At 63.1% G+C, this 44,184-nt stretch carries 30 protein-coding genes and 3 pseudogenes; 3 read left to right on the top strand and 30 right to left on the bottom strand.

The window, feature by feature from the left end:
* Positions 1-58: 58 nt before the first annotated feature.
* The 26 genes and pseudogenes from CAK78_RS06790 to CAK78_RS06665 all read right to left on the bottom strand — a co-directional run bounded on the left by CAK78_RS06790 (position 59) and on the right by CAK78_RS06665 (position 24,761).
* Positions 59-778 (bottom strand): RNA polymerase sigma factor FliA, encoded by a 720-nt coding sequence (locus CAK78_RS06790; protein WP_005298811.1) that lies wholly within the window; start codon positions 776-778, stop codon positions 59-61.
* A complete protein-coding gene (locus CAK78_RS06785) occupies positions 771-1,646 on the bottom strand; it encodes a MinD/ParA family protein (protein WP_010634619.1) in 876 nt (291 codons plus the stop codon). Before CAK78_RS06785 ends, CAK78_RS06790 begins: the two co-directional genes overlap by 8 nt.
* 1 nt (position 1,647) lies before the next feature.
* Positions 1,648-3,060 carry a flagellar biosynthesis protein FlhF gene (gene flhF, locus CAK78_RS06780; RefSeq protein ID WP_094696782.1) on the bottom strand — a complete coding sequence of 471 codons (1,413 nt, stop codon included), beginning with the start codon at positions 3,058-3,060 and terminating at the stop codon, positions 1,648-1,650.
* A gap of 16 nt (positions 3,061-3,076) precedes the next feature.
* The gene (gene flhA, locus CAK78_RS06775; RefSeq protein ID WP_005298806.1) at positions 3,077-5,179 is read right to left on the bottom strand and encodes a flagellar biosynthesis protein FlhA; all 2,103 of its coding nucleotides are present in this window, start codon (positions 5,177-5,179) and stop codon (positions 3,077-3,079) included.
* Between the two features lie 107 nt (positions 5,180-5,286).
* Positions 5,287-6,417: a flagellar biosynthesis protein FlhB gene (gene flhB / locus CAK78_RS06770; protein ID WP_094696781.1), complete on the bottom strand. Its 1,131-nt coding sequence runs from the start codon at positions 6,415-6,417 to the stop codon at positions 5,287-5,289.
* Positions 6,418-6,542: 125 nt separating this feature from the next.
* Complete coding sequence (gene fliR / locus CAK78_RS06765; RefSeq protein ID WP_094696780.1) at positions 6,543-7,334, bottom strand: flagellar biosynthetic protein FliR; 792 nt, start codon at positions 7,332-7,334, stop codon at positions 6,543-6,545.
* 49 nt (positions 7,335-7,383) lie between these two features.
* Entirely contained in the window at positions 7,384-7,653 is a 270-nt protein-coding gene (fliQ, locus tag CAK78_RS06760; protein ID WP_005298799.1) for a flagellar biosynthesis protein FliQ, read from the bottom strand.
* A gap of 72 nt (positions 7,654-7,725) precedes the next feature.
* Positions 7,726-8,580, bottom strand: a pseudogene (fliP, locus tag CAK78_RS06755) (flagellar type III secretion system pore protein FliP); the annotation flags it as partial.
* Positions 8,567-8,950 (bottom strand): flagellar biosynthetic protein FliO, encoded by a 384-nt coding sequence (gene fliO, locus CAK78_RS06750; protein WP_017785777.1) that lies wholly within the window; start codon positions 8,948-8,950, stop codon positions 8,567-8,569. The gene fliO and the pseudogene fliP, both read right to left, overlap by 14 nt.
* Positions 8,947-9,339, bottom strand: coding sequence for a flagellar motor switch protein FliN (fliN, locus tag CAK78_RS06745; RefSeq protein ID WP_005298791.1), 393 nt, complete (start codon positions 9,337-9,339; stop codon positions 8,947-8,949). Before fliN ends, fliO begins: the two co-directional genes overlap by 4 nt.
* Before the next feature lie 51 nt (positions 9,340-9,390).
* Complete coding sequence (gene fliM / locus CAK78_RS06740; protein WP_005298775.1) at positions 9,391-10,461, bottom strand: flagellar motor switch protein FliM; 1,071 nt, start codon at positions 10,459-10,461, stop codon at positions 9,391-9,393.
* Positions 10,462-10,470: 9 nt separating this feature from the next.
* A complete protein-coding gene (gene fliL / locus CAK78_RS06735; protein ID WP_005298773.1) occupies positions 10,471-10,989 on the bottom strand; it encodes a flagellar basal body-associated protein FliL in 519 nt (172 codons plus the stop codon).
* Positions 10,990-11,046: 57 nt separating this feature from the next.
* Positions 11,047-13,053, bottom strand: a complete 2,007-nt coding sequence (locus CAK78_RS06730; protein ID WP_176452706.1) for a flagellar hook-length control protein FliK — start codon at positions 13,051-13,053, stop codon at positions 11,047-11,049.
* A gap of 91 nt (positions 13,054-13,144) precedes the next feature.
* The gene (gene fliJ / locus CAK78_RS06725) at positions 13,145-13,585 is read right to left on the bottom strand and encodes a flagellar export protein FliJ (RefSeq protein WP_005298769.1); all 441 of its coding nucleotides are present in this window, start codon (positions 13,583-13,585) and stop codon (positions 13,145-13,147) included.
* Positions 13,586-13,611: 26 nt separating this feature from the next.
* The gene (fliI, locus tag CAK78_RS06720) at positions 13,612-14,943 is read right to left on the bottom strand and encodes a flagellar protein export ATPase FliI (protein ID WP_005298767.1); all 1,332 of its coding nucleotides are present in this window, start codon (positions 14,941-14,943) and stop codon (positions 13,612-13,614) included.
* 63 nt (positions 14,944-15,006) lie between these two features.
* Positions 15,007-15,813 (bottom strand): annotated as a pseudogene (gene fliH, locus CAK78_RS06715) (flagellar assembly protein FliH).
* A gap of 64 nt (positions 15,814-15,877) precedes the next feature.
* A complete protein-coding gene (gene fliG / locus CAK78_RS06710) occupies positions 15,878-16,939 on the bottom strand; it encodes a flagellar motor switch protein FliG (protein WP_005298762.1) in 1,062 nt (353 codons plus the stop codon).
* The gene (gene fliF / locus CAK78_RS06705; protein ID WP_005298761.1) at positions 16,932-18,644 is read right to left on the bottom strand and encodes a flagellar basal-body MS-ring/collar protein FliF; all 1,713 of its coding nucleotides are present in this window, start codon (positions 18,642-18,644) and stop codon (positions 16,932-16,934) included. The genes fliG and fliF overlap by 8 nt, the downstream gene beginning before the upstream one ends.
* A gap of 55 nt (positions 18,645-18,699) precedes the next feature.
* Positions 18,700-19,017: a flagellar hook-basal body complex protein FliE gene (gene fliE / locus CAK78_RS06700; protein WP_094696779.1), complete on the bottom strand. Its 318-nt coding sequence runs from the start codon at positions 19,015-19,017 to the stop codon at positions 18,700-18,702.
* 117 nt (positions 19,018-19,134) lie between these two features.
* The gene (locus CAK78_RS06695; protein ID WP_094696778.1) at positions 19,135-19,524 is read right to left on the bottom strand and encodes a hypothetical protein; all 390 of its coding nucleotides are present in this window, start codon (positions 19,522-19,524) and stop codon (positions 19,135-19,137) included.
* 148 nt (positions 19,525-19,672) lie between these two features.
* Positions 19,673-20,449 (bottom strand): beta cell expansion factor BefA, encoded by a 777-nt coding sequence (befA, locus tag CAK78_RS06690; RefSeq protein WP_094696777.1) that lies wholly within the window; start codon positions 20,447-20,449, stop codon positions 19,673-19,675.
* 112 nt (positions 20,450-20,561) lie between these two features.
* Positions 20,562-20,987: a glutaredoxin-dependent arsenate reductase gene (arsC, locus tag CAK78_RS06685; protein WP_176452705.1), complete on the bottom strand. Its 426-nt coding sequence runs from the start codon at positions 20,985-20,987 to the stop codon at positions 20,562-20,564.
* Positions 20,988-21,050: 63 nt separating this feature from the next.
* Complete coding sequence (arsB, locus tag CAK78_RS06680; RefSeq protein WP_094696775.1) at positions 21,051-22,115, bottom strand: ACR3 family arsenite efflux transporter; 1,065 nt, start codon at positions 22,113-22,115, stop codon at positions 21,051-21,053.
* A gap of 101 nt (positions 22,116-22,216) precedes the next feature.
* The gene (arsA, locus tag CAK78_RS06675; protein ID WP_094696774.1) at positions 22,217-23,980 is read right to left on the bottom strand and encodes an arsenical pump-driving ATPase; all 1,764 of its coding nucleotides are present in this window, start codon (positions 23,978-23,980) and stop codon (positions 22,217-22,219) included.
* A gap of 39 nt (positions 23,981-24,019) precedes the next feature.
* On the bottom strand, positions 24,020-24,388 hold the full coding sequence (arsD, locus tag CAK78_RS06670; RefSeq protein WP_094696773.1) for an arsenite efflux transporter metallochaperone ArsD: 369 nt from the start codon (positions 24,386-24,388) through the stop codon (positions 24,020-24,022).
* Positions 24,389-24,392: 4 nt separating this feature from the next.
* On the bottom strand, positions 24,393-24,761 hold the full coding sequence (locus tag CAK78_RS06665) for an ArsR/SmtB family transcription factor (RefSeq protein WP_005298747.1): 369 nt from the start codon (positions 24,759-24,761) through the stop codon (positions 24,393-24,395).
* A 192-nt stretch (positions 24,762-24,953) separates the two neighbouring features.
* Here CAK78_RS06665 and CAK78_RS06660 point away from each other — a divergent pair, with 192 nt between their 5' ends.
* Positions 24,954-25,262 carry a DUF134 domain-containing protein gene (locus tag CAK78_RS06660; protein WP_026139307.1) on the top strand — a complete coding sequence of 103 codons (309 nt, stop codon included), beginning with the start codon at positions 24,954-24,956 and terminating at the stop codon, positions 25,260-25,262.
* A complete protein-coding gene (locus tag CAK78_RS06655; protein WP_094696772.1) occupies positions 25,259-25,780 on the top strand; it encodes a NifB/NifX family molybdenum-iron cluster-binding protein in 522 nt (173 codons plus the stop codon). Before CAK78_RS06660 ends, CAK78_RS06655 begins: the two co-directional genes overlap by 4 nt.
* A gap of 213 nt (positions 25,781-25,993) precedes the next feature.
* On the opposite strand, the gene CAK78_RS06645 is transcribed toward CAK78_RS06655, so the two are convergent.
* On the bottom strand, positions 25,994-27,085 hold the full coding sequence (locus CAK78_RS06645) for an HD-GYP domain-containing protein (protein WP_026142075.1): 1,092 nt from the start codon (positions 27,083-27,085) through the stop codon (positions 25,994-25,996).
* A gap of 270 nt (positions 27,086-27,355) precedes the next feature.
* On the opposite strand from CAK78_RS06645, the gene rimO reads away from it, so the two are divergent.
* Positions 27,356-28,684: a 30S ribosomal protein S12 methylthiotransferase RimO gene (rimO, locus tag CAK78_RS06640; RefSeq protein WP_094696770.1), complete on the top strand. Its 1,329-nt coding sequence runs from the start codon at positions 27,356-27,358 to the stop codon at positions 28,682-28,684.
* A gap of 146 nt (positions 28,685-28,830) precedes the next feature.
* On the opposite strand, the pseudogene rtxA reads toward rimO, so the two are convergent.
* The 3 genes and pseudogenes from rtxA to CAK78_RS06620 all read right to left on the bottom strand — a co-directional run.
* Positions 28,831-43,364: pseudogene (rtxA, locus tag CAK78_RS22810) on the bottom strand (MARTX multifunctional-autoprocessing repeats-in-toxin holotoxin RtxA).
* Between the two features lie 17 nt (positions 43,365-43,381).
* On the bottom strand, positions 43,382-43,843 hold the full coding sequence (gene rtxC, locus CAK78_RS06625; RefSeq protein WP_010634639.1) for an RTX toxin-activating lysine-acyltransferase RtxC: 462 nt from the start codon (positions 43,841-43,843) through the stop codon (positions 43,382-43,384).
* 20 nt (positions 43,844-43,863) lie between these two features.
* The coding region (locus tag CAK78_RS06620) for a peptide chain release factor 1 (RefSeq protein ID WP_141214140.1) at positions 43,864-44,184 on the bottom strand (321 nt) is incomplete at its 5' end.

The following is a 44,184-nucleotide window of genomic DNA, read 5'->3' as shown; positions in this document are numbered from 1 at the left end:
GGCTGAGGGTCATGGGTAATCAGGTAGAGTTTTGTTTCAGTGTAGCCAGTACAAACACTTATACATGCCAATCTCTTAAACGCGCGCGTAATCTGTGCATCGCCTGACTGTGTATCTGGCTCACGCGAGACTCGCTGACGTTCAATACCTCGCCTATTTCACGCAAGTTCAGTTCTTCATCGTAGTAAAGGGAGAGCACCAGCGCTTCCCGTTCCGGCAGGCGGGCAATGTGTTCAGCCAGCGCCCCCTGGAAACGTTCGGCCGCCAGTTCATCAAAGCCGTTGCTGCCCGGCTCGTCATCGGGGTGGCCGATGACATCCTCGCTGACGCCAAGATCCTCGATGCCGATGATCTTGCCGCAGGACACATCCTGCAGCATGGTGTGATACTCGGCGAGGCTGACCCCCATCTGGGCGGCTACTTCGGTGTCGCGAGCATCACGACCGTGGGTTTGTTCAACATTTTCGATGGCTTCGGCTATGGTACGGCTGTTGCGGTGCACCGAGCGCGGCACCCAGTCACCGCGCCGGATCTCGTCCAGCATGGAGCCGCGGATGCGGATCCCGGCGTAGGTTTCAAAACTGGCCCCCTTGCTGCCATCAAAGTTGCGGGAGGCTTCGAGCAGCCCAATCATACCTGCCTGGATCAGGTCATCCAGCAAGACACTGCTTGGCAGGCGAGCCAACAAATGCTGGGCGATCCGCTTCACCAGCGGAGCATGGCGCTCGACCAGCACGTAGGAATCCTGATGACGCAAGTACGCTTGGGCTTTATTCACGGGAACCTTCCTGTGCTATGACCGGCTTTTGCAGCAAATTTTCCAGGAAAAATTCGAGATGACCGCCGGGTTGGTTAGGAATGGGCCAGCTTGCAGCCTTGTTGGCCAGCGCTCTGAATGCCAGTGCGGCCGGAGACTTGGGGAAGGCTTCGACAATCAGCTTCTGCTTGCGTACGGCAGCCCGCAGATTGGTGTCATAAGGCACGCAGGCAACCAGCTCCAGCGAGGTATCCAGGAAGCGATCGGTCACCCGGGTCAGCTTGGCGTAGAGCTCCTGCCCTTCGCGCAAGGAACGCACCATATTGGCCACCACCTTGAAGCGAAACACGCCGTGCTCCTTGGAGAGGATCTTGATGAGCGCGTAGGCATCCGTGATGGAGGTCGGTTCATCACAGACCACCACCATGATGTCCTGGGCGGCGCGGGTGAAACTCAGCACCATGTCGGAAATGCCCGCCGCGGTATCCACCAGCAGGATGTCGACCTGGGTCTTCATCTCGCTGAAGGCGCGGATAAGCTCGGCGTGTTGCACCGGCGAGAGCTCGACCATGGACTGGGTGCCCGAGGTCGCCGGCACTATCATCATGCCGTAAGGACCTTCGACTATGATGTCGTCGATGGTGCATTCGCCCGCCAATACATGGGAGAGGTTGCGATGCACTCGCAGCCCCAGCATGACGTCCACGTTGGCGAGGCCAAGGTCGGCGTCCAGCACCATCACCCGCTTGCCTTGTGCGGCCATGGCTCCCGCCACGTTCAGGGTCACGTTGGTCTTGCCGACGCCCCCCTTGCCACCAGACACGGCGATCACTTTTACTCGATTGTTTTGACGCATTTTGCGCAGACCACTCGCCTGATCCATATACATGTTACTCATAAAACTCCGAATCTTCGGCCTCGCCAAAGCCTGTGCCCCAGAAATAGGGTTCTTCTGTTTCCCGCTCCAGCGAGCCCATGGCCGCTCCGACGAGCTGCGCCGCATTGGCGACCTGAATATCTTCCGGAACCCTTTGTCCATCAGTGATATAGCTGATGGGCAACGCATTCTGGATACACACGTTAATCACTTCGCCCAGATTCAGACTCTCATCCAATTTGGTAAGTATGCAGCCGCTCAATGGAATACGCCGGAAATGGTCCACCGCCTCCTGCATCACCCGACGCTGGGAGGTGGCCGACATCACCAGGTAGCTGCGGATGCGCACCTTGGCATTCTTGACCAGGGTATCGAGCTGCTCGGTCAGCCGGATATCCCGCTGCCCGACCCCCGCCGTGTCGATCAACACCAACCGACGGTGGCGAAACTGATAGAGGGCGTTGGCCAGCTCTTCGGCATCACGCACCTGGCGCACCGGACAGCCCATGATGCGACCATAGGTTTGCAGCTGTTCATGGGCACCGATCCGGTAGTTGTCGGTGGTGATGAGGGCCACCTGCTCGGCACCGTACTTCATGGCAAACCGCGCCGCCAGTTTGGCGATGGTGGTGGTCTTGCCCACCCCGGTCGGCCCGAGCAGGGCAACCGCCCCGCCCTGGCGCAGAATCTCGTCTTCGCTGATCTTGAGCTGGGCCGTCAGCACCTCGGCCAGCTGGGCCATGGCCTGATGGATCGGCATATCCTCGGGGATCATGCCGGCCAGTTGATCGGCGAAGGCATCGTCGAAGCCCATCTTCTTGAGCTCCTTGATGAGCAGGGCGCGCATCGGCTCGCGGCGCTCCACCTCCTGCCACATCAGGCCCGAGATCTGATGCTCCAGCAGCTTGCGGATGCTGGCCATCTCCTTGCGCATCCCCTCCATCTCCTGATCCCGCTGAGGGAATTGGGGAGCACGACCTGGCGCAGTGGCTCTCGCCTTCGGTTTCGCAGGCTCGGGAGCATTGCCCCACTGCCCCTGTTCGGCCAGGGTGCGGGGAGCTCCGCTGGCGGCGGCAGGCGCAGCGCCGTTGAGCCCCTGGCCGGCCGGGTTCAATTTTTGCTGGCGGGCCAGCAGGGCGGCCAGGGTATCGGCATAGTGTTCATTCTGCTCTTTGGCCGGGCTCGGCGCGGAGCGCGTCATCTGCCGGCCTGCAGACGAGATATTGACGCTCTCATCGTTCAACTGACGGCGAACCGGCGCGTCCTTGGGTCCCGGCACCTGGGACTGATAATCGACAGCGGCGACTATCTCCACCCCACCGGTGACCTTCTTGTTGGACATGATGACGGCATCGGGCCCGAGAGTCTCCTTGACCTCGGCCAGAGCCGTTCGCATGTCCTTGGCAAAAAACCGCTTAATCTTCACCCGTCATCTCCGCTAACTAGTTCTGTCCTACCGCACTGACGATGCGGATTTGCTTGTCATCAGGCACTTCCTGATAAGACAGAACGCGCAATCCAGGAATGGCATTCTTCACAAATTTCGCCAGGGTATTGCGCAGTATCCCTGATGTCAGAAGCACGGCCGGCTGGCCTTCCAGTTCTTGTCGTTGTGTGGCTTCCACCAGCGAGCGCTGCATCCGCTCTGCCAGTCCCGGCTCGATACCGGCACCATCACCACCCCCTGCCTGCAGGGATTGATGCAATATGCGTTCCAATTCCGGCGCCAAGGTGATCACCGGCAGTTCGGGATCCGGTCCGGCAATCTCCTGCACGATCAGACGCCGCAGGGCGATACGGCAGGCGGCCGTCAGCACTTCCGGATCCTGGCTGCGCGGGGCATATTCCACCAGGGTCTGCAGGATAGTGCGCATATCACGGATTGGCACGCCTTCATTGAGCAAATTCTGCAATACCTTCACCAGGTTACCCATGGAGATGACCTCAGGAACCAGACCTTCCACCAGCTTGTTCTGATGCTTCCCTATCATGTCGAGCAGTTGCTGCACTTCATCGTGACCCAGCAGCAGGGCGGCATGGTTGGAGAGGATCTGACTCAGGTGGGTGGCCACCACGGTCGCGGTATCCACCACGGTATAACCCAGGGTCTGCGCCTGGGAGACCTGCTCCTTGGCGACCCACACCGCCTCCAGCCCAAAGGCCGGGTCCCGGGTGGCAATCCCCTGGATCTGGCCGAACACCTGACCCGGATTGATGGCCATTTCCTTATCATGGTAAACATTGGCCTCGCCGGTACTGACCCCCATCAAGGTGATGCGATACTGGTTCGGGGCGAGATCCAGGTTGTCACGGATATGCACCGCAGGCACCAGAAAACCCAGCTCCTGGGAGAGCTTCTTGCGCACTCCCTTGATCCGGTTGAGCAGCTCGCCGCCCTGATTGCGGTCCACCAGCGGGATGAGCTGATAGCCCACCTCCAGTCCGATGATGTCCACCGGCATCACGTCGTCCCAGCTCAAGTCTTTCTGCTCGTGGGGCTGCTCCGCGTTCGCCGGCATCAGCTCGCCCTTGGCTGCCTTGGCGGCCAGCTGTTTCTCGCGGCGCAGCAGCCACCAGGCACCGGCGGCGGCAACGCCACCCAGGCTCAGAAACGCCAGATGGGGCATGCCGGGCACGCTGCCCATCATCAGCAGGATACCGGCCGAGATGATGAGGGCTCTGGGGTTGTCGAACAGTTGACCCAGCACCGCGGTACCCATGTCCTGATCGGTATTCTGACGGGTGACGATGATGGCGGCGGCGATGGAGAGCAAGAGCGACGGGATCTGGGCGACCAGACCGTCACCTATCGCCAGCAGGGTGTAGATCTGGGCCGCTTCGCCGAAGCTCAGCTGGTGTTGCACCATGCCGATGATGAAACCGCCCAGGATGTTGATGAAGAGGATCATGATCCCCGCCACCGCATCCCCTTTCACGAATTTCGAGGCACCGTCCATGGAGCCGTAGAAGTCGGCCTCCTGGGTCACGTCCTGGCGACGCTTCTTGGCCTCTTCCTGATTGATGAGGCCGGCGTTCAGATCCGCGTCAATGGCCATCTGTTTGCCGGGCATGGCATCCAGGGTGAAGCGTGCGCTCACCTCGGAGATCCGGCCCGCCCCCTTGGTGACCACCACGAAGTTGATGATCATCAGGATCATGAAGACGATGATGCCGACCGTGTAGTTGCCGCCGATCACCACGTTGCCGAAGGCCTCGATCACGTGGCCGGCCGCCGCACTACCGTTGTGGCCTTCCAGCAGCACCACCCGGGTGGAGGCGACGTTGAGGGCGAGACGCAGCAGGGTGGCTATCAGCAACACGGTCGGAAAGGCGGCAAATTCCAGCGGCCGGCGGGTGTAGACCGCCACCAGCAGCACCACGATGGAGAGGGCAATGTTGAAAGAGAAGAGGATATCCAGCATCAGCGGCGGGATGGGCAGCACCACCATGCCAAGGGAGGCCAGCACCAGCAGCGGCGTCCCCACGCCCTTGGTCAACAGCCACTTGTACTCTTTGATACGGCCCAATGATGCCTGGAGTTTCATCGTTTTTCTCAATCTCAAACCGCTGATGCCAGATTAAAGCAAACATCAAGCCAATAATGCAACGCATTGAAATGCAATGCTTTTATTTTGACTGTGTCAGAAGTTTGTCATTTGCGAAATTCGGGCGGGATGGGCAGATCCTTGGCCAGCGGGTTGGGGCGACGACCACGGCCACGGCGGAACTTCCTGAGCTGATAGACATAGGCCAGCACCTGGGCCACGGCGGCAAACAGCCCCTCCGGGATCTCGTGGCCTATCTCGGTAGCGTGGTAGATGGCGCGGGTCAGTGCCGGAGAGGGCATCACAGGGATCTCGTACTCTCGGGCTATCTCCCTGATCTTCATTGCGATTTCATCGGTACCCTTGGCCACCACCTTGGGCGCGCTACCGGGCTTGGCGGAATCGTACTTGAGCGCCACCGAGTAGTGGGTCGGGTTGGTGATCACCACGTCCGCCTTGGGCACATCCCCCATCATGCGGCGCATCGCCATCTCCATCTGCAGGCGACGGATCCGCCCTTTCACCTCGGGTTTGCCCTCGCTGTCCTTGAACTCGTCCTTGACCTCCTGCTTGGTCATCTTGAGCTGGCGCATGTGGTTCCACTGCTGGAACGGCACGTCGATGGCGACGATGGGGATGAGGGCACAGCAGAGGATGATCAGCATCCACAGCAGCAGATCCAGCGCGTCTATGATGCCGCCAGGGTAGCCCTCGAGGGAGAGGTTGAGCAGGTGGTTGAACTGGCTGGAGAGCATCCACCAGGCGAACAGGGTGATGAACACCACCTTGGCGATGGATTTGACCAGCTCGATCAGGGACTGTACCCCGAACATCCGCTTGATGCCGTTGAGGGGGCTCAGCTTGCTCCACTTGGGCAGCATGGCCTCGGAGGAGAAGTTCATGCCCCCCATCAGTATGTTGCCGACGAAGGCCGCAATGGCCACCAGCATGAACAGCAGACCAAGAGGCTGCAGCAGTTCGCGCAGCAGGGCCGGCAAAATGGTCATCATGGCATTGGGATCGAACGCCTGATCCCGGTCCAGGGTAAAGCCCATGGTGAGCACCTTGACCATGGCGCCGGCCAGACTCTCCTTGACCATCAGCAGGCCGAATACGGCCGACAGCAGGACGCTGGCGGTGCCCAGCTCCTTGGATCGTGCAATCTGCCCTTTTTCCCGGGCTTGTTGCAGTCGTTTGCCCGTGGGTTGTTCGGTACGTTCCTGATCGGTATCAGCCATGCTGACCCCCGCACCGGTTGAGTGGGCGAACCGGAACGCGCGCCCGCTCGCCGCCGTTCAGCAGAGCGAATGCCAGGGCGCAGACCAGCGCGGCCTGCGGCAGGTAACGGCGCCCCGCTGCCACCTTACTGGCCCCCCAGACACTGGGTGCCGATGAGGGTGCAACTGCTCTCCTGCACCCGCTCCCACATGCTGTCGAAGTGACCGAGGAAGCCGCCGATGGTGAGCCAGAGGATCAGCAGGCCAGACATCATGCTGACCGCAAAACCGATGCTGAAGATGTTGAGCTGGGGGGCGGCACGGGTCATGACGCCGAAGGCAAAGTTGATGAGCAGCAGAGCGACGATGGCGGAGAGCGCCATCACCAGCGAGGCCTGATACATGACCCCGAGAAAACCGATCAGATCGCGAATGGAGGGCAGGCTGAGGCCGCTGTCCGACACCGGCAGGGTATCAAAGCTCAACACCACCATGCGCAGCATGATGAGGTGGCCATCCACCGCCAGAAATACCAGGGTCGCCAGCATCAGATAGAACTGACCCACCACAGGGGCCGACTGGCCGTTCATGGGATCCACCAGGGTGGCGAAACCCAGGCTGGTCTGCATGGCGATGATCTGACCGGCCATCACGAAGCTCTCCATCAGAAACTGGGTCATGAGGCCGAGGGCGATGCCGATCAGCAGCTGCTGCCCCAGCACCAGAAAACTGCCGACGGAGAAGAGCTCTATCCTGGGCATGGCGGGCAAGAGAGGGGCGATCATCAGGGTGAGCGCCAGCGCCAGGCTGATGCGAATGCGGGCCGGGGTCAGCCGGCTGCCGAACACCGCCATCACCATCAGCAGCCCGCTCACTCGCGCCAACGGCCAGACGATGGAAGACAACCACTCCATGATGAGAGCGGTTGTATAGGTCATGCGGGCACCTTGCCGGCCTGCGGCAGCGGCAGGCGCACGGCCTGGCTACTCATCCCACCACCTCGGGAATTTGACTCACCATCAGCATGAAGAAGTCCATCAGACTCTGCAGGCCCCAGTGGGCCCCCGCCCCCAGCGCAAACAGGGTGACGATGAGACGGGGCAGAAAGCTCAGGGTCTGTTCGTTGATGGAGGTGGCGGCCTGGAAGATGGCCACCAGCAAGCCGACGCAGAGGCTCGGCAGGATCACGGCACACACCATGATGGTGACCAGCCAGAGCGCCTCGCGAAAGACGTCGATAAAGGTTTCAGGACTCATGCCATTCGCTCCTTGCGCCGTTCGCCCTTGACCACCGGCACCCAGACCAAAACTGTTGGCCAGGGATCCCAGAATGAGGTTCCAGCCATCCACCATGACAAACAGCATCAGCTTGAACGGCAGCGACACCGGATATGGAGGAGAGCATCATCATCCGGCACCCAGCCCGAAGCTGTTGGCCAGGGACCCCAGAATGAGGTTCCAGCCATCCACCATGACAAACAGCATCAGCTTGAACGGCAGCGACACCAGCATGGGCGACAGCATCATCATCCCCATCGCCATCAGGATACTGGCCACCACCAGATCTATCACCAGGAAGGGCAGGAACAGCATGAAGCCTATCTGGAAGGCGGTCTTGAGCTCGCTGGTGACGAACGCCGGGATCAGCACCCGCAGCGGCACGTCGGCGGGCTTGTCCACCTGCACGTTCGCTATCTCCATGAAGGTGTTGAGATCCTTGATCCGGGTCTGCGCCAGCATGAACTGGTGGATGGGCAGTTCGGCCCGCTCCAGCGCCTCTTTGGCCTGAATGGTTTCGGCCAGATAAGGTTGTAGTGCCTCGTTGTTGATGCGATCCAGCACCGGCGACATGATGAAAAACGACATGAAGAGGGCGATGCCGATCAACACCTGGTTGGAGGGGCTCTGCTGTAGGCCGATGGCCTGGCGCAGGATGCCGAGCACTATGATGATGCGGGTGAAGGAGGTCATCATGATGACCATGGCCGGCAGAAAGGAGAGCGCCGTCATCAGCGCCAGCACCTGCAGGGTCAGGCTGTATTCCTGACTGCCGTCCGCCATGGTCTTGATGGTGACCGCCGACATGCCGTCCTGGGCCAGCGCCAGCGGCGAGCAGAGGATCAGGAGGGATAACAGGCCGACCAGCAGCCCACCGTGCGGCCGTGAGCCGTTAGCTTTTTTCATGCTTGCCCATCAATTTGCCAAGCTGCTGGGAAAATGCCTGGGGCTGGCTCTCGTCCAGCGGCTCTTCCAGGCGATAGAGAAAGTTGACCTGCTGCGGCGTCACCCCGAGCAGCAGTTGCTGCTCGCCCACCTTGACCACCAGCAGCTTCTCCTTGTAGCCCACCGGCAGGCTGGCGATGACACGCATCTGGCCGCCGCCCATGGCGGTGGCAATCTTGCTTTTCTTGAGCAGGAAACCGAGCACCAGGATGAGGCCAATGACCATCAGACTGGAGAGCAGCCAGGAGGTGAGGCTGGGCGGATTGGCGCCCGCACCGGGTTCAGCCAGTGCAGGGAGGGATAACAGCAGTAACGGGAACACGCGGATCATTTGAGCTTCTTGATCCTTTCGATTTGGCTGATGACGTCGGTCAATCGGATACCGAACTTGTCGTTCACCACCACCACCTCGCCGTGGGCGATCAGGGTGCCGTTGACCAGCACGTCCAGCGGCTCGCCTGCCACCCGATCCAGCTCCACCACCGAGCCCTGATTGAGCTGCAGCAGGTTGCGAATGCTGATCTGGCTGCGGCCCACCTCCATGGCGATGGTGACCGGGATATCCAGAATGGTATCCAGCTTGCGCCGCTCCTCGGCACTGATGGGGGCATCGTCCTTGAGCTCCTCGAGAGGAGCGGGCTTGGCTTCGGCAGTCACCTGCTCTTCCAGCGCGGCAGCCCAGGCGTCCGCCATCAGATCCTCTTCCTCAGTTCCGCTCATCTTGAATTCCTTATGCTGTTTTCGTGACGGTCTGCCCAGGCAGGCCATCGTTTATTGCTGTTGGTCTCCGATGCTGCGCTCGAGCTCTTCCAGCTCGGCCTCGCCATCGATGCGTACGCCGCCCCGGGTCACCAGATGCATCTCTGTCTTGACCCCTTCCGGGCGTTTGAGTTTGTCGGTGATCTTGAGCGCCACATTGTCCTTGGTCCGACCCATCTTGGCGTGGAAGGTGGGCAAGTCCTCCACGAACACCAGCAGGTTCTCCGGCATCTCCACCGGGATGATGTCGCCAGGCTGCAGCTCCATCAGCTCGCGCAGGGTGAGCTCGGTCTCCAGCAACTTGGCCCGCAGCTCCACCTTGACGTCCATGATCTCGTCACGCAGCGCCTTGCTCCAGCGCACGTCGGTGTCGCCCTTGTCGCTCTGCACACCGGCATCCAGCAGCTCGCGGATCGGTTCCAGCATGGAGTAGGGCATGGCCACGTGGAAGTCGCCACCGCCGCCGTCCAGCTCGATGTGGAACGAACTCACCACGATCACCTCGGTGGGGCTGACGATGTTGGCCATGGCCGGGTTCACCTCGGAGTCGAGGTACTCGAAGCCCACGTCCATCACCGGCGCCCAGGCATCCTTGTAGTCCTCGAACACCAGCTTGAGCAGCATCTGGATAATGCGTCGCTCGGTGGGGGTGAACTCGCGCCCCTCGATCTTGGCGTGGTAGCGGCCGTCACCACCGAAGAAGTTCTCCACCAGGATGAAGACCAGCCGCGCCTCCATGGTGATGAGCGCCGTCCCCTTGAGGGGGCGGAAACGTACCATGTTGAGACTGGTCGGCACGAACAGGGTGTGGACGTATTCGCCGAATTTCAGCATCTGCACGCCGTTGATGGAGACCTCGGCAGTGCGGCGCATCATGTTGAACAGGCTGATCCGCATGTGGCGGGCGAAACGCTCGTTCACCAGCTCCAGGGTCGGCATGCGACCACGGACGATGCGGTCCTGGGAGGAGAAGTCAAACTGGGCGACGCCGGGATCCCCCGCCGCGCCTATCTCCTCCTCTTCGACATCATCGACCCCGTGCAAGAGGGCATCAATTTCGTCCTGACTTAACAGATCGCTCACGCTTCACCCTTATTGCATGACAAAGCCGGTAAACAGCACTTGTTCGATAACGGGGGAAGAGACCAGGTCATTGAGCACCCGACGGCACTCTTCCAGTGAATCCTTGCGCAGCTTCTCTTTACCCTCGAAGGTCATCAGCTGCTCGCTGGTGGCCGCACTGAAGACCCGCAGCAGGGTGCCTTCGATGAGGGGGATATTCTGCTTGGCCAGCGTTTCGTCAGCGGTACCGCGCACCATCAGCTGGATCTTGATTTGCACCAGCCGGTCGCGCTGACCGCCGGAGACGTTGAACACAAAGGGGCGCGGCATGCCCACGTAGAGCGAGGGCTGGGGCGCCGCCTCCTTGGGCTTGGCATCCTTGCCCTCCCCTGCGGCTTCGGCCGCCGGCTTGTCGCCGCCGGCCAGCATGAACCAGGCACCGGCACCACCGCCCCCCAGCACAATCACGGCCAGGGCGATAATCATGATCAGCTTCTTTTTCTTGCCTGCCGCCGGATCTTTCAGCGTCAGTTCGTTATCGTCTGCCATCCCTTGTCCACCCTAGTCTCAAACTTGTTCGATATCATAAACTTACTCGGGCCGGCATCAAGCATAGAAATCAATTCCGCGGTCGTTTGTCGATTCCCTCGACAAACTCATGCCGGCGCCCGTGACCTCTGCCTCAGTTTGGCCTGTTTCGGCAAAAGATCCGCTGCCTTTTTGTCCCTGCTGGCCCTGACCGGAGAAGCCCGACTGCCCCTGTGACTGCTGTTGCGGCTGTTGCTGCACCTGGGTCTGGCCAAGCTGGATGCCCTGCCCTGCCAGCATATCACGCAGCCGGGGCATGGCCTGCTCCAGCATTTCCCGGGTCTGGCCGTGCTGGACCACGAAGTGCACGTTGGCCTGGTTGGAGGAGTCTATCTGGATCTGGATCTTCATCTTGCCAAGCCCGAGCGGGTCGAGCTGGATCTCCGCCTGCTGCAGCTTGTCCGCCAGCATCAGGTTCACCTTCTGGTGCAGCTGGGCCGGCGCCTCCGGGTCGGCCAGCTTGAGGTGGGGCAGATTGGCGGGATCCCGCCGCGCGGCCAGCTCGGCGGTGGCAGGCCGGTTGTCATGACCGACCGCTTGGGGCTGGCTGTTCTGCTGGACCTGCTGACTGTGGCTGCTCTCCGGGGTGGCGGTCGTCTCACTGCTGCCCTGGCTGGTACCGCGAACCAGCTCTGCCGTCTTCTGTTTCAGGTCAACCTTGACCTCGCTTCTGCCTCTGGCGCTGTCGCTGCGCTCGGTGGCTTCCATCTGCTTGAGTCCGGCCGACAGGCTGGCCAGGGAGGCTTGCGGGCCCTGGGGTTCACTGCTGGCCAGCACCTGCTGCGGCGCCACCAGCACGGGTTCGCTCGGGGTGGCGGCCGGCGCCGGCGTGCTGCCGGCTGCAGGCGCGGGCTGGCTCTCCGTCTTGGCCGCCGTCGCGGGTTTGGAGTGGCCATCCCCCTCGGCAACGCTCTGCGGCTGCGCCTTTTCAGAGGTCAGGTTCGCCTCGCTATCGGCCCGGCTCATCCCCTCGGCAAACGCCATGGCGGCGCCCGGCTGTGCGGCCACTGTGTTGTGGGTGGTCTGCAGCGGGGAAGGCCTGGCAGGCTCATCCTTGCCGGCCATGGGCGGCACCACAGGCTTGGCCCCCTTGTCTGCACCCTCCACCTGGATTTGGGCGTTCTCCTTATCCTGTCCGCTTACCGCAGCAGCGGCTGGCACCTTGCTCTGCAAGGCTGCCCGCTCGGCGGCGGAGAGCGCGCTTTTGCTCCCCTTGGTATCTTTGCCATTTTTATCGGCATGCTGGTCGGCATTGGCGCTACCGGCGCCGCTCTCCTTGTCACTTCCCTCTTTCCCGGCCTCCTGCAACTGAGCCGCCAGGGCGGCGTCATCCGTCACGACGGCATCCGGCTGCGTGGCTTTCGCATCAACCGGTGCACTGGTTTCGCCCGTGAGCAAGCTGGCAGCCTGACGGGCCAGCGCGGCGGCAGCGGTCGTCGTCCCCTGCTTGTCGCCGCTGCCGGCGAGCGGCTCGGTGAGGGTGGTCGATGTTTCGGCCGACGCAGCCTGCGCGTCATCCGGCGGCAACATCTTGCCGTCCGTCTCGACCACGGGTGCGCTGGCGACCAGCGTGATGGCCGCCGGGGCGACCAGGGAGGTGTCCTGTTTGAGGGCATCCTGCAGACGCTGCAGGAAGTCGTTGGGGGCGAGGGCGGGGTCGGGATCGCTCCCCTTCTGTGGCTTGTCGTCGGCGCCAGCGGCCTCTTCGGCTTCATTCGCCAAAGATTTGGCAGCCTCGCCCTTGGCGTTCTGCAGCGGCTTGTCGCTCTCCACTGCACCGGCACGCTCCGGCCCGGTGCCAGGCCACGACCCGGCCTTGCCATCAGCGTTGGCAACATGGCCATCGGCTTTGGCATTGCCCTTGCCGGCCTGCTGCACCCGGTTCATCACCTCGGAAAAGCCGCCCTTGCCGTCGCTCTGCATGGCTCCTTCGCTACCATCCTGACTCGCCGTCAACACCGCACTCTTGTCGGCAGCGGCGGCTGTCGGTGCGGCGGAAGAATTGGTTAACAGTGTCTGCATCATGGTGAAGATTCCTGACGGCATTCGGCTTCGGGTTTCTCCTCAGCTCCCCAGAGGGAGTGAGGCGCACACGGGATGGCAAGAAGAAGGCAAGTTACAGGCCAGAATGGTGGAAACGGCGAAGCGTGGCGTACTCATCCAGCATCTTCTGCTCCTGGCGCTGGGCTTTAAGCTGCTCGCGCCCCGCCTGCTTGGCCAGCAGCAGCTCCACCGCCTTGCGCCGCTGCTGGGCGGCCAGCCACTCTTCACGGCGCAGCTCCAGCGCCTGGCGTACCTGCAGCACCCCTTCGTACTGCTGGGTCGCCGCCTGCTCGAGCTTGTTGATGAAGGCGTGATACTGGCTGTTCTGCTGGGCACCGATCCCCTGCAGGCCGCGGTCGGTCCACTGCTGGTGGTAGATCTGGCGGTACTGGTTGAGCGCATCCTGCTGCTCCAGGAAGATTTTCAGATCCTGCTGGGCCTTGGCCAGCGCCAGCGCGGCCTGCTGCTCGGCCTCTACCAGCCGCTCCGACAACATCATCAAGCCTTTACTCATGGTCACGCCTCCCCTTCATCTTCTCGTCAACGCATCAGCGGCATGGCCACCAGCTGCAGGGCCTGCAGGCCGGCATCGTAGTGAATGACCTCGCGCATCCCCTGCTGCAAGAACTGATCCAGATAGGGTTTTTGAATGATGGCCCGGTCGATGCGGGGGTCGGAGCCCTGGCTGTAGGCACCGATGGTGATGAGATCCCGGTTCTGCTGGTAGAGGGAGTAGAACTGCTTGAGGGTACGCGCCAGCTCCATGTGCTCCGGCGAGGTCACCATGGGCATGACCCGGCTGATGGACTTCTCGATGTCGATGGCCGGGTAGTGGCCGGAGTCGGCCAGCTCGCGCGACAGCACTATGTGGCCGTCGAGGATGGCCCGCGCCGCGTCGGCGATGGGATCCTGCAGATCGTCCCCCTCCGTCAGCACGGTGAAAAACGCCGTGATCGAGCCCTGGCCGTCGCTGCCGTTGCCGGCACGCTCCACCAGCGCCGGCAATTTGGCGAACACCGAGGGGGGATACCCCTTGGTGGCCGGCGGCTCGCCCACCGCCAGGGCGATCTCGCGCTGGGCCTGGGCGTAACGGGTGAGCGAGTCCATCAGCAGCAGCACGTTGAGCCCCTGATCGCGGAAGTACTCGGCGATGGCCAGCGCCGTTTCACACCCCTTGAGCCGCATCAGCGGTGAGGCATCGGCCGGCGCCGCCACCACCACGGCACGCTCGCGCCCCTCCTCCCCCAGGATCTCCTCGATGAACTCCTTCACCTCGCGGCCCCGTTCACCGATGAGCCCCACCACCACCACGTCGGCCACCGAGCCGCGGGTCATCATGCCGAGCAGCACGGATTTGCCGACGCCGGAGCCGGCGAACAGCCCCATCCGCTGGCCCTGCCCCACGGTCAGCACGGCGTTGATGGCACGCACCCCCACGTCCATCGGCTGATGGATCGGGCGGCGGGAGAGCGGGTTGATGCGGTGCTGGGCAAACTGCACAGTCTGGGAAGAGAGGATGGGACCGAGCCCGTCCAGCGGCTGGCCGATGCCGTCGATGACCCGGCCCAGCAGGTTCATGCCGACCGGAATGCCGTGCTCCTCGGTGATGGGCACCACCCGGGCGCCGGGAATGACCCCCTTGAGCTGTTCGCTCGGCATCAGAAACAGGCGATCGCCGGAGAAGCCGACCACTTCGGCCTCAAGCGAACCGTCCTGGGTATCGATGCGACAGAGTGCCCCGATGGCGGCGCGGCAGCCGATGGCCTCCAGGGTCAAGCCCACCACCCGGGTGAGCTTGCCGGCCACCGGGGGTTTGGGGGCGATATCGCGAACCCGATACCCCTGCAACCGATTGAGTAACGAGCCGCTCATCCGGCCTCCTGAAAGCTGGTGTTGGATGCGTTGAAAAATAGACGGGGCAAGCAGGCCGGGCCGCTAGCCGCGGCCATCCTGCGATGCATTGTCCCGCAGAAAGTTGCGCAGCAGCTGATCGATGCGCCCCGAGAGGGTCAGATCGATGCTGGAAAGCTCGGTGGCCAGTTGCAGATCGCCGGGGGAGAGGGTGGGATCGCTTTGCAGTCGCCAGTGGCGCTTGGCGCACTCCTCGGCGCCAAACGCCTGCTCGACCCGGGCCAGATCGTCCGGATGCAGCATCAGGGTGACCCCCAGCTCGGCGGCGGGCAGCAGCGCCAGCCCCTGCTTGAGCGCTTCGAGCAGCAGCCTGGGCGAGGTCTCGGCTTCGTGACGGATGAGGGCGCGGGCCAGCTGCATCACCAGCGCGATGAGCTGCTGCTCCACCGCGCTGTCCAGCTCCTTGAGCGGGTTGGCGAGGCGATCGATCAGCCCCTGCCAGTGGCTCATCTGCTGCTCCACCAGTTCGCGGCCGAGAGCCAGCCCCTCCTCCTTGCCCTGCTCCAGTCCGGCGGCATGGCCCTGCTGCAAGCCTTCCAGCTTGCCCTCCTCGAGCCCCTTGGCGTAACCGGCTTCACGCCCCTCGGCCATCCCCTCTTCCCAGGCGGCCTAGCGAATGGCTTCCAGCTCCTCGGCGGTGATGCTGGGGGCCGGCTCCTCGGCCGGCTCTTCGACCGGCACCTCTTCCTCCTGCCGATACCAGTCCGGGGTCAGCCCGAGGGCATTGGTCTCGACCTCGGCCTCGACCTCCATCTCAGGCCAGCCCCAGGTCTGAACCTGGCTCTCGTCCCCGTCGGGTCTGACATAGCCGCGCAGTTTGTTGTTGTTCATCTGGCTGCCGCACTCCTCATCATCACGCTGCCGGGAATGCTATGCACGTCGAAACGAGCGTTCATCAGAGGAACTCCTCGCCGCCACCGGCACCCAGCATGATCTCGCCGGCATCCGCCAGACGACGGGCGATGGAGAGGATCTCCTTCTGGGCGGCTTCCACTTCGGAGACCCGGATCGGCCCCATGGCCTCCAGATCGTCTGCCAGCATCTCGGCGGCCCGCTTGGACATGTTCTTGAAAATCTTCTCGCGCATCTGGTCGTCGGAGCCCTTGAGGGCCCGCTGCAACAGATCGCCAGGCACTTCCCGCAGCATGGTCTGGATGCCGCGATCGTCCACGTCGATGAGGTTCTCGAACACGAACATCAAGTCCTGGATCTGCTGGCTCATCTCCTCGTCCGACTCGCGGATGGAGTCCATCAGCTGACCCTCGATGTTGGTGTCGAGGTAGTTCATGATGTTGGCCGCCGCCTTCAGGCCGCCCATCTTGGCTGCCTGGGCACCCGCCGCACCGGCGAACTGTTTCTCCATGATGTCGTTGAGCTCTTGCAGTGCCGCCGGTTGTACCTCTTCCAGGTTGGCGATGCGCATCACCAGATCCAGGCGCACCTGCTCCGGGAACTGGCTCAGGATCTCGGCCGACTGCTCCGGCTCCAGATAAGAGAGGACGATGGTCTGGATCTGCGGGTGTTCGTTCTGGATGATGCTGGCCACCTGGCGGGCATCCATCCACTTGAGGGAGTCGAGGCCGCGGGCACCGGACCCCAGGATGATCTGGTCCACCAGGTTGCTGGCCTTGTCCTCGCCAAGGGCTGCTACCAGCGCCTTGCGCACGAAGTCTTCGCTGCCGATACCGATGTTGGTGTACTTCTGGATGTCGTCGATGAATTGACGGTGGACTGCCGCCACCCGGTCGTGACTGAAATCCGACATCGAGGCCATCGACATGCCGAGCCGCTGCACCTGCTTGGGCTCGAGATGGCGGAAGATCTGGGCGGCGTCCTCTTCGTTGAGGCTCAGCATCAATACCGCCGCCATCTCCATGCCGCTCATCTGATCCAGGATCTGGCGCTGACTGTCGGTGATGTCATTGCCGGTGACCTGTGTCTTGTTTTCGTCAGCCATCTTTGTTCGCTACCCATTCTTTAATGACCTGTGCGGCCAGATCCGGTTCGTTCGCCACCAGGGCACGTACCGCCTTGAGCAAGTCTTCGTCACGGTGCAGATCCGGCAGTTTCAGATGGCCGTCACGTACCCCGAACACCGGCTCGGCTTCGGCCTGAGCCGCCAGCAGACTGAGCTCGTCATCCCCACCCAGCACGGTGTGGTTGTCGAAATCCAGTTCCCCTTCCGGCTTGGCATCCGGATAGAGCAGGCGCTTGAGCATGGGGCGCACCACGGTGACGATCAGCACTATGATGACCAGCACGGAGGCGGCGATGCGCACCGCGCGCCAGAACCAGGGCTGCTCGTAGAGCGGCGCCTCGGCCACGTTTTCAAGCTCGGGCCGGTTGAACGGGATGGCGACCACCTCCAGAGTATCACCACGGGTCACATCAAAGCCAAGGCCGCCGCTCAGCAGACGACGCAGGGTATCGAGTTCGGCCTGGGTGCGCGGCTCGCGGCTCACCTTGCCATCGGCGGCAGTGGCCGACTTGTAGTCCACCGCTACCGAGACGGTCATGCGGCGAATGCCACCCATCTGGCGCCGGATATGGCTGACGGTGGTATCCAGTTCGAAGTTGCGGGTCGCCTCCTTGCGGGAGCGGCCGGAGCTGGAGGCGGTGGTTTCGGCGTTGGGGCCGGTCGCCTGCTGCGGAATGTTGGAGGCGGCGGGCGGCTGGTTGGAGAGCGCGCCGGGCACGCCGCCGTTGCTGCCGTTGGCGCTGTTCTCTTCCATGGTCATTTCGGAGCGCACCGCCGGCAGGTCCGGGTTGTAGGTCTTGCGGGTCTGCTCCTGCTGGGAGAAGTCGAGGGAAAGGTCGACCTCCGCCGTATAATTGTCGGCGCCGAGCACCGGGATCAGGATGGCGTCAATTTTTTGTTTGTATTCCAGCTCCTGCTTCTGCTGCATCGCAAACTCCTTGCGAGTCTGGGCAGAGACGGGATCCTGGGAGCCGGAGTTGAGCAGGCGGCCGTTCTGGTCGGTCACGGTGACGCGGGTCGGCTCCAGACCGTGCACGGCGGAGGCGACCATGTCGACGATGGAGTCCACTTCCCCCTGACCGAGGGCATTGCCCTTGAGGCTCAGCACCACGGTGGCGCTGGGCTTGCGTTCGTTGCGGGCAAACACGTTGTCTTTCGGAATGGCCAGCAGCACCTGGGCCTTGGCCACGTTCTGGAACTGTTCGATGGCGCTGGCCAGCTGGCGCTCGCGGCTCAGCTTGAGGCGTTCGCTCTCCATCCGCTGGCTGACGCCGAAGCTGGAGTCCTTGAGCAGGATGTCTTCCCCGTCGGTGCTGGCGTCAGTGGCGTTGGCCAGACCGGCACGGGTCAGCGCCAGCCGGATGTTGGAGAAGTTTTCGGCATTGACCAGCACGCTCTTGCCATCCACCTGATAGGGGATCTTCTGCTGATCGAGGAAGTCGAGGGTCTTGACCAGCTCCTGGGTGGTGTAGGTGCCAAGGGGACGCATGTCCGGCTCCTTGCCCCACAACAGGATGAAAACGGCGATGGCCAGACAGATGGCCAGCCCCAGGATCAGGGTGATCTGGCGCAGCACATCCGTGTTGGACAGAAAGCCGAGTGCTGAACTCTTCTGCTCATTCTCATCGAGGGCGGCGGTGCCCTCATCGTTCATCAGCAGTTCGCCGTTTTGATCAGTAGCCACGATTTATGTCCTTATTGCTGACATGTTCATGATGCTCAGTCGCCATGGGCCTGAGTTACACCGGCATGTTCATGATGGTCTTATAGGCATCGACCATCTTGTTGCGCACCTGCACCGTCGCTTCGAAGGCGATGGAGGATTTTTGTCCGGCGATCATCACTTCGGACAGGTCGACCGAGTTGTCGCCCATGTCGAAACGGGTGCGCAGATCGTTGGCGGCCCCTTGCAGCTCGTTGACGTTGCCAAGGGCCTGCTGCAGCAGTTGACCAAAATCGGAGCTGACCTGACGGCTAGGCTGGGTGAGCGGCGTGGCGCCGGCTTCCACCTTGAGGGCCTGCATCTCTTGCATCAGGCTGCTTGCACTGATTTCCATATTTCATCCCCAGACAAATCATTGACACTGACAGGCTCCAAGCAATAAGAGTGCCAATTAGGGAGAAGTGCCCTCGAAGCTGGGGTTCTTGTGGTCGCCAGATGATGAGCCGGCCCCTCAGGGGCGCGGCACGGCCCCCTCCCCCAGCAGCAGCCTCAGATAGCTCAGGTGGAGATCGTAGTGCTCCCCGGCGGGCAGCTTGCTCAGCACCTCGTCATGGAGGTAGCTCGCGCGGCTCGCCGCCAGCTCGGGGGGAACCAGTCCTACCGCCACCAGCCTGGCGACGATGGCCTGCGCCAGGGCCATGGTCGCCTCGTCGGCACGCCCCCAACCGAAGTGGCCCTGGTATGCAGCCCCCTCGGCGCCGGGCTCGAGGGGGGAGACCAGATCCCCGCTGACCCAGAAGGCCGTGGGGATCCCCTCCTGCAGGCGCAGATAGATGCTCTGCTTGTCCCACTCCCGACGCAGAGCTCCGTCCGCCCCGTCCTGTGCTGATGCTTGTGTCATGCCACTCTCCTTGTCTTGCTGACGAACCTGGCTGCGCCCATGAAAAAGAGGGCCGAAGGCCCTCTTTTTACTGTAATTCGCACCAATTAAACAGACGGCAATCCGCGCTGTGTGAAGAAAAACTGGCGGGGGCTCACCCTCTGCTCAATCAGCGGGTCAGATCCTTGTCCACCCAGTACTTGGAGCCCGAGATATTGGCGTCCAGCAGCAGTCCCTTCTCGCCGATCTGGTAGATGGCCATGCCGCCGTTGTATTTGGCGGTCAACTCGGCGCTCTCCTTGCCCGCCACGGCACCCACCTCGGAGGTCGCCTCCCAGCCCTGGCTGACGAAGGCATCGAACCTGGCCTTGTCCTCAAACAGGATCACCTGCTGATAGAACTTGCCGCCCAGCCCGGCCGCGAGCCCGGCGCCGAACATCTTCATGTAGGTGTGCTTGCCGGTGGTACGGTTGACGGCCACCCCGGCACCCAGGTTGGTATGCAGCATCAGGGAAAACTTGCGCGAGTCGAACACCGCATAGCCGTACGCCTTGTCAAACAACAGCTTGGCCGAGGGCTGTTCGTTGAACAGCCGCACCAGGGCGGTGTCGGCCATGGTATTGAGGGCGAGGCGCGCCTCGTCCGCCGTCTTGGGCTCCAGCATCTCGTCTAGCTTCTTGTCGGCCACCGCCAGCCACTCCTTGCCGGTGGCCACGCTCTTGTCAGTCCAGGCGCCGGCGGTATTGAACGCCTCCTCTCCCCACTGGGAGACCGAGGCCCAGGTCGCCTTGGAGAAATCGGTGACGCTCTGCCACGCCTCCTTGCTGGTGTCGCTCACTGCGTTGCCAAGCTCGGTCGCGGCCGCCTTCACCTTGGCCCAGTCGGCCAGGCTGGGGGCCGAGGTCAGTGCCAGAGCCGTGGCTATCACCAGGAATCGAATCTTCATGCTGTTTCCCCCGCTGTGATGAGTCGAGGGTCACAGTAGCAGATCCGGCGCCCACCCGGTAAGTGCATCTGCACCCTCCGGGTCAGCCGATTACGCCCGGCCCCGCGCCCTGTCAGCGCAGCCGCTTGCCGTGCTCGTCCACCACCTGCTCACCATCTTCCTTGGCGAAGGCCCCTTTTTGCTGATCGGGCAATATATCGAGCACCACTTCCGAGGGGCGGCACAGCCTAGTGCCAAGGGGCGTCACGACGATGGGACGGTTGATGAGGATCGGGTGGGCCAGCATGGCGTCGATCAGTGCGTCATCGCTGAAGCGATCTTCCGCCAGCCCCAGTGCCTCGTAGGGAGGCACGTTCTTGCGCAGCAGCTCGCGCACCGGCATCCCCATAGCGGCGATCAGCGCCACCAGCTGGTCACGGGAAGGGGGCGTCTCCAGATAGTGGATGACGGTCGGCTCGACGCCGCTGTTGCGAATAAGCTCGAGGGTGTTGCGGGAGGTGCCGCACTCTGGATTGTGATAGATGGTGATTGCACTCATTGGCATCTCTCTCATGGCTTAAGTGAATAAAAACAGTAGGTAAAAAGGGTTAGCGGCCATCTGTTAACGGCTTAGCCCCGCTTCGTACCAGGGTTTGCTGGCGTTGACGATGCGCACCACCAGCAGCATGACCGGCACCTCGATCAGCACCCCGACCACGGTGGCGAGCGCGGCGCCAGAGTGAAAGCCGAACAGGCTGATGGCGGCGGCTACCGCCAGCTCGAAGAAGTTGGAGGCGCCGATGAGGGCGGAGGGACAGGCCACCGAGTGCTGCTCCCCCACCTTGCGGTTGAGCCAGTAAGCGAGCCCCGAGTTGAACAGCACCTGGATCAGGATCGGCACCGCCAACAGGGCGATGACCAGCGGCTGCTCGATAATGGCGTTGCCCTGGAAGGCGAACAGCAGCACCAGGGTGAGCAACAGGGCCGCCACCGACCAGGGCTGGATGCGGGTCATGACGCCGTCAAAATGGACCTGCCCCTTTTTCAGCAAAGCCTTGCGCAACAGTTGGGCGATGATGACGGGAATGACGATATAGAGCACCACAGAGGTGAGCAGGGTATCCCAGGGCACCACTATGCTGGAGACCCCGAGCAGCAGGGCCACCAGCGGAGCGAAGGCAAACACCATGATGAGGTCGTTCACCGCCACCTGCGACAGGGTGAAGTAGGGATCGCCGTTGGTGAGGCGGCTCCAGACAAACACCATGGCGGTGCAGGGGGCGGCCGCCAGCAGGATCAGCCCCGCCACATAGCTGTCTAGCTGATCCGCCGGCAGCCAGTCGGCAAACAGCACCCGGATGAAGAGCCAGCCAAGGAAGGCCATGGAGAAGGGCTTGACCAGCCAGTTGATGAAGAGGGTAACCCCAATCCCCTTGAGGTGTCCCTTCACCTGGTGCAGGGCGCCGAAGTCTATCTTGAGCAGCATGGGGATGATCATCACCCAGATAAGCAGCCCCACCGGCAGGTTGACCCTGGCCACCTCCATGGCACCGATGGCCTTGAAGAGATCCGGCAGGCCCTGCCCGAGCCCAATCCCCACCAAAATGCAGAGGGCCACCCAGGCAGTGAGGTAACGTTCAAAAAAACCAATCGCCGGTTGGCTCTTGGCATCACAGGTTGCAGACATGACGACTCCCGATGCGAACATCCCGCATCTCTTTCGTTAACGACAAATGTTCATCAGCCCCGGCCACGCGGCCGGGGCCCTTGTTCAGTGATGCTGACTGCTCAGTGGTGCTGACAGAGGTGGCGCAGGGCATCCGCCCCCACCGGCTCCTCGGCGAGCAGAGGCACCACGGCGTAGCGGCTGGCGTGCTGCCGCTCGACCGCCTCGACATGGGGCAACTGGCGCTCGGCCCGCAGCTGCAGCAGCGGGGATCTGACCGCGGCTTGCTGCAGACTGTGGTTGATGAGCCAGGCCCAGGGCTCGATGCCGGCGCGGCGCAGATCGGCCTGCAGATTGGCCGCCTCCTGTACCGGGGTGGGCTCGGGCAGGGTGACGATCAGCACCTTGGTCTGTTTGGGATCCTGCAACTGCATCATGGGGGTGGTGAAGTGCAGCCCCTTGTTCCCCATCTGGCGGGCGATCTCCCTGTGGTAGGCGCCGGTGGCGTCGAGCAGCAGCAGGGTGTGGCCGGTGGGGGCGGTATCCATCACCACGAAGCGCTTGCCCGCCTCGCGGATGATGCGCGAGAAGGCCTGAAACACGGCGATCTCCTCGGTACAGGGGGAGCGCAAGTCCTCCTCCAGCAGTGCCCGCCCCTGCTCGTCCAGCGCCGCCCCCTTGCTGGCCAACACCTGGGCGCGATAGCGATCGGTCTCGGCGCGGGGGTCGATGCGGCTCACCTCGAGATGGGGCAGGCTGCCTGCCAGCGTCTCGCCGAGGTGCGCGGCCGGATCCGAGGTGGTGAGGTGCACCGGCAGGCCGCGGCTTGCCAACTCCACCGCTACCGCAGCGGCCAGGGTGGTTTTACCCACCCCACCCTTGCCCATCAGCATGATGAGGCCGTGACCGTCGGCGGCCAGCTCGTCCACCAGCGAACTCAACTCGGGCTGGGCCGGCAGATGAGCTGACGTTGCCAGTGGTGCCTGCCCACCAGCATCCTGTGGTTGCAGCAGCTGGCGCAAACTGTCGAGCCCCACCAGATTGGTGGCCAGCAGCGGCACCTGATCCCGGGTCAGCCCCTTTATCCCCTGCGACATGTCGGTGAGGGCCTGCTGCTCACGCCGCCAGATGGCCTGCGCCAGCGTGTCACCGGCGATGGCCGCCACGGGGAAGAGGCCGTTGATCACCAGCTGCTGGTTCGCCAGGCCGATGGCGGCCAGCTCCTCGTGGGTGCGGGCCACTTCCCGCAGGGTGGAGTGCTGGGCGCGCGCTACCAGCACCAGCCGGGTGCGAGCGCCGTCGGCCAGCGCCGCGACGGCCTCGGCATACTGGCTGCGCTGTTTCTCCAGCCCCGCCAACGGGCCCAGGCAGGAGGCATCCCCCTTGCCCTGCGCCAGAAATTCGCTCCAGGCACCCGGCAGTTGCAGCAGGCGGATGGTATGGCCGGTGGGGGCGGTGTCGAAGAGGATATGGTCGTACTCCGAGCGCAGTGCCGGGTCGGTGAGCAGGGCGGTGAACTCGTCAAAGGCGGCGATCTCGGTGGTGCAGGCGCCGGAGAGCTGCTCTTCGATGCTGCGCACCACGCGCTCGGGCAACTTGCCGCGCACCGGTCCGACGATCCGCTCCCGATAGGCTTTGGCCGCCGCCGGGGGATCTATCTCCAGCGCCGACAAACCGGGCACAGCGGCGATGGCGGTGATGCGATTGCCGATATCGGTGGCAAACACCTGCCCCACGTTGGAGGCGGGATCCGTGCTCACCAGCAGCACCCGCCTGCCGGCGTCACAGAGGGCCACCGCACTGGCGCAGGCCAGCGAGGTCTTGCCCACCCCGCCCTTGCCGGTGAAGAAGAGAAACGGCGGCGGATTGGTCAGAAAGTGATACATAGCCTCTCCCGTTACGACATAGTTTTGAATATCAATGCCTTAGCAGCAATCACTGCCAGGACGGCAGCCCGCTTTCACTATGCCCTTGATGGTGGCCTGCGGCGCGGGCAGGCCGGCATAGCGGGCCAGCTCGCCACGGCTCGGATAGCGGCCGGTTAGCACCACCTGACCCTCCACCAGCACCAGCGGCAGCCCCTCCTCCCCGGCGTGGGTCAGAAAGGCGCTGACCGCAGGTGTTTCGGCAAACTGCAGCGGCTGCTGGGCCAGATTGAAACGCTCGATGGCAACGCCCTGCTCCCTGGCCCAGGCCAGATCGGCGGCAAAGGTGACCAGGGACTGATCGACCTCGGTGCCGCAGACGCCGCTGACGCAGCAGAGGGCAGGGTCGAAAATCTGAATGACTGACATGGCATTACTCCTTGTGGCAGCAGGGCTGCGCAGGCAGCACATGGGGTGAGCAAGTGGACTCGGCGCGCATCATGCCGCACGCCTCCGGATGGCCGGCGCAGCACTCCTCGGTGAGATAGCCAATAAGATCCAGCATCAAGGGGATATTGGCGCGGTAGCGCAGGAAGCGCCCCTCCTGCTCCACCGACAAGAGGCCGGCATTGAGCATCGCCTTGAGATGAAACGACAGGGTGTTGGGGGCGATGTCGAGCTCGCCGGCCAGCTCGCCCGCGACCCGCCCATCCAGCCCCGCCTTGACCAGCAGCCGCCACACATCGAGCCGGATCCCGGATGCCAGCGATTCAAAGACCTTGGTGGCCGTCTCTTTGTTCATGTTTGTCTCTCGTTGGATGCGCCTTCATTTCAACTATACAAGAACCATTGAAATGATCAGGTTGCCGCCAACTCTGCTCGTGAAGCCGCAACCTCCATCTCAACAAGATCATGCCTTTCAATTACATTTTTCTTTAATTTGCATATGCCATTTATGCGGCGTATATGTGGCATATGCAAATTAGGAGTCGTTATGCCGAGACCGAAAATAGCCCGTCGTATTTGCGGGCGCCCCGCCAACAGCTGCTTCAAGCCCAATGGTGTCCCCATGCATGAACTGGAGCAGGTGGCCCTCGCCGCCGATGAGTTTGAGGCGTTGCGCCTGGTGGATCTGGAGGGCATGCAGCAACAGGAGGCCGCCCGACTCATGGGCGTTTCTCGCCAGACCTTGGCCAATACCCTCAAGCGCGCCCGCTACAAGGTGGTGGAGTGCCTGAGTTTAGGTAAGGCCCTGTTGATGCAACCCGACGTCCCGCAACCCGGTGGAGAAACCGCGCAATGAACCAGAACGTGAATACAACAGCCGTGCCAGGCAACCATGCCATCCTGTTGAGCCGGGGCCGGCCATCCGCCCACGTCAGCCGGGCTGAGCAACTGCAGATTGTCAGTCCAGCCGGCGAGGTGCTCGCGACCATGTCCAACCCGGCCAACGGCGAGGGTTGCCGTGGCAAACAGGCCCTGCTGGCGACGCTACAGGCCCATGCCGTCACTCAGGTGCTGGTACGAAACATCGGTGAGCACATGCTGGGCCGACTGCTCGATGCCGGGATATCGGTATGGCAGTACCGCTCGGCACACCTTGATCTGTCTGCTGCCCACCTTCAGCCGCTGACCGACGCCAGCCAGGGCAGTCCGTCACGCCGCAAGGCCAGCAAGGCCGGGAGTCATATCAAGGGGATCCGGCCATCCTGCAACGGCCGCAAGGGGGAACAGATCGGTGGGGAAAGTGGTTGTCACCAGGCAGAGCAGTGCGGCTGCAATCATCAGCAAGGGGACAAACCATGTCACACCTGCTGCTGAGCATGCTGGCCGCCTTCGCATTGATCCTGGCCATGAGTGCCCTGCTCTGGTGGCGCCAAACCGGGCTAGCGGCAGAGCGCCTGGGCAATAGCGACCGGCCTTGTGGCTGCGCAAGCGCTTGCTCCGAGCATCTCTATCAAATTGCAGAGCCCGCCCCCAGACATTCCCCGCGGCAGGCAAGCCAACCCTAGCACCGAGAGCGTGAACGAGAGGTCACGTTATGGCCGGATCCCGATACTGCTGATAGATGGCGCGAAACGCCTCCTTGCTGCGCAGCGCCGCCGCGACGCAGACGGGGTCGAACTGGCTGCCGGCATGGGTCTTGAGGTACTCGAAGGCCGTCTCGAACGGCCAGGCCTGCTTGTAGGGACGCTCGCTGGTGAGCGCGTCGAACACATCCGCCACCGTGACGATGCGGGCCTCCAGCGGGATCGCCTGCCCTGCCAGCCCCTCCGGATAGCCCTGGCCGTCGAAACGCTCATGATGGTAGGCAATGATGTTCTTGAGCATGTCGGTGTGATGGATGCCGTCCAGACCAAACTCCTTGATCATCAGGGCGATCATCTCCCGTCCCTTAAGCGGGTGGATCTTCATCACCGCGTACTCCTCCGGGGTCAGCTTGCCCGGTTTGAGCAGGATGGCGTCCGGCACCGCAATCTTGCCGATGTCGTGCAGCTCGGAGAAGAGATGGATGAACTCCACCTCCTCATCGTTGAGGGGGTAATGGGCTGCCACCTCGCGGGCGATGAGCCGCGAATAGCCCGACATGCGGTGCAGATGGTTGGCGGTCTCCTCGTCCCGGTAGCGGCTGAACTCCCGCGCCGTGGTCAGCGCCCCGTTCAGGGTCTGGATCGAGAAAAACTCAACAGCAATGATGGCTGCCAGGATCTGGGCATAGGCCGCCAGTTCACCGCGAATGGCCGCATCGAAATAGCCGGGCTCCCTGGCATCACAAAACAGAAAACCGAACAGCCGGCTGTTGAACAGCAGCGGCTCGGTGTAACTCGACTCATAGCCGGCCGCCAGCAGCTTGCGGCTGTGCTCGGCGGGGGACCCTTGCAGCGAGCCCAGAGTATCGAGCACCCTGGGTTGCTGGCGCTCGGCCAGATAGCGCAGGGAGGGCACCTCGCTCAGCTTCACCTCGTACTGCAACAGCGGCGAGCCCCCCTCCGTGCTGTGGGCAAAGGTCTTGAGCTTGTCCGTCTGCTGGTCATAGATGGCGACCGCAACCCGGCTCAACTTGTCAAACCGCTGCCTGAGCGTGGCGTGCACGTTCTGCACTTTTTCGCCAAATGAACTCTCCATCCCGCACGTCCTTCTGCTATTCCTGCAGGGAGTATAGTGACCCCTGTTTTCACTCTCCTGCCAAATTGACTCAAGCGTCAGCAACAGAGATCACAACCCCGCTGGCCGGCCGGCAAGGCCTGTTGCCACCATGGTTTTCTCCTTTGACGACCCATTGTGGCCCGGGCAAAGAGATTGTTCGCTTCCGACGTGCCGGCTGTATAGTTTTTGGTTAGCCATTCCGGTAAAATCCGCGCCCTAAAACTAGAGCCACCTAAGAGTGATTGAGCGATGTCCAACACAAAACAGGCCCCCAAAGTAGGATTCGTCTCCTTGGGTTGCCCCAAAAACCTGGTCGATTCCGAGCGCATCCTGACCCAGCTGCGTACCGAAGGGTACGACGTGGTGCCCAGCTATGACGATGCGGAGCTGGTGGTGGTCAACACCTGCGGCTTCATCGACAGCGCGGTGCAGGAGTCTCTGGAAGCCATCGGCGAGGCCCTGGCCGAAAACGGCAAGGTGATCGTCACCGGCTGCCTGGGCGCCAAAGAGAACCAGATCCGCGAGATCCACCCCAAGGTGCTCGAGATCACCGGCCCCCACGCCTATGAAGAGGTACTCGGCCACGTCCACAAATACGTGGAAAAACCGACCCACAACCCCTTCACCAGCCTGGTGCCGGCCCAGGGCGTCAAGCTGACCCCCCGTCACTACGCCTATCTGAAGATTTCCGAAGGCTGCAACCACCGCTGCACCTTCTGCATCATCCCCTCCATGCGCGGGGATCTGGTGAGCCGCCCCATCGGCGAGGTACTGGCCGAGGCCAAGCGCCTGAAAGAGGCCGGCGTGAAGGAGATCCTGGTGATCTCCCAGGACACCTCCGCCTACGGCGTCGACGTCAAGCACCGTACCGGCTTCTACGACGGCATGCCGGTCAAGACCAGCATGGTGGCCCTGTGCGAAGAGCTGGCCAAGCTCGGCATGTGGGTGCGCCTGCACTACGTCTACCCCTACCCGCACGTGGATGACGTTATCCCGCTGATGCGCGACGGCAAGGTACTGCCCTACCTCGACATCCCGCTGCAGCACGCCAGCCCGCGCATCCTGAAACTGATGAAGCGCCCCGGCACCGTCGAGCGCACCCTGGAGCGGATCCAGAAGTGGCGCGAGATCTGCCCCGAGATCACCCTGCGCTCCACCTTCATCGTCGGCTTCCCCGGCGAGACCGAAGAAGAGTTCCAGATGCTGCTGGACTTCATCGACAAGGCGGAGCTGGATCGGGTCGGCTGCTTCAAGTACAGCCCGGTCGAAGGCGCCAAGGCCAACGAGCTGCCGGATCCGGTACCGGAAGAAGTGCAGGAAGAGCGCTTCCAGCGCTTCATGGAGCTGCAACAGCAGGTCTCCATCCGCAAGCTGGCCCGCAAGGTCGGCAAAGATATGCTGGTGCTGATCGATGAGGTGGACGAAGAGGGTGCCACCGGTCGCTCCGCCGCCGATGCCCCCGAGATCGACGGCCTGGTCTACCTGAACGGTGAAACCGGCCTCAAGCCTGGCGACATGGTCAAGGTCCGCATCGACGAAGCGGACGAGTACGACCTGTGGGCCAGTCTCATCGACTGATCCCCGATAAGCACCAACAAAAAGCCAGTCAGCTCCTGACTGGCTTTTTGTTGGTGCCTGCGCCGCCCCCGTTTCGGGTGCGACAGGCATAAAAAAACCTGCTCCGAAGAGCAGGTTTTTACCTTACGGGAGGGAAGTCAGGTTGCTCAGGCAACCCGCCCCTTGCCCTGGATCACATCACCCCAGGCCGACTGCACCAGGCTGTTGGCCTGGCTGTCGAGCCGGTTGAGCAGGCCCATGTCGCCCGCTTCGGGGGTGAAGCTGCTCATGGCCTGGATCAGGTTGTCCACCGCCTGATGGGAGAGCGCGCTGTAGCTGCGCTCGCCGTCAGTCTGCTGCTCGCCAAGCCCAATCACCAGCTGGGCCCGGTTGTCGGCGAAGTAGTTGCTGAAGGTGGCACTGCCCAGCTGCTCGAACTTGCCCTGCTCGCTGGTACCGTCGGCACGACGGTTGACCAGCAGTTGCAGATCGTAGCCGCTGCGCTTGAACCAGAGATCCCGCCAGCTGACATCGTTGAAGACGATGAAGTCCTCCTTGCCGATGTCCTGCACCAGGTTCTCTATCACGGCGCCACTGAACACGAAGCTGTCGACGCCGGTACCACCGCTGAACTGGTTCTGGTAACCGCCCAGCACCAGCAGATCATCGCCGGCACCGCCATCGAGCTGGCTGAACTTGGCGACCTGGTCGGCGATCAAGCGATCCCGGCCGTCACCGCCCCGGATGGTGGCGTGATAGCCCATCAGCTTGACCTGGTTGTTGCCATGCTCGGCCAGCAAGCGGTTGTGATTGCCGAACACCATGGCAAAGTCATCGCCCTCGCCGAGCCGGATCTGGTTGTGATGACCTATGGTCACCGTGAAATCCTGATCCGCGCCGGCATCGATCTGGTTGTAGTTGCCGGAGGTCACCAGATAATCCTGGCCTGCGCCCCCTTCCACTATGCCCTCTTCACCGAAGATGAAGGCCTGATCGTTGCCCTCGCCCATGAAGGCGCGGTTGACACGGCCGGCCAGCACGGCGACGTCGTCACCCTGCCCGCCGAACATCATGTTCTCCCGTCCCATCATGATCCCGGTGTCCTGACCGGCGCCGCCGGTGAAGATGTTGGAGGTGCCGGTGGCATAGAAGACATCATCCCCGCGACCACCCCAGAAGTTGTTGTTATCGCCGAGGTAGGCCCCCAGATCCTTGCCGTCTCCCCCCCAGTTGAAGTTGTAGTTGCCAAGGGAGACATGCATGTCGCCATCTCCCTGCAGATGGCCGCTGTTGCGCAGGAAGTCGAAGGTCTGCTCCTTCATGTTGAGCAGATCCGCCGTCAGGTTCTGCTTGAGGTTCTTGGCCAGCGCCACCACCTCCGCCTGCTTGTCCCGGTTGAACAGGGTGGCAAACAGGTTGGGCAGGCTCAGGGCGTTAAAGCCGAAGGCCCGCTCCTCGGTGGCGGCCGGCAGCGCCGCCGGCTTGGCCTCGTTCCCCTGCTGCACCGTCACGGTCCCGGACTTGGCCTCTTCGGGCGCCTCGTCCTGCAGGCCGTGGGTACGGGCAAAGCTGCTGAGGGCATCTTCCCCCAAATCCAGCCCGGCCTTGAGCTGATCGAGCCACTTGGCCGGATCGGTCAGGCTCTTGAGCTGATCGCCGCCAAACTCGGCGATGACCCCCAGCATCTCCTGCAACAGGGCCGGCGCATCGATGGCCGCCCCATCACGGGCCACCAGCTGGCCACCAGCTGGCCACGGGCGTTGTAATCCACGCCGAAGATGTCCGCCAGCGTGGTATCGGCCCCCACCCCTGCCAGACGACCCAGCAACCGGTTCTGCAGCTGGCGCGGCAGATCGGTCGGGGTGAAGGTAAAGGTGGTCTTGGCCTGCCCGCTGGCGGTGAACTCCTGGGTCATCAGCCCGAACAGGGAGCCCAGGTTGGTGTCCAGGATCGCCTGGATGTTGTCACCAAACACGAAGTTCCAGTTGCCCGTGGTGACCTGGATATCGGCCCCCTGACCAGCCACGGCAAAGTTGAAGACCAGCTTCTCGTTGGCCTGGCGCAACTTGTCCGCCCGGCTCAGAGGGCCCTGCGCACCCTGGCCACCGCCCGAAATGCGCTTGTTGAACTCCTTGTTGAGGGTCGCCTCCAGATCGCTCTTGAGCCCGCGACTGCTGCGTTCGTTGCCGCTGTCCAGGGTGGTGAGCGAGCCGTATTCGACGCTGCTGGTCTGATCCAGACCGGCCATGTCGGCCACGAACTTGTTGGCGCCGGCCAGGGTCCACTGATCCCACTGGCTAGCAACCCAATCCGGCTTGGCACCGTCACCGGCGATCTGCTGCAGGGCACCGGCAATACGGGCGGCCCCGTCAAACGGATTGACCAGCGGCGGAGTGGGGATGGATTTTTCCAGCATCACGATGAGATCGTTGCTGCGCCCCAGGTTGAAGCTGACGTTGCGTTGCCCCACAAACAGCTGGGCCCCTTCCAGCGCCCGGTAGCCGGCTATGTCGACGCTGTGTTTGCTGTCGCCATCCCCGATGTGCACCATGACGTTGTTGTCGCCGAAGGCCAGCGACTTCATGCCGCCCGTGCCTACCTTGACCCCCAGGTTGGTGGTCCCCCAGTTGAGGGCGGTGAACTCGCCATCCCCCACGTCGACCTGGATGTTGCCCGAGTAGCTGACCGCATTGTCGGCCTGGCTCGAGGCCGTCTCCGGCTGGCGCTGTTTCTCGGGTGCGACGAAGGTCTCGTCGTTGTCGGCGATGGCGCCCCGGGCACGGCTTTCGCCCTCGCTCTGGCCCACTTTCGCCAGGTCGATGTCCCCTTCAGCCACGCCGCCGCGCACCCGCTCGTTGTACACCACGGGTTCGCCGGCGTCGTTGAGACTCAGCACCACCTTGTTGGCGGCCACCTTGCGGGCCCAGACATCCGCCTCACCACGGGTGTGCTTGCGACCCCCCTGGTCCACCGCCACCTCGCTGCTGCGAGCCGACACCTGGGTACGGATCCCCTCGTTATCCAGCGCCTGGATGAAGCGACGGGCAAAGCCGGCCTGCAGGTCGTCGCTCACCAGGGAGCAACCCACCAGGCTGACGTGACTAGGCTTGGTGGCCACGCCGGCCTCTTGTTGCAGACGATCGCCCAGGCGGCGCAGGCGCCCGGCCAGCTCGTCGGCACTGTAGCCGCTGAGACGGCTGTTGTTCTGCCCATCCTCATCGCGGCCATGGCCGACCACCTGCCAGCGGATATTGCCCGCCAGCTGAGCCGGATCACCATAGACCACCCGATAGTTGCCATCTGCATCCAGCTGCACCACCACGCTGTGGTCGGGGTGTTTGCCGGCCAGACTGGCCGCAGCCTTGGCAGCCACAGGATCATCTTCGGTCTGGATGATGATCTGGCTGGTGAAGCGGGTCTCGCCCCCCTGATTGCCCGGCGTCACCTCAGGTTGCTGCCACTGGTTGACCCGCTGGTTGCGAACCGGCTGGTCTTCGCCATCCAGCGCCGCCACCGGCGTCCACTTCCTGCCGACATCGGCGTACTCGACCCGCTGACTGACATCGTCCGCCTGCAGGTGGAAGCGATTGTCCGCATCCACCTTCAGGGCCGGCAGCCCCAGGCGATGGGTGATGCCGGGTACGAAGCCTTCGATCCCCTTGTGGGACGCCAGGTGCGCACTGCCGTAGATGGCGACGAACTTCTCGCCGGCCGGCAACTTGCCCAATACCTCGACGGCGACGTTGTTGGCCGCCCCGGCCCGGTACATCAGGCCGTGCTCGGTGCCGGTGATGGCGGGTCTGGCGGTGCTGCCATCGTCCAGCGCCACGATCCGCATTCCCCGCTCCCGGGCCCGCTCGAACAGGGAGGGCTCCAGGTGCTTGTTCTTGAGCATGCTCGTCAGCTCGGGAGACATCTCTCCCCCCGCCAGATAACGGTCGATCAGCGGCTGAGCCAGCTCACTGCGCAGGTGTTCCAGAGCGATGACAGTCACCCCCTGGGTCTTGAGCGCATCCATCTGCTCGTTGACGAACCGCAGACCGTTGACGTCGCTGCCGTGGGTTTCGCCGATCAGCAGACCGTTGCGGTTATCCAGCAGGCGCGACAACTGTCCGGCCAGCGTGCTCTCGCCGTCCAGCTGGGTGTTCAGCGTCCGCAGGGCATCGCCACCATAGCGGGCATCCCAGGCCGCCACATCGGTCTGCTTGCTACTGTGATAGATGTTCTCGACCTGCGCGATACGACGGGACTCCAGCTCGCCGAGGTAACGTCGGTCACCGAACTTGTCCAGCATGATGAGCTCGGCGGAGAGCTCAGATCCGGGGGCTGCCTGCTTGGCGGCCTCCTTGATGAAGTAGACCGCCATCTGGGCGGACTGCTCCCCCGTCATGTCCTGCAGCTCCTGGTAGGAGTAACCCAGATGCAGCACCTTGCTGGTGTCGTCCTGCACGGCACGGCTCAGCAGTCCCTCCCCCTGGGCTTCGCTCAGCCACTTCTTCAGATTGTCATGCTGCTCGCCGAGGACGACGTGGAATCTGGCCTCAAACGGCAGATCCGCCGGCACGGCCCCCTGGTATCCAGCCTTGGCCGCCAGATAGGGGTCTTGCGCCGCCCAGCGCAGCACCATCTGGGTGAGACCCGGATGCTGGCCCAGCGCCTCTTCGGCGGCCTTGCCGATGACCATGGCAGCCAGGTCCGGGCGGGTCTTGGCCAGCGCCGTCACCTCGGTCTGCAACGAGGCCAGCTCGCCACGATAGAGATTTCCATGAAGCTGACTCTGCAGCTTGCTCAGCGCCGGATTTCTGCCGGAACCTTCGTGCTTGACCAGGTAGTCGTCGATCAGATTGTTCAACCGCAATGCGGCCTCTACTTTGGCCTGTCCGCTGGCACCGTGCAGCGTGGCGAGCTGATCCAGGATCTGCTGATAAGACTCGCCAATGGGCTTGGCAAAGACCTGGGCGGCTTTTTTCAGCTCATCCGGGCTGTAGACGTCGGCAAACAGCCTGGCTGTGCGCTCCGTCACCCCCGTTTTGCCCGGCAGCTCCGCTATCGGACTCTCGTCAAATACCGGCAACTGCAGGATCTCCTGCAGGGTGACCTTGTTGGCCAGATCCTTGGACGGTTTGAAGCGGGCGAGCTCGGCGCCGTTCATCTCGCTGACCCTGAAGAACAGCGGCTTGCCGTCCGGCCCCGGCTTGAGGTGGTAGCCATTGGCCATGTCCAGCCCCTCTTTGCCGAAGAAGCGGGTCATGTAACGACTGAACTTCTCGGCAGAGGAGAATTCGACGATGCCGGCATTGGGATCGTAGAAGCCGTAGATCCGGCCAGACTCTCCCTGCTTGGCCCAGGCCGCCATGGCGTGGCCCGGCGCATCCAGCTCCAGCAACACGGGGGCATCGCTGCCCTTGGCGGTCAGCTTGGTGAGCACGGTATCGAGCGAGATGGCACTCTTGCCCTCCCACTTCTCCTTGACGATGTCGTACTTGATGCTGCGCAGGCTGTCGTAGTTGTAGGCGGCCGGCGTGTTGGTGTGGATCTCCGCCAGGCTGCCCACCAGCTTGCGGGCGTTGTCCAGCTCGGTAGCCGAGTAGCGATCCGGATTGTTGATGACCGCCGCTGCGGAGTAGAGCTTCTCCATCATGCGCCGTGCCAGATCGGGTTGCCCCTCGCTCTCCAGCTGCTTGGCGACCAGCACCAGCTTGGAGAGGGGATCGCAGCGCCCGCCGAAGCCGTCATCCGCCAGATTGAGCAGCAACAGCTGGGGAGCCAGATGCTCTCTGGCATATGGATCCGTGCCACCGTGCGAGGCCACGTCGCGGAACAGACGGTTGGACTGCTCAATCCTGGGTTTGATGGTGCTCTTGAGCGCCCGGTTTTCGATCTCCCAGGCCAGCGCCCCCTGCTGCTGTGGCGTCAGGGTCGGCTGGTCGAACAGGTCCACCAGCTGGGTCATGCTCATGTCGGACTGGAAGCCCTCGACCACCTTGCCGGCCAGCCCTTGCTGATATCCGGCGAGGAAGGCCTTGGTGGTACGGATGTCTCTGGTCGCCCCGTTGCTGCCCACCTGCGGGGTGAGCGCCTCCTGGTAGCGCTTGAGATCGCGTCTGATGGCCTCGATGCCCTTGAGCGGCGCCTCCATGTCTGCAGTCGGCGGCGTGCGGTTGAACAAGTCACCCACAATCTGCTCGGCGTACTGGCCCATCAGGCGGTTGCTGGCCAGATGGCCATAGAAGGTCTGCTCACCGCTGACCTGATAACCGGCCACGGCCAGCTTGGCCCGCAGTTTTTCCCCTTCGCTGCCAAGCCCTTCATTGTCGGTCAGCAGCATGATGGGCGTGCTCTTGGGCAGGCCGTCGAGGTTTTTCTCCACCGAGAAACGACCGTTGATCGCCTTGGCGATCGCCCCCACCAGACCGCCAGGGTTGGGCAGCTCGTGGGCCTTGATCGCCTTGCTCATGCTGGGCATGGGGCGATCGAGCAGCAGCCCGCCCACCGGCTTGCCCTGCTCTGCGGCATAACGGGCCAGATCGGCGGCGATGGGGCCGCCCATGGAGTAGCCATGGATCAGGATCTTGCCAGGCGCCACCCCGCGCTCTTCCACCAGATAGCGGAACATGGTGCGGGCATCCTAGTAGACCCCCTGCTCGCTGGGTCCGCCATCGCTGGCCCCATAGCCGCGCAGGTTGACCGCCAGCATGTCGATGCCCTGCTTCTGGTAGTCGCTGCGAACCGCATCGGCCTGCTCCTCGGCGGAGGAGCCCGAACCGTGCAGGAACAGCACCACCTCGGGCTTGCCATCCTGCGGCGCCCCTGGCTGCTCGGCCCCCTTGTGCAGGTAACCGGACAGACGGCCGGCGTCCCCTTGCAGGGTCACCTGTTCGGCCTCGCCCTGGCTCACCGCATGGTCGAGCAGTTGGCGGGTGATGTCGCCCACCTGACGCCGCTCATCGCGGGTGCCGTAGAGGTTGTCGTTGAGGAAGCGGGTCAGCGGGTTGAGCGGCTGCTTGTCCAGCGGGGCCGAACCATCGTTCGCCACGGAGACGGGTTTGCCGGAGCCGGCTGACAGCTCGCCATCGGCAAGCGTATCGCCCTTGCGTGGTGTGCCAAGAGCGACCAGTTCATCAAGTTGCGCCGTATAGGCATGCTGCTGATAGAACGCCAGAGTGCGGCCGAAGGCACCATCGAGTGCAGCCTGCACCGATGCCTTGCTGCCCTCGCCAGCCAGATCGATCAGATCCCGGTAGTTGGCGGTATAGCTCTCCAGCACCTGCTTGCGCGTATCCCCGCTCTCCTGCAGCGCCCGATAGACCGTCAGACTCTCGTTCACCGAGTGACCACCATCGAATACCAGGAAGGCAAGGGTGTTGAGGTAAGCCTGGCTTGGGGAGTAAGCAGGATCTTTGGCCGCCAGATAGTTGTTCAGGTGGACCATGATGTTGGTCGAGCCGGAAGCACCTGTCACCACGGACAGCCCCTTGTCCAGCGCATTGCGTTCAAAGGTGGTCTCCTTGCCCGGTGTCAGGATGCGGCCATCCGCCACGCTGCGCCCGCTCAGGAAATCCTCGTACTTGTCGCCACCGGGCTGGTAGTGCAGACCGGTGCCATAGTCGCTGGTGGTACGGCCAGGCAGGTCGACCTGCAACAGACCATCCTTGGCCGACGCGACCTCGGTACTGGTCGAGCGAGCCTTGGTGATGACGCTGCCATAGAAGCGATCGCCCTCTCTCTTCCAGTCGGCCGTGTCCATCCCGAGCTCGGGATGGGTGGCCATCTTCACCGCCAGGAAGGGGACCTTGATGACATCGAAACCGTTGTCGACCCGGGTCATCATCTGTTTGAAGTTGGCAAACGTAGGCTCGGCCAGGAACTCGGTCAGACTGGGCACCCGGCTGAACCAGGGGCGGGTGTCTTTCTTGATGGCCTCGGCGAATGCCGCCATCTTCTTGTCGATGCGCTGGGTGCGGGTGACCTCATCCAGTTGCAGTGTCTGGATCCAGTCATCAAACTCCTTCACCAGCTTGGCGCCCAGCTGTGCCGATGTATCGAGCGCGGCCTGCGATGGGGCCGTCACCAGCCCATGAGCGATCTCCGAATCGAAGCGACGGCCAAACAGGTTATCGATGTACTGGCCGGTCGCCTTGCTGCGCTGGGCATCCGCCAGCAGAGATTGGGCCAGTACCTGCAACTGCGGGTAATCCCCCAGCGTCTTGCTGGCGGTTTCAAACAGGGCGATGGTGCGCGGCCCCCTCACGTCTCCCGAGAGCCAGAGTGACTTTATCTCTGCGGCCAGCTGACGGGTTTGCGGTGTGTCGAACTGGTTCAGCTGGTAAGCAAATGCGATCAGACTATCATGCTCGGTGCGCGGCGCCTGTCGCTCGGCACGGGAGTTGGTCTCGGTCAGCGACCGGATACCCAGCTCGTTCACCTTGGCGATGTCGGTAGCGCTGAGCTCGCCCACGGCACCAATAATCCGGCCGATGCCATCGAACACCAGTTGATCTTCAAAGCGAACGGCATGCTCCGGCGGCAATGCCAACCCATACACGCCAGCGGTCTTGGCCCGGGAGGCGAAAGTATGGCTCAGCAAGGATGCCGCTTCGAAACGCAGCGCCTTCACTTGCTCGCCGCGCTGGGCAAACTCTTTGGGGTCACGCGCCTGCCACTGGGTCAGGCTCTGTTCCAGCAGCCCCAGATTCGCTTCCGATGGTTGCTGTTGCACTCGTACCACGGCCTCACGCACGGCCTTCAGGCGCTCGCTTGGCAAGTCGATGGAGAGCTTGCCCAACTGGCGACGGGTAGAGTCAATGAAGCCGTTGTCTCCACTCTTGAGCAGCTGGAAGGCAAACCCGGCGGTCTCGGGGACAGCCACGGCAGGGCCTCGCACAGGGCTCCCCAGCCCGGCCAGGGAGACCCCGGACAGACCCAGCTCGGCGCTGTGACGCGAAGACGCATGGCTCGCCGGCACAGTTGTGCTACCCGCTTCGCGCGCACCGACCATGCCGGGCAGGGTGATGGTGGGTGTACCATTAGCCCGGATCCCGGCATTGACCTGCAGGCGGTTGACCGCCGCCAGCGCCCCGTCGAGGGCGGACTGCTCCTGTTCGCTCAGCCCGGTGGCGGTGTCGATGGCCGAGGGTTGGACCTCATCAGGAACAGGCAAGGTGCCGATGGCGGGCACATCCAGCTCGCCGGCCTGCGGCAGGGGCTGTGCGGTGGCCGAGGGCTGGCCGGGCTGGGCACCCTGACGGCTCGGTTTGTCGCCGCTCTGCTTGAGGCTCGCCGCATTCTGTTTGGCCTGGTTGGCCTGCAAACCGGCCTGGCTGGCCGCCTGCTCGCCGGCGAGCTGCGCCTGGTTGGCACTCGCTTCGCCCTGCTGCTGTCGCGATGCGGCCTCCCCCTGGCGAGCCAGTGCGTCGAGACGGCGCTGTTCGGCCTGTTCGGCCCGCTGCTGGCCAGCCGCCTCGGCGTCACCTTGCAGCTGTTCACTGCGCTGCTGACCCGTCTTGGACTTGGCCAGCGCGCTATCGACCTGCTGGTGCTGCGCCTCATGGCGGAACCTGGCATCTTCGATCGCCGCGCCGGCCGTGCTGCCGGCCTCGTCCAGATCTTCCTGAACCGTGCTCAGCAGCTGGTCGGCAAAGCCGGCGCGCCAGTGCTGACCGGACGGCTCGCTCGCCGCGTCAGGGGATCTGACCTGTTCAAACTGACGGGCCAGCGTATCGAGCTGCGCCGTCATGTCGCGGGCTTCCGCCTCGATGGCGGCACGCTGCTGCTGGCCATTTTCCGCCAGTTTCTGCTGATCGGTGGCCTCCAGCTGGGACTGGGTACCGGCGATGGCGGCCAGCTGCTGTGCCTTCTCCTGCTCGAGCCGCTGCTTGTCGGCATCGGCACTCGCCTGATCACCTCTCGCCCGGGCGGCGTTGTCGTCTTGCGCCAGCTGGGCGCTGACCTGGCCTATCTCGGCCTTGCCGGCGGCGGTGGCCACCACGTTGTCGAGCAGGTAGCCAAGGCCGTTGCTCTCACCGATGCCGCGGAACGTCAGGGTGTTGGCACCCTCTCTGGCCGTCAGCGTCAGCGCTTGGCTCTGCCAGCGGCTGACGTCCCCTTCGCTGGCAAACACCAGGTCGCCATTCCACAGCACCTCGATGCCGTGTTGCTGGGAAATATTGGCCCGACGGGCAAAATCAAATGACAGGTTGACGGTCTCGCCCGCCTTGAGGCCGGCAAGATCCTGGGAAATCTGGGTATTGCGGTCAGTCGACAATTCGCTGACCCGGGTACCGTGCCCGTCGGTCGCCAGCCCGTAGATGGCGGCGGAAAAATCGGCCTCGATGCCGGCGCCGGCATCTTGCCAGCCGTGAGCCCCCAGCTCGAAGTCGCCGTTGACGATGAGGTTTTCGCCCACTCGGGCCAGCCCCTGCTCATCGAGCTGCAGCGCCTTGTCCATGGCCTGCTCGTCGCGCTCGCCGGCCGGGCTCACCTTGCCGGTCAGACTGCCGGCCAGGGAGGATTTCACCTCGCCAATCTCGTCCAGCCCAAAGCCGGTCAGCCCCTGCACCTCGCCCAGGCTGGCCGCTTGCGGGGTATTGATCGGGCCATGTTCATCGCCCTGCACCAGATAGTTGATGGCCTGGTTGCCCGCGCTGCCGAGCAGGGTCTGCTTGATGTTGTCAAACAGGGTGCCGAGCTTGTTGCTACTGGTGTTGCTGCTGGCTATGGCCAGGCTGTAGAAGTCCCCGTTGCCGATCTTGATCGCCACGTTGTGGCGGGCATAGGCGGCCGTGATGTCCAGCCCGTCGCCGATCTGGACATTGGCATTGCCCTTGCCTTTCATGACAGCAACGTTGAGGCCGTTCCCTACCTTGGTGTTGAGGTTGTAATCCCCCCAGGCCAGGTTGACGGTGGTGCCGTCACCCACCTTGACGTTGTTGTTGAACTTGCCATAGGCGGCCGTCACGCTCAGACCGTCCCCGACCGTGGTGGTCTGGTTGACCTCCCCCTTGGCGAGGGTGACCTGGATGCCGTCCCCTACCCGGGTGACGATGTTGGCCTTGCCAAGCAGCGCCTGATAGCCTTCGCCATTCCCGACCTGGGTCACTATGTTCGCATCGCCCTTGGCCAGTACGACCTGACGGCCATCCCCCACCTTGGTGATGACGTTGGCCTTGCCCCAGGCGCCGGTGTAGCCGTCGCCGTTGCCGACCTGGGTGACCAGGTTGGCCTCCCCTTGCAGCACGGCCACTTCACGGCCATCCCCCACCTTGGTCAACACGTTGGCGCGGCCCTTGGCGAAGCTGTAGCGATCGCCGTTGCCGACCTGGGTCAGCAGGTTGACGTCGCCCCAGGCACCCTGCACCACCAGCCCGTCACCCACCTTGGTGATAAGGTTGGCGCGCCCCTTGGCCAGGCCTATGGTGCTGCCGGCCCCGACGTGGGTCATCACGTTGCCCACCTCTGAGATGAGCAGGCCCACCGTGGTGCCGTCACCTATCTTGGTCAGCAGGTTGCCCTTGCCCCACAGCACGCCGGCGGTGGTGCCATTGCCGACATGGGTCAGCACGTTGGCATCGGCCTTGGCGATGGCGCCGAGGAAGTCATCCCCCACCTTGGTGATGATGTTGGCCTTGCCCAGCGCCAGCACGCCGGTCAGACCGCTGCCGACATGGGTCACTATGTTGGCCTTGCCGAACAGGGCTGCCAGCGTGGTGCCGTTGCCCACCTTGGTCATCACGTTCAGCTCGCCGGCAAACAGCCCCAGGCTGGTGCCGTTGCCGATGTGGCTGTAGACGTTGGCCTTGCCGATCATCAGCGCGGCCGTCAGGCCATCCCCCACCTTGGTGAACAGGTTGGCCTGCCCCAGCATGGCGGCGAAGGTCTCGCCGGCACCGACGTGGGTGAAGACGTTGGCATTGCCCACCATGGCGGCCAGCGTCATGCCGTTGCCCACCTTGGTCGCCAGGTTGCCCTGGGCCAGCATCAGCGCCACGGTCAAGCCGTCACCGATATGGGTGAAGACGTTGGCCTTGGCCACCATTAGCGCCAGCGCATTGCCATCGCCCACCTTGGTGAAGACGTTGGCTACCCCGCCCATCAGGGCCCAGGCATCGCCTTGGCCTATCTGGGTAAACAGGTTGCCGGCGCCGATCATGGCGGCAATGGCCGTGCCGTCGCCCACCTTGGTAAACAGGTTGCCGGCGGCCCCCATCACACCCAGGGTGTCGCCGTTGCCGACATGGGTCAGCACGTTGGCGCCCCCCAGCATCACGGTGGAGAGATCGCCATCGCCGACCCGGGTCAGCACGTTGGCAGCCCCCAGCAGCAGCGCCTGGGTATCCCCCTGGCCAAGCTGGGTCAACACGTTGGCACCGCCACCCAGAATGGCCTGTACCTTGCCGTTGCCCTTCTTGGTCAGCACGTTGGCGCCCCCCAGCAGCACGGCGCGGGTATCGGCAGCCTCGTCACCCTGGGTGACGTGAGTCAGCACGTTGGCCCCGCCCAGCAGACCGGCCGTCAGCTGGCCCGCACCGAACTTGGTCAGCACGTTGGCACCGCCCACCGACAGGGCATCGAGCCGGCCGTTGCCGACCTGGGTCAGCAGGTTGAAACCGCCCCCCGCCAGCCACAGGCCGCGGCCATCGCCCAGCTGGGTATGGGTGTTGTAACCGCCCAGCATGACCACCTGGCTGTCGCCACGACCCTGCTGCACCGAGATGTTGCCATAGGCCAGCAGACGGGCCAGGTACTCGCCATCCCCGCTGCGCACCAGCACGTTGGCCGCACCGGCGGCATAGACATCCATCCGGCCCTGGGCCCCCTGGTGGACCAGCACGTTGGCAAGGCCCGCCCCACGGAACACCAGGTCGCCACGCTGACCGCGCTTGATCAGCACGTTGGCCGCACCGGCACCGTTGAAGTGGATGTTGCCCTCGGTCACGTCGGATTCGATGACGTTGCCGCCACCGGCGCCGTCAAAGAAGATGTCACCCTTGCTCTTGCCGCCACTTTGCTGACGGGGCAGCAGCAGCTGGCTGGAGAACTCGCGGGTGGCCGGCAGTCGATCCGACACGGCCGTGACGGTGTCGAGCTGGTAGTGTACCTCGCTCAGGGAGTAGCCCCCCTTGCCCATGGGGGTGAAGCCGGTGTGCTCCGAGACGATCAGATCGTCCAATCCCGTCAGATCTTTGCCCTCCTTGTACCAGGCCTTGGCGAGGTATTTGAGTGCCCCGGTCTGCGGGTCGTTGGCCAGCTCCACCACCACTATCTTGATGTAGGGGCCAAGCAGCTTGGCAAACACATAGGTGTTGGGCTGCTTTTGGGATTTCACCGCGCTCACGTCGACCTTGGTGCCATCCTCAAAAATGGCGTAACCGCTCATCTTGGCGCTGGAGAGCGTCACGTCGGCCGCTGCCACGTTCACGCCGCCACCGTAGTTGATCCAGCTGTTTTCGGTCAGATCCGCTTCCACCGCCTCCAGCTTGATGCGCTGGCGCCGCTCGAACACCAGATCGCTCAGCCGATAGGCGCCGTCGGTTTGCGTCGAGATGAAGCCGTTGTGCTCGTCGATCTGACGACCGGCCAGCCCGTCGAGCTGGTTCCCCTCCTTGTACCAGGAGGTGGCGTGATAACGCAGGGCACCGCTCGCGCCATCGTTGGAGAGCTCTACCCGGTTGATCTTGGTGTACATGCCATCGAAGAAGGCAAACAGGTAGGTATTGGGTTGCAGGCTGGACTTGATGGCCGTGACGGCCTGGGACTGGTTGATCCAGCTGCCGCCCATGGTGGCGGTAGTCAGCGCGATCTCGTCGGCACGGGCGCCGGCGAAGGGGGAGCTGTCGCTGTCCGCGCCCTTGCGGGAGAGATGGTTGTAACCCCCCGCCCCCTTGAAGTGGATGTTGCCCTCGGCCACATCCGACAGCAGCCGATTGTAGCCGCCGGCCCCGTTGAAGTGGATGTCGCCACGGGTCTGCAGGTACTCGTCCTGCTCGTTGCGCAGCCGGGAGAGCTCGTTCCAGCCACCGGCCCCGTTGAAGCTGATATCCCCCTCGCGCCCCTTGCGGAACACCTTGTTGTAGGCACCGGCCCCGTTCAGGGTGATGTTGCCGGACTCCACCTGGGAGCTGATGATGTTGGCCGCACCGGCCCCCGAGAAGTGGATGTTGCCCTGCGAGCCTTGATACTGGCTGTGCCAGGTGCGGTCCAGCTTGTTGGCCGCCCCGGCGCCGCTGTAGCTCAGATCGCCGCGGTCGGTCTGGTGCCAGAGCTTGTTGTAGCCGCCGGCCCCCTCGAAGCTGACGTTGCCGCTGATCCCCTTGCGGGTCAGGAAGTTGGCCAGCGCCGCCCCCTGATAGCGGATGTCACCGTCGCGCCCCTGGTGGTCGATGTTGGTCGCCCCGCTGGCACCGGCAAAGTGAACATTGCCGGACTGGGACTTGCTGATGTCGGCGTAGCCCGCCGCCCCCTTGACGGTCAGGTTGCCGGAGTCGTCCACCACCTTGAGATAGGCGGCACCGCCATAGACGCTGTCGTTGCCCGTACCGGTATAGACGGTCGCACCGATGGATCCGACCCGGATGGTGTCGTCACCACCATAGGCACGGATGACGCCACCGAAGCCATAGGCATCGATATCATTGTTTCCGTCATCTGCCGTGTAATTACCGGTAAAGAAGTACTCAATACTTCTCCATACACTCTTTCCCATGTATTAACTCATTATGATTAAATGGAAAACCACTGCACCCTGCGAACACATTGACCATGCTCGGCATGAACATGACCACGCACGGTGCAGACCCGCTGCCCTTTCCATGGCAAGAATATCCGGCGACGCAGATCGCTCACCACGGCGCGGGCATGTCCGTATGGCGCTATCATCTCCGGAATAAAAATATGGTCGCCGGATTGCCAATCCTCACGGATCAGCTCGCGCTCGGCGGCCAGCAAGGTGTTACGAATGGATAAAGAGACAAACGCCCAGTTACAAAATGCAACCGGGCGTCCGTGTGAGTCTTCATAATAGCAGAACTGGTTCAACTCAAATGCTGGCAATATACGTTGCTGCCACTCGGCGACGGAATAACGCCGATGGAGAGAGGAGTGCTGACTGAGCAGCATGACTCCTCCCAACATATGTTGTTTTTGTTGCCAGTTCGGTTCCGTTGGTTGCAATACCAAGTGCATTGACTCCCCAAACCGGAAATTTATTTCTTCTTGCGCGGTGCAGCCTGTGCTGTGGCGGCAGGAGCGCTTTCCTGCGCGTCGGCAGGGGCGGCCGGGATCAGGCCTGCGGCAATCAGCTTGTCGAACTCGGCGGCCATGCGCGGATCTTCAAGCATGTTTTTTATCATTGAAACCATATACATAAAACCAGCAGCCGGCATGTGGACCGTCTGTTTCAGCGCCAGCTCATTGTCACTTTCCGCCATGACGCCCTGCGCCATCTTGAGCGGATCCTGACCGACGAAATAAAGGGAAAAAATACCCTTGTTGTAGTTGACGCTGGATACTGTCTGTACAAACTG

The organism is Aeromonas sp. A35_P (genome assembly GCF_002259925.1).
GTDB classification, from domain to species: domain Bacteria; phylum Pseudomonadota; class Gammaproteobacteria; order Enterobacterales; family Aeromonadaceae; genus Aeromonas; species Aeromonas dhakensis.
The sequence above is the reverse complement of the archived record's forward strand: the minus strand, read 5'-3'. Positions and strand labels throughout refer to the sequence as shown.

Bases quoted from the DNA above. Each gene is read 5' to 3' on its own strand.
- CAK78_RS06785 (WP_010634619.1), bottom strand. From the start codon at position 1,646: ATGTATATGGATCAGGCGAGTGGTCTGCGCAAAATGCGTCAAAACAAT.
- flhA (WP_005298806.1), bottom strand. From the start codon at position 5,179: ATGAAACTCCAGGCATCATTGGGCCGTATCAAAGAGTACAAGTGGCTG.
- flhB (WP_094696781.1), bottom strand. From the start codon at position 6,417: ATGGCTGATACCGATCAGGAACGTACCGAACAACCCACGGGCAAACGA.
- fliR (WP_094696780.1), bottom strand. From the start codon at position 7,334: ATGACCTATACAACCGCTCTCATCATGGAGTGGTTGTCTTCCATCGTC.
- fliQ (WP_005298799.1), bottom strand. From the start codon at position 7,653: ATGAGTCCTGAAACCTTTATCGACGTCTTTCGCGAGGCGCTCTGGCTG.
- fliO (WP_017785777.1), bottom strand. From the start codon at position 8,950: ATGATCCGCGTGTTCCCGTTACTGCTGTTATCCCTCCCTGCACTGGCT.
- fliN (WP_005298791.1), bottom strand. From the start codon at position 9,339: ATGAGCGGAACTGAGGAAGAGGATCTGATGGCGGACGCCTGGGCTGCC.
- fliL (WP_005298773.1), bottom strand. From the start codon at position 10,989: ATGGCAGACGATAACGAACTGACGCTGAAAGATCCGGCGGCAGGCAAG.
- CAK78_RS06730 (WP_176452706.1), bottom strand. From the start codon at position 13,053: ATGATGCAGACACTGTTAACCAATTCTTCCGCCGCACCGACAGCCGCC.
- fliJ (WP_005298769.1), bottom strand. From the start codon at position 13,585: ATGAGTAAAGGCTTGATGATGTTGTCGGAGCGGCTGGTAGAGGCCGAG.
- fliI (WP_005298767.1), bottom strand. From the start codon at position 14,943: ATGAGCGGCTCGTTACTCAATCGGTTGCAGGGGTATCGGGTTCGCGAT.
- fliG (WP_005298762.1), bottom strand. From the start codon at position 16,939: ATGGCTGACGAAAACAAGACACAGGTCACCGGCAATGACATCACCGAC.
- fliE (WP_094696779.1), bottom strand. From the start codon at position 19,017: ATGGAAATCAGTGCAAGCAGCCTGATGCAAGAGATGCAGGCCCTCAAG.
- CAK78_RS06695 (WP_094696778.1), bottom strand. From the start codon at position 19,524: ATGACACAAGCATCAGCACAGGACGGGGCGGACGGAGCTCTGCGTCGG.
- befA (WP_094696777.1), bottom strand. From the start codon at position 20,449: ATGAAGATTCGATTCCTGGTGATAGCCACGGCTCTGGCACTGACCTCG.
- arsC (WP_176452705.1), bottom strand. From the start codon at position 20,987: ATGAGTGCAATCACCATCTATCACAATCCAGAGTGCGGCACCTCCCGC.
- arsB (WP_094696775.1), bottom strand. From the start codon at position 22,115: ATGTCTGCAACCTGTGATGCCAAGAGCCAACCGGCGATTGGTTTTTTT.
- arsA (WP_094696774.1), bottom strand. From the start codon at position 23,980: ATGTATCACTTTCTGACCAATCCGCCGCCGTTTCTCTTCTTCACCGGC.
- arsD (WP_094696773.1), bottom strand. From the start codon at position 24,388: ATGTCAGTCATTCAGATTTTCGACCCTGCCCTCTGCTGCGTCAGCGGC.
- CAK78_RS06665 (WP_005298747.1), bottom strand. From the start codon at position 24,761: ATGAACAAAGAGACGGCCACCAAGGTCTTTGAATCGCTGGCATCCGGG.
- CAK78_RS06660 (WP_026139307.1), top strand. From the start codon at position 24,954: ATGCCGAGACCGAAAATAGCCCGTCGTATTTGCGGGCGCCCCGCCAAC.
- CAK78_RS06655 (WP_094696772.1), top strand. From the start codon at position 25,259: ATGAACCAGAACGTGAATACAACAGCCGTGCCAGGCAACCATGCCATC.
- CAK78_RS06645 (WP_026142075.1), bottom strand. From the start codon at position 27,085: ATGGAGAGTTCATTTGGCGAAAAAGTGCAGAACGTGCACGCCACGCTC.
- rimO (WP_094696770.1), top strand. From the start codon at position 27,356: ATGTCCAACACAAAACAGGCCCCCAAAGTAGGATTCGTCTCCTTGGGT.
- rtxC (WP_010634639.1), bottom strand. From the start codon at position 43,843: ATGCACTTGGTATTGCAACCAACGGAACCGAACTGGCAACAAAAACAA.